This is a genomic window from Microbacterium sp. NPDC056569 (genome assembly GCF_042793475.1).
Lineage (GTDB): Bacteria > Actinomycetota > Actinomycetes > Actinomycetales > Microbacteriaceae > Microbacterium.
In genome coordinates this window covers 1-56,961 of record NZ_JBHTUV010000016.1, presented here as the reverse complement: position 1 = coordinate 56,961, position 56,961 = coordinate 1, and the positions used below count along the sequence as shown (strand labels likewise).

The window sequence follows — 56,961 nt, the reverse complement described above, 5'->3', positions numbered from 1 at the left end:
GCGCGCATGACGCCGCTCAACGCGGGATGGTACGCCGGTGACGACCCATGGTCGTCGTGCTACGGCGGCGACGTGGAGCTCGCCCCCGACGCCCGGCGCTTCGACGTGTCGCCGGCGTGGCAGGCGTTCGTCGGCGCGGCCCCGGCGCTCGAGCTGTTCGCCGCCCTCGATCCTTCGGCGCTGTACGCGCACGCGACCGGGCTCGCCGCCTCCTTCCGTTCGGGAATGGGCCTCGCCCAGCCCGAGCGGGCGTCGGCGATCGTGACGTGGGACGACCCCGAGGGCTGCGAGCTGGCACGGCTGAGCACCGCGGGGATCACGGCGTCCGGCAGGTCGGGGCGCGCCCGAGTGGCTTTCCACGTGTTCAACGACGAGGACGACGTCGACCTCGCCCTCGCTGCTCTGGGCCACTGATCCCCGGCTCCTGCGGCTTCCGGCGGACTGCGTAGACTGCGAACGCGGGTCAGCCGGGCCGCGCACCGACGGAGGCCGCATGACCCCCCACCCCGACCGCACGGTGCTGCGCGGCGGCACAGTGGTCGACGGCACGGGAGCGCCCGCCCGCGAGGCCGATGTCGAGATCGTCGCCGGCCGGATCGGCGTGATCGGCGACATCCCCGCGCGGGACGGCGACCACGTCGTCGACTGCGCGGGGCGCCTCGTGATGCCGGGCTTCATCGACGCCCATGCGCACGCGGACGGCGCGGTCTTCGATCCCGAGGTTCAGCTCGCCCTGCTGCGCCAGGGCATCACCACGGTGATCGGGGGCCAGGACGGCGTCTCGTACGCCCCCGGCGACGGCGTGTGGGCCGGACGCTACTTCGCCGCGATCAACGGCCCGCACCCGACCTACGCCGGCGGGGGCGTCGCCGAACTGCTCCGCACCTACGACGGCACCACGCCGCTCAACGTCGGCTACCTCGTGCCCGCCGGGACGGTGCGCCACGAGGTCATGGGCATGGCAACGGACCGGGCGGATGCTGCGCAGCTGGCGCGCATGCAGCGCCTCGTGGCCGACGGGCTCGAGGCCGGCGCCCTCGGCCTGTCGACCGGGCTCGACTACGTGCCCGGCATCTTCGCGGACGCCGACGAGCTCGCGCAGCTGTGCGTGCCGGTCGCCGCCGCCGGCGCGCTCTACGTGACCCACATGCGCGGCGGCTACGAGACGAACACCGCCGCGGGCCTCCGTGAGGTCGTCGAGATCTGCAGCGGCGGGAAGGCGCATGCCGGCGTTCGCGGCCACGTCTCGCACCTCCACGTCGATGCGGCCGACGCCGACGTGCTGCTGGCCGAGGCGGCGGCATCCGGAGCGGATCTCTCCTTCGACATGTATCCGTACACGCGCGGCTGCACGCTGGTGTCGATGGCGGTGCTGCCGCCGGAGTACAGCGCCCTCGACGTCGACGACGCCGTCGCGCGGCTGTCCGATACCGCCGAGCGCGGGCGCCTCCGAGGTGAGTGGTTCCCCACCGTCACGCACAAGCCGAGCCTCGGACCCGACTGGCCCCGCATGATCCGAATCGGCCACACTCCCGCAGCGCACTGGGCGTGGGCAGCCGGGCTCACGCTCGCCGAGATCGCCGAGCGCCGGCAGACCTCGGTCGAGGAGGCGACGCTCGACCTCCTGGTCGCGGGCCGCATGGAGGTCAATGCGGTCATGGCGGTGCGGGACGAGCGCCCCGTCGAGAACCTCGCACGACTGTTCGCGCACCCCGGGCACACGGGCGGCTCCGACGGCATCTTCGTCGGGGCCGTCCCCCATCCCCGCGCCTGGGGAGCCTTCGCCCGGTTCCTCGGCGCCTACGTCGGCCGCTCGTTCACGTGGGAAGGCGCCGCCGTGCACCTCGCGGCGCGGACGGCCGAGCGATTCGGACTGGCCGGCCGCGGCATCCTCCGCGCCGGCGCCGCGGCCGACATCGCGATCGTGGATGCGGCGATCGTCACGGATGCCGCGACCTACGAAGACCCGCGGCAGCCCGCGCGCGGCATCGACGACGTGTTCGTGAACGGCACCCGCGTCCTGCGCGATGGCGAGCTCACCGGCGTCCTCGCCGGGCGAGGCCTGCGCCGCGCACCACTCACTGCTCACCTGTCACCACGTGTCGCTGCGAGCGGCACAGTGTGACAGGCGAGCGCCCGATGGCCCCCAGGAGAGGAACCCCATGACCAAGCAAGCCGTGCTCATCGAGAACGCCCCCAAGCCCGCAGGCCCCTACAGCCACGGCGTCGCCGCCGCCGGACTGCTGTTCACCGCCGGCTTCGGCCCGCAGGACCCGGCGACCGGCGAGGTCGTTCCCGGCGGCGTCTACGAGCAGACGCAGCAGGTGCTCCGCAACGTCGGCAGCGTGCTCGCGGCCAAGGGCGCCTCGTTCGACGACGTCGTGAAGGTCACCGCGCACCTGCAGCACCTCAAGCGCGACTTCGCCGAGTACAACCGCGCCTACGCGGAGTTCTTCACGGAGCCCTACCCCGTGCGGACCACCGTCGGCTCGGACCTCTACGACATCCTCGTCGAGATCGACGTGGTCGCGGTCGTTCCGGGCGAGTGATGACCTCGCCGCGCCGCGCGGTCGCCGACCGCGTGCTCGACACGACCGACAAGGGTGTGCCGACGGATGCTGCGGGCCTGACCGTCGCGGAGTTCCTGGCGCGTGAGCCTCGGCTCATCGACCTCTGGACGCCGCTCGTCGTGCTCGACGACGGTGTGCTCGACGACAACATCGCGTTCCTCGCCGGCTGGGTCGCCTCGCGCGGACTCGAGCTCATGCCCCACGGCAAGACCACGATGGCTCCGCAGCTGTGGCGCCGGCAGCTCGACGCGGGTGCGACCGGCATCACGGTGGCCACCCCGTCGCAACTGCGCGTGGCGGTGGACGCGGGCGTCCCCGCGATCATGCTCGCGAACCAGCTCGTGCAGCCCGAGGCGATCCGCTGGACCGCGGACGCCGTCGCGGGGGGAAAGCGGGTGTGGAGCTGGGTCGACGACGTCGCAGGGATCGAGTCCATCGAGCGCGCCCTCGACGGATCCGTGGAGCGGCCCCTGGAGGTCCTCGTGGACGTCGGGCGCCCGGGTGGCCGCACGGGTGCCCGGTCGCTGGACGCCGCGGTCGCGGTCGCGGAGCGTGCCGCCGCCTCGCCGGCCGTCCGGCTCGCCGGCGTAACCGGGTACGAGGGCTCGGTCGCGCACGGGCGCGGCGAGGACGCGCTGACATCCGCGCGGGCGTACGTCGACGAGCTGCTCGCGGTCCACGACGCCATCGCCCCGCTGTACGGCGACGGCGATGTGCTGGTGTCGGCGGGTGGCAGCGCCTACCCCGATGTCGTCGGCGCGGCCTTCGCCGCGGCGGCGGTCGGTGGCGACCGCGCGCGGTTCGTGCTGCGCTCGGGCGCGTACGTCGTTCACGACCACGGCTACTACCGGCAGAACTCGCCGTTCGAGGGATCGGGACTCCGCCCCGCGGCACGCGGGCTGGCGCGCGTGGTGTCGCGGCTCGACGCCGGCACGGCGATCGTCGATGCGGGCAAGCGCGACTTCCCCTACGACGAGGGGCCGCCGACGCCGCTGTTCGCGATCGGGAGCGGAGGCGGACGGATGCTGCTCCCCGGAGCGGAGATGACGAAGCTCAGCGATCAGCACGGATTCGTGCGCATCGCGCCGGACTCGCCGCTCGCTGTCGGCGACCTCGTGGTGTTCGGGCTCTCGCACCCGTGCACGATGTTCGACAAGTGGCGGCTCATGCCGGTCGTGGACTCGGTCGACGACATCGAGACCGCGATCGTCACCGACCTGATCGAGACGAGGTTCTGAGTTCCGCGTCGGGCGGCGTCAGGCGCCCGAAGCGGCCTCGGGTGCCGGTGCGGTCGACGCGCGCCAGCCCAGCGGCGAGAGCAGCACCGAGGCCGCCACGAGCACCAGGACGACGAGGGAGAGGCCGCCGTAGCCGATCCAGCCGAGCAGCGCGCCCGCCGCGATCGCACCGACGCCGCCGACGATACTCATCGTGAAGTCGCTGAGACCCTGCCGTCTGGTGCGCAGCTCCTCCGACGAGGACTCGGTGAGCAGCGTGGAGCCGGCGACCGTCGTGGCGCTCCAGCCGAGGCCGAGGAGCACGAGGGCGACCGTGACCGCCGTGGTCGACGCCTGACCGAACGACGCCGTCAACAGCGCCGCGGCCAGCAGCGCCTGTCCGATGAGGATCGTCGGCACGCGCCCCACCTTGTCGGCGAGGATGCCGAAGACCGGCGACAGCACGTACATGCCGGCGATGTGCAGGCTGATCGTGAGGCCGATGATGGACAGCGTGGCCGCCTCCGACGCCTCGTGGGTCAGATGTGCCAGGTGCACCGGAGTCATCGCCATGACCGAGACCATCGTGCCGTGGGCCGCGGCCACCGCGAAGATCGCGTAGCGCGCGGCCAGGGGCCTGTCCGCCTTGGCGATCGCGCGGCTCGCCGCCTTCGCGGAAGCCACCAGGCGCTGCGCGAGCAGCAGCGGATCGGGTCGCATCGCGACCAGGTACAGCACGATCGCGAGTCCCTGCGCCACGAGGGTGAACAGATAGGCGCCGGTCAGCGGCGGCATCCCGATCGCCTGACCGACCACCTCGCCGGGCCCGGTCAGGTTGGGGCCGAGCACCGCGCCCACGGTGGTGGCCCACACGACGATCGACAGATCACGCCCGCGCGAGGCATCCGTCGCAAGATCCGCCGCGGCGAACCGGGACTGCAGATTCGCGGCCTGCCCCGAGCCGATGATGAGGAACCCGGCGAGCAGCACCGGGAACGATCGCAGGGAGACGGCGAGGATCACGAGGCCGACGCCGACGAGGGCGACGGCCATGCCGGTGGTGAGCGACAGCCGGCGGCCGCGACGGCGCGCGATCGCCGCGAGCGGGACCGCGGTCAGCGCGGTGCCGAAGGTGACGGCGGCCGCCGCCAGTCCTGACAGCGCGTCCTCGCCGGACAGCTCGGCCGCGAGTACGGCGCCGAGCGACAGCGTCGCGCCGAACGCGAGGCCACCGAGCACCTGACCGCCCGACAGCACCCACACGGTGCGCCGCTGGACGCGGGCGACCTCGGCGGCGGTCGTCGCGGGGTCGACCGCCGGTTCTGATCCGGTCTCAGGCATCGCGGGCGGGATTGCGGAGCGTCCCGAGCCCGGTGATCTCGACCTCGACGGTGTCGCCCGCGCTGATCTGGCCGACACCGGCCGGAGTGCCCGTCAGGATCACGTCACCGGGAAGCAGGGTGAAGGCGGCGGAGGCGAACGCGATCACGTCGGCGAGCGAGAAGATCATGTCGCTGATCGGCCCCTGCTGGCGCACCTCGCCGTTGAGTCGCGTCGTGATGACGGCCGGGCCGTTCACGTCGAAATCGGTCTCGATCGCGGGACCCAGGGGGCACGACGTGTCGAAGCCCTTGGCGCGCGCCCACTGGCCGTCCGACTTCTGCCAGTCGCGCGCGGTGAGGTCGTTCGCGATGGTGTACCCGAAGACGTAGTCGAGCGCGTTCTCGGCGGAGACGTTCTTGGCGATGCGGCCGATGACGGCGGCGAGCTCGCCCTCGAAGCTGATGAAGTCCGACCCCTTCGGCAGCACGACGGCGTCACCCGGGCCGATCACCGAGGTGTTCGGCTTGAAGAACAGCATCGGCGACACCGGCACCTCGTTGCCCATCTCGGCAGCGTGGTCGCGGTAGTTGCGGCCGACCGCGACGATCTTCGAGCGGGGGATCACGGGCGCCAGCAGCGCGACGTCGGCGAGCGGCACGCGCTCCCCCGTCGTGTCGTAGCCCGCGAACATCGGGTCGCCCGCGAGGACGACCAGCTCGCCCTCGTCGACGATCCCGAATCTGATGGCGTCGTTGTGGCTGAAGCGCGCGATCCTCACGGGCTCAGCCTAGCGAGTAGCGCCGACGCCGGCCCGGGATCCGCGCACCGGAACGACGGAGCGGACGGATGCCGCAGCATCCGTCCGCTCGAGAACCCGTGCGGGGCGTCGGTCAGGCGTCGAGGCGCACGAGCCAGCCGTGCTTGTCCTCGCGGCGGCCGTACTGGATGTCGGTGAGCTCTTCGCGCAGCGACAGCGCGAGCTCGCCGGTCGGCTGCTCGTCGAGGAAGTCCTTGCCCTTGAGCACGCCGATGGGCGTGACCACCGCGGCGGTGCCGCACGCGAAGACCTCGACGATGTCGCCGGAGGCCACGCCCTGGCGCCACTCGTCGAACGACACCGCACGGCCCTCGACCTTGTGACCGCGGTCGGCCGCGAGCTGCAGGATCGAGTCGCGCGTGATGCCCTCGAGGATCGATGCGGACTGCGGCGTGACGAGCGTGCCGTCCTTGTAGACGAAGACGACGTTCATGCCGCCGAGCTCCTCGACGTTGCGGTCCTGGTCGAGGAACACGACCTGGTCGCACTCGTTCTCGTACGCCTCGGACTGCGGCAGGAGGCTCGCGGCGTAGTTGCCGCCGGTCTTGGCCGCACCCGTGCCGCCCTTGCCGGCACGCGCATAGTCCTCGCTGAGCCAGATCGACACCGGCTGGACGCCGCCCTTGAAGTAGGCGCCGGCGGGCGAGGCGATCACGTAGTAGCCGACCTTGTGCGCGGGACGCACGCCGAGGAACGCCTCCTTGGCGAACATGAACGGACGCAGATACAGGCTCTGGTCGTCGCCGGACGGGACCCAGGCGCCGTCGACGGCGATGAGCTCGCGCAGCGACTGGATGAAGTACGAGACCGGCAGCTCCGGCAGCGCGAGGCGCCGCGCCGAGCGCTGCAGGCGCCGGCCGTTCTGGTCCGGACGGAAGGTGTGGATCGAGCCGTCGGCGTGCCGGTAGGCCTTGATGCCCTCGAAGATCTCCTGACCGTAGTGCAGGACCGCCGCCGCGGGGTCGAGCGACAGCGGGCCGTACGGCTGGACACGCGGACGGTGCCATCCGCCGCCCGTCGACCAGCAGATGTCGACCATGTGGTCGGTGAAGCTGGTGCCGAAGCCGGGGTTCGCGAGGATCTCCTCGCGCTGCTGAGCGGTCTTCGCCTGCAGGTTGCGGTTGACGGTGAACTCGAGAGGCGCGAGTCCGGTGTCGGGATCGGAATCGATGAGGGTCATGACGAGCCTGTGCTTTCGTGCGGTCGAGCCGCGAGAGTGGACGGCGCTTGCCGGTTCCAGGTTACGCCTGGAGTCGTGCGGCGATGGCGTCGCCGACCTGCGCCGTCGTACGGGATGCCGTGCCCCGGGTCGCGATGTCGTCCTCCACAGCCGTGGTGACGCGCTGTGCCTCGTCGGTGAGCCCGAGGTGATCGAGCAGCAGCGAGACGGAGAGGATCGCGGCCGTGGGATCGGCCTTCTGCTGTCCTGCGATGTCGGGCGCCGATCCGTGCACGGGCTCGAACATCGAGGGGAACGCGCCGTCGGGGTTGATGTTGCCCGAGGCTGCGAGGCCGATGCCACCGGTGACGGCGCCGGCCAGGTCTGTGAGGATGTCGCCGAAGAGGTTGTCGGTGACGATCACGTCGAAACGACCCGGGTTCGTGACCAGATAGATGGTGGCCGCGTCGACGTGCACATAGTCTACGGTCACGTCCGGGTGCTCCCGCGCCACCTCGTCGACGAGACGCTTCCAGATGCCGCCGGCGTGCACGAGCACATTGGTCTTGTGCACGAGGGTGAGCTTCTTGCGGCGGCGCTCGGCCAGCTCGAACGCGTAGCGCACGACGCGCTCCACCCCGAAGGCGGTGTTCACCGAGGTCTCGTTCGCGACCTCGTGCGGGGTGCCGGTGCGGATGGAGCCCCCGTTGCCGACGTACGGGCCTTCGGTGCCCTCGCGCACCACGACGAAGTCGATGTCGCCCGGCTCGGCGAGCGGCCCCGGCACGCCCGGGTACAGCTTCGAGGGGCGGAGGTTGATGTAGTGGTCGAGCTCGAAGCGCAGCGTGAGCAGCAGCCCGCGCTCGATGTTCGCGTTCTTGAGCCGCGGGTCGCCGGGGACTCCGCCGACGGCGCCCAGCAGGATGGCGTCCTGCGCCTTGATCGCGTCGAGGTCGTCGGCCGTGAGCGTGTCGCCGGTCTCGAGGAAGCGGGCGGCGCCGAGCGAGTATCGCGTCTTCTCGAAACGGATGCTGCTGCCCGCGGTCGCGGCGTCGAGCACCTTCTCCGCTTCGGCGATGACCTCCGGACCGATGCCGTCACCCGGGATGACGGCCAGCTTCACGACACGCGACATGGTGCTCCTACGACTTCTGGCGGGACCCTCCCAGGGTAGTGGCCGCGATGACCCCCGCGACGACCACGAGAGCCGCCCCGATGAGCGCCGTGACGGTCACGCCGGCGTCGAACGCCGTCGCCGCCGCCTCGAACAGCGCCTCGCCGGTCGCCCCGCCGATCTGGTCGGCCGTGTGCACCGCACCCGCCAGGGTCTCGGACGCGGCGGCGGCCGCAGCATCCGTCACGCCGTCCGGCACCACGAGATTCGAGCGGTAGAGAGCCGTCAGGATGCCGCCCAGCACCGTCGTGCCGAGAACGGCCCCCAGCTCGTACGCGGTCTCGGAGACGGCGCTCGCGGCACCCGCCTTCGCGGGAGGTGCGCTCGAGAGCACCAGTTCGTTCGACACGGTCTCGGCTGCGCCGATGCCGATGCCGAGCGAGACGAAGGCCGCGACGAGCGTGCCGACGCTGTCCGGGCCCGTGGCGAAGGCGACCGCGACGTAGCCCGCGACCGAGAAGACGAGCGCCGCCGGCACCACGACGCGCGCAGGCCACTTCTTCGAGATCGGCACGACCGCGAGGCCCGCCAGGATCATCATCGCGAGTCCGGGCACGAGAGCGAGCCCCGCCTGCATCGGCGACAGCCCGACGATGAGCTGCAGGTGCTGGGCCACGAAGAACAGGAAGCCGACGAGCGCGATCACGCTGAGCAGGTTCACCAGCAGCGCGCCGCTGAATGTGCCGAGGCCGAACAGGCGCATGTCGAGCATCGGGGTCTGGGCACGCAGCTGGCGGCGCACGAAGAGCACGCCGAAGCCGAGACCGACGAGCATCGGCAGCCACGCGGCGAGGGCGAACCCGTGGACGGCGAGCTCCTTGATGCCGTACACGATCGGGATCATGGTCGCCATCGACAGGGCGATGCTGAGCGGATCGATGCGGCCCGGCTTCGGGTCGCGGCTCTCGGGCACGAGGAGCGGCGCGAGCACCAGCAGCGGGATCAGCACGGGCACCGAGAGGAGGAAGACTGACCCCCACGAGAAGTGCTCGAGCAGCAGGCCGCCCACGATCGGTCCGAGCGCGGCCCCCGCGGAGAACATCGACGCCCAGACGGCGATCGCGAGACGCCGCTGATCGCGGTCGGTGAAGATGCTGCGCAGCAGCGACAGCGTCGACGGCATCAGCATCGCGCCGAACACGCCCATCGCCGCGCGGGCGGCGATGAGCCACGCGGCGCTCGGCGCGAACGCCGCGAGCACGGAGACCGCGGCGAATCCGGTCGCGCCGATGAGCAGCATCCGTCGCCGTCCGAACCGATCGCCGAGCGTGCCCATCGTGACGAGCAGACCAGCCAGCACGAGGGGGTATGCGTCGATGATCCACAGCTGCTGGGCGCTTGACGGTCCGAGTTCGAGCGCGATCGACGGCAGCGCGAAGCTCAGCACCGTGTTGTCGACCGACACGAGCAGCACCGGCAGCATCAGCACCACCAGAGCGGCCCAGCCGCGCCAGCCGACCTTCCGTCCCTGGGCGTCGGCGAGGGAGAGTTCTTGAGTGAGAGTCATCATTTCTATACCGTCCAGCCGGTATAGTAACAGGATGCCGCGACGCCTGTCGATACCATCGAGGCCATGAGTCGCCCTCCCCTCGCCCGCGAGAAGGTGCTCGACGCCTTCGAGCAGATCCTGATCGAGGAGGGCGAGCGCGCGGCCACGATGGACGCCACGGCGAGGGCCGCAGGCGTCTCGAAGGGCGGCCTGCTCTACCACTTCGGCACGAAGGAGGCGCTCGAGGCAGCGCTGATCGATCGTCTCCGGACGCTCGTGCAGGCCGACGTCGACCTCATGGCGGCGGCGCCCGAGGGGCCCATCGCCTACTTCCTGCACACCTCGGTCATGGCGAACGACCCGATCGACCGCGCGATCCTGGCGACCTCCCGCCTCGCGCAGGGCGGCGACGCCACGGCGAGCGATGCGCTGCGGCAGATCCGCGACGCCTGGGCCGCCGTGCTCGAGCCGCACACCAAGGACGCGACGGCGCTCGACCTGGTGATGCTCGTGAGCGACGGGCTGTACTTCAACAACGCGCTCTCGGGCGGCTCGATCCCGGGTCCCGTGCCCCGTGGCGAAGCGCTCGACGCGCTGGTCTCGCTCGTGGAGCGCGCCGCGCGCCCCTGAGCCGCGCCGATCGCGTCAACGCGACCAGCCCACGCACAGGCAGGAACGACGGATGCCGCACCCCCGCCCGTTGCGAGGGCTCAGGGACGCGGCATCCGTCGTCGGATCAGGACTCGGTGATCTCGATCTGGCGGAACAGGTCGGCCTGGATCGCGGTGCTCACCTCGTCGAGCAGTGCGTCGGGGACGGGCGAGTCGACCGTCAGCACCGACAGCGCCTGACCGCCGGCCGTCTGGCGCGCGATCTGCATGCCGGCGATGTTGATGCCCGCCTCACCGAACTTCTGCCCGTAGATCGCGACGATGCCGGGGCGATCCTTGTAGAGCATGACGACGTGGTTGGTCTCGATCGGAAGCTCGATCGCGTAGTCGTTGATGCCGACGAGCTTCTCGACCTGCTTCGGGCCGGTGAGCGTGCCTGAGATCGCGAGCTGCGAGCCGTCGGACAGGGCGCCGCGCAGCGTGATGACGTTGCGGTACTCGGGGCTGTCGTCGTCGACGAGCAGACGCACCTCGACGCCGCGCTGCTCGGCGAGCAGGGGCGCGTTCACGTACGACACCGTCTCGCTGACGATGTTCGTGAAGACGCCCTTGAGCGCGGCGAGCTTGAGCACGCTGACGTCGTAGGCCTGCAGCTCGCCGTGCACCTCGACGTCGAGGCTCGTGAGGGGCGACCGCGCGAGCGCCGAGAAGATCTGGCCGAGCTTCTCGACCAGCGGGATGCCGGGGCGCACGTAGGGGTCGATCACGCCGCCCGCGACGTTCACGGCGTCGGGCACCAGCTCGCCGCCGAGCGCGAGGCGCACCGACTTGGCGACGGAGACGCCGGCCTTCTCCTGCGCCTCTTCGGTCGAGGCGCCGAGGTGGGGCGTGACGACGACGTTCGGCAGGTCCAGCAGGGCCGCCGCGGTGCCGCCCTCGGCCGGGGGCTCGGACGTGAAGACGTCGAGGCCCGCGCCGGCGATCTCGCCGGCGGTGAGGGCGGCGTGCAGAGCCTCTTCGTCGATGAGGCCGCCGCGCGCGACGTTCACGACGTACGCGGTCGGCTTCATGATCTTGAACTGCTCGGCGCCGATCATGCCCGTCGTCTCGGGCGTCTTCGGCATGTGGATCGTGACGAAGTCGCTCTGCTCGAGCAGCTCGTCGAGGGTGACCAGCTGCACGCCGAGCTGCTGGGCGCGGGCGCTCGTGACGTACGGGTCGTACGCGATGACGCGGACGTCGAACGCCTGCAGGCGGGCCGTGATCAGGGCGCCGATGCGGCCGAGCCCGATGATGCCCACCGTCTTCTCGAACAGCTCGGTGCCGGTGTACGAGCTGCGCTTCCACGCGCCGCCCGCGAGCGACGCGTGGGCCGCGGGGATGCGGCGCGCGAGGCTGAGGATGTGGCCGACGGTGAGCTCGGCCGCCGAGATGATGTTGGAGGTCGGCGCGTTCACGACCATGACGCCGGCGGTGGTCGCCGTCTTGATGTCGACGTTGTCGAGACCGACGCCGGCACGGGCCACGACCTTGAGGACGGGCGCCGCGGCGATCGCCTCGGCGTCGATCTTGGTCGCCGAGCGGATCAGCACGGCGTTGGCGTCGGCGAGGGCCTCGAGCAGCGCGGGGCGGTCGGTGCCGTCGACGTTGCGCACGTCGAAGTCGGGACCCAGGGCATCGATCGTGGCGGGAGAGAGCTCTTCGGCGATGAGGACGACAGGCTTCGGCACGGGTGTTCCTTAGTGGGGCGGTGCGCGAACGCGCGGAGCAGAACCGGATGCCGCGCCGCACGCCGTCGGGGGGCGAGGCCTGTGCCAGCCTACCGCCCGCGCGGCGACGCGCCCGACCGTGTGACGCCGCGCGCGTGCTCAGCCCAGGAACGACGCGGAGTTGAGGGTCGTGTAGGCGACGACGTTCAGCCAGAAGACGGCGACGAGTGCGAGGCCCGTGAGCATCACGAGGAGGAGCTCGTGCGGCGCGCGCCGGTACCCGATCGCGAACGCTCCGCCCCACACCAGCAGCGGGAACACCGCGGCGAAGATCCAGATGAACCATCCGAGCGCGTTGAGCGTCAGGCCGGCGTCGGCGAACACGCCGAGCGTCGCGACGAGGTTGCCGACGGCGTTCCAGACCGCGTAGGCGTAGAACAGCCCGACCACGCCCGAGATCGCGGCCACGAGCCACGTGGGCGTCTTTCCTCGCCTCGCGGCCGGGATCGCAGCATCCGTCACGTCGTCGCTCATTGTCCGATCGCCCCGATCATCACGAAGGGCCAGGGCAGCAGCAGCACGACTCCCGCCGCGAGCCACGCGAACCGCACCCACGCGCGCGCTCCGCGGGTCAAGAGGAAGGCCGTCGCGAACCACAGCAGCGGCGCGAGCACGGCGAGCCACAGGCTGCCCTGGTACATGACGTCGAGGACGAGGTACTGCGCCTTGCCCTGCAGGCGCAGGCCGCCGATGAGCCAGCCGATCGCGTACAGGGCGTAGACGCCGCCCAGCACGCCGAAGGCGATCAGCGTGCCGTTGCCCATCGCGTGACGCTCTGCGGTCGTGTCGACGGAGGGGGCGACGGATGCTGCAGCCCCCGCGTCGGCTGGGCCTTCCGCGCCGACGGCGTCGCTGCCCCGACCGACCGCGGTGAAGCCCTCGGGGAGCTCGACCTTCGACGCCTCGGCCGGGGGCGGGGTCTCCGCCTCGGGCTCGGCGTCGGCGCTCGGCTCGCCGGTCGCGCCGTGGTCGAGCGTGGGATCGTCGTCGCCGTCCCACGTGAGGGCGTCGTCGTCGCGTCCGGTCGTCACGTTCTCAGCGTAGTGCCGCGGGGCGAGGGCCCCGAGCGACACCCGCTGCGGGCGACGCTCAGGCCCGCAGCACTCATTCGAAGAGCCGCAGCATCAGGGTGTGCCAGGTCTCGGGACCGACGATCCCGTCCGCCGGCGGCGCGAACATCTGCTGGAACTCGCGGACGGCGGCATCCGTCAGCGGGCCGAAGTCGCCGTCGACGGTGAGCCCGGCGAGGAGCGTCTGCACGGCGCGCACCGCCTCGCCTTCGGCGCCGGCCGGGCCGTCGCCCTGCTTCACGGTCATGATGAGGCTGGGCCAGTCCAGCTGCCCGAGCGTGGTCGAGATCTCGACGGCGCGCAGGGTCTGCTGGAAGGTCTTGGCGGCCTGGCCGCTCAGCGGGCCGAACGCGCCGTCGGCGGCGATGGTCGCGCCGTGCGCGCGCAGCAGGTGCTGCGCAGCGAGCACGCGCCAGTTCGTGGCCTGCGACGACCCCTGCTTCACGAGCGCCCACGGGCGGTCGCCGGGCACGAACGTGCTGAAGAACGACCAGGTCTCGCGACCCGCGACACCGTCGAGGGTGAGCCCCCACGACTCCTGGAAGAACTCGACCCGCTCCTTCGTGATCGGGCCGAAGCTGCCGTCGACGACGAGCGGATCCTCCCCCGGCGACCGCGGGAGACCGAACTGCTGCACGGCCCGCACGGCATCGCCGGTGGACCCCTGCTGCACCGCGATGACGAGGCGCGGCCAGGTCACGGCTCCGACGATGCCGTCGGACGGAACGCCCTGCGCGGTCTGGAAGGCGCTGACCGCGGCTGCGGTCGCAGGCCCGTAGTCGCCGTCCACGACGACGGCGTGGCCGTGCGCCCGCAGGAGGTATTGGATGCCGGGGACGACCGGCGCCGTCGATCCCGGTCCGACGGTGCTCCACGGTTCGACGTTCATGACAGCTCCTCTGCTTCTGGTCGAATGTGCGGGGCTCGCGCCCCTCACGATTCCGAGGTGGGCCCCGCGCGCCCTGATACGTCAGTCTCGCGCGAGGGACACCGCATCGAGAAGGTGTCGACCGCCAGCACGCCCGCCGCCAGATCCACCTGGAGTTCACGCCGCGCGTGTTGTCGTGGTTGCCCGGCAGCAGCGGTACAGCCGCCAGCCGCCGAGATGAGGAGAACGGATGCTGCGTGGAATGTGGTCACACGTCTCGTGTCGCGCACGCTCCGACCGTGTCGCGCACAGGATCGCCGGCACGGGCGCGCCGGCGATCATCCGGTGCACGGACGCGGGACGGTCGCCTCAGCCTGCTGCCGCGGCGACGGCGTGCTCCACGATGGCGGGGTCCGTGACGTCATGGCCGGCCGAGCCGCCGCCCGGTCCCGACGGAGCGTCGCGTCCGGCGCGGGACCGCGCAGACAGATGCACGGCGTCCACGCCCGCTGCGAACAGCGCAGGGATGTCGGCCGGCTGCACGCCGCCGCCCGCCATCACCTCGACATCGCCCGATCGTGCCGCGAACGCGGTGAGCGCCTCGAGTCCGTCGATGGACCGCGGCGCTCCGCCCGACGTCAGCACACGGTCGACGCGCTCGGCGACGAGCGCGTCGAAGACGGCGGAGGGGTCCGCGGCGGCGTCGACGGCGCGGTGGAACACGAGAGTCGCCGGGCCGGCAGCATCCCGCCATCTCCGCAGCGTCTCGACGTCGAGGCCGCCTGCGGGAGTGAGGGCGCCGACGACCACCCCGCCCGCGCCGCGGTCGACGCAGGCGCGGATGTCGGCCGACACGAGCGCCACCTCTTCGGTGTCGTAGACGAACCCGCCGCCGCGGGGGCGCACGAGCACGTTCACGGTCGAGGGGTCGACAGCGGCGAGGACGGCTTCGAGGGTCGCGAGCGACGGCGTCAGGCCGCCGACGTCCAGGGCCTGGCAGAGTTCCACGCGTGCGGCGCCCGCGGCGATGGCGACGCGCGCACCGGCGGCGTCTTGGACGGCGATCTCGATGGGGCGCGGTGCAGGCATGACGTGAGCCTAGCTCGGGGCGAACCCATGCCGTAGACACGGCGAGACCCGCCGCTCCCGGGCGGCGGGTCTCTGCGGATTCAGGAGAACCGCAGCTGCCGCGGCCTCGTGAAGAGGTTGCGGAACCACACTCCGAGGCCCGCGACGACGTGCGACGCCGGGCTCTCGGGAGTGACCGTCGCACCGCGGTCGGCGATGCGGCGGAGGATCTCGTTCTCGCGATCCAGGGCGGCCGCCCGCTCGCGATCGAGCCGGTCGGCCGTGAAGGTCAGGGTGCTCCCGTCCATGGCCGTTCCTTTCGTGATGCTCGCCCGGGTTGGCGAGGCTGTGTGGATGAGTGGCGGTTGTCGTGCGCTGATACGCCGGGCCGTGAAACACAGAGCGTCGCAGCCTCCGGCATCGGAATGCGACCTCGGCTGCAGCATCCGATCTGCGCAGACATCCTCTCGCCGGCGATCCGCGGCCACTCCCCCCACCGACGAACGCCGAGAGCCCGGGCCCCTTTCGGGCCCGGGCTCTCGGTGACGATCGCGCGTCGTGCGCTCAGCGGCCGGGGATCAGCGCGCCGCGTTGCCCTCGACGTAGTCCGCGTCCTGCTGCTTCCACGCGAAGAGCGAGCGCAGGTCCTTGCCGACCGACTCGATCGGGTGAGCGGCGGCCTTCTCGCGCAGCTCGAGGAACTCGACCGCGCCGTTGTCCTGGTCGTCGATGAAGCGCTTGGCGAACGCGCCCGACTGGATGTCGGCGAGCACGGCCTGCATGTTCTCCTTGACGCGCGGGTCGATGACGCGCGGGCCCGAGACGTAGTCGCCGTACTCGGCGGTGTCGGAGACCGACCAGCGCTGCTTGGCGATGCCGCCCTCCCACATCAGGTCGACGATGAGCTTCAGCTCGTGCAGCACCTCGAAGTAGGCGATCTGCGGCTGGTAGCCGGCCTCGGTGAGCGTCTCGAAACCGTACTGGACCAGCTGCGACACACCGCCGCAGAGGACGGCCTGCTCGCCGAACAGGTCGGTCTCGGTCTCCTCGGTGAAGGTCGTCTTGATGACGCCGGCGCGCGTGCCGCCGATGGCCTTCGCGTACGAGAGCGCGGTCGCCCAGGCGTTGCCCGACGCGTCGCGCTCGACGGCGATGATGTCGGGGATGCCGCGGCCCGCGACGTACTCACGACGCACCGTGTGACCCGGGGCCTTCGGTGCGACGAGGATGACGTCGACGCCCTCGGGCGCGTCGATGTAGCCGAAGCGGATGTTGAAGCCGTGCGCGAACGCGAGCGTCTTGCCCGCGGTCAGCTTGTCCTTGATGCTGTCGTTGTAGATCGTGCGCTGGTGCTGGTCCGGCGCGAGGATCATGATGACGTCGGCCCACTCGGCCGCGTCGGCGACCGACTTGACCTCGAAGCCCTCGTCCTGCGCCTTCTCGATCGACTTCGAGCCGTCCTTGAGCGCGATGACGACCTCGACACCCGAGTCGCGAAGGTTCTGGGCGTGCGCGTGACCCTGCGAGCCGTAGCCCACGATCGCCACCTTCTTGCCCTGGATGATGCTCAGGTCGGCATCGGCGTCGTAGAAGATCTCAGCCATCTTCGTGTTTCTCCTTGATTGATCGGTTCTGGAAAGTGTTGGATGCTGCGGCGGGGCGTGCCGAAGCGTCAGCCGCGCAGCACGCGCTCGGTGATGCTCTTGCCGCCGCGGCCGATGGCGACGAGGCCGGACTGCGCCAGCTCCTTGATGCCGAACGGCTCGAGCGCCCGCAGGAACGCGTCGACCTTGCCCTTGTCGCCGGTCACCTCGACGACGAGCGCGTCGGGCGCATAGTCGACGATCTGGCCCCGGAAGAGGTTCACCACCTCGAGCACGTTCGACCGGGTCTGGTTGTCGGCGCGCACCTTCACGAGCATGTGCTCGCGCTGAACGGATGCCGCGGGGTCGAGCTCGACGATCTTGATGACGTTGATGAGCTTGTTGAGCTGCTTGGTGACCTGCTCGAGGGGCAGCTCGTCGACGTCCACGACGACCGTGATGCGCGAGAGCCCGGGGACCTCGGTGACGCCCACCGCGAGCGACTCGATGTTGAAGCCGCGTCGGGCGAACAGACCCGCGACGCGCGTCAGCAGGCCGGGCTTGTCCTCCACGAGGAGGCTCAGCACGTGACTCGTCATGTCTCAGTCCTCCTGCTCGTCGAAGGCGGGCGAGTGGTCCCGCGCGTACTGGACGAAGCTGTTGCTCACGCCCTGCGGCACCATCGGCCACACCATCGCGTCGGCACTCACGACGAAGTCGATGACCACGGGACGGTCGTTCGTCTCGAGGGCCTTCTGGATCGCGGCATCCACGTCCTCTTCCTTCTCGACGCGGATCGCGAGGCAGCCGTACGCCTCCGCCAGCTTCACGAAGTCGGGGATGCGCACCGTGCCGTGGCCGGTGTTGAGGTCGGTGTTCGAGTGGCGGCCGTCGTAGAACAGCGTCTGCCACTGGCGCACCATGCCCAGCGACGAGTTGTTGATGATCGCGACCTTGATCGGGATGTTGTTGATCGCGCAGGTGGCGAGCTCCTGATTGGTCATCTGGAAGCAGCCGTCGCCGTCGATCGCCCACACGACGCGGTCCGGCGCGGCGACCTTCGCGCCCATCGCCGCGGGGACCGAGTAGCCCATCGTGCCCGCGCCGCCCGAGTTCAGCCAGGCGTTCGGACGCTCGTACTTGATGAACTGCGCAGCCCACATCTGGTGCTGTCCGACGCCTGCGGCGTAGATGCCCTCGGGGCCCGTGAGCTCGCCGATGCGCTGGATCACGTACTGCGGCGCCATGAGCCCGTCGCTCGGCTGGGTGTAGCCGAGAGGGAACTCGTCGCGCAGGCCGTCGAGGAACGACCACCACTCCGTGATGTCGGGCGAGGCGGCGCCGCTGACCGCGCGGAACGCGACGTCGAGGTCGACGAGCACGTCCTTGAGGTCGCCCACGATGGGCACGTCCGCCGTGCGGATCTTCGAGATCTCTGCGGGATCGATGTCGACGTGCACGACCTTCGCGTGCGGCGCGAAGAGCGCGGCCTTGCCGGTGACGCGGTCGTCGAACCGCGCGCCGAGCGCGACGATGAGGTCGGCCTCCTGCAGCGCGAGCACCGCCGGCACGGTGCCGTGCATGCCGGGCATGCCGAGGTGCTGCGGGTGCGAGTCCGGGAAGGCGCCGCGCGCCATCAGCGTGGTCACGAGCGGCGCGCCGGTCGTCTCGGCGAGCGACCGGAGCTCCTCGGACGCACGGGCGCGCACGACGCCGCCGCCGACGTACAGCACGGGCTTCTTGGCGTCGGCGATGAGCTGGGCGGCTGCCTGGATCTGCTTGCCGTGCGCCTTCGTGACCGGACGGTACCCGGGGAGGTCGACGTTCGGCGGCCACACGAAGGGCACCTCGGCCTGCTGCGCGTCCTTCGTGATGTCCACGAGCACGGGGCCCGGACGACCGGTCGACGCGATCTCGAACGCCGCGGCGATCGCGCCGGGGATGTCCTCGGCGCGCTTCACCAGGAACGAGTGCTTCGTGATCGGCATCGTGATGCCGACGATGTCGGCCTCCTGGAAGGCATCCGTCCCCATGAGGGTCGAGAAGACCTGCCCGGTGATGCAGACGATCGGCACGGAGTCCATGTAGGCGTCCGCGATCGCGGTGACGAGGTTGGTCGCACCCGGACCCGACGTCGCGAGCGCCACGCCGACGCGGCCCGATGCCGCGGCGTAGCCCTCCGCGGCGTGACCGGCGCCCTGCTCGTGCCGGACGAGGATGTGACGCACGGCGTCGTCATCCATGAGCGGGTCGTAGACGGGCATGATCGCGCCGCCGGGAAGACCGAAGACGTCGGTCACCCCGAGCAGGTCGAGCGAACGGACGACCGCTTCCGCGCCCGTGAGCACGGGCGTCGAGGCGGTGCGGGCTGGCGGCCGGGGAACGGCCGCGGCGGTGTCGGCTGACATGGTGATCTTCCTCTGAAGGGGGTCGGAGGGGATGTCGGAAGCCAGGCTCAACCGGTGGTCGCGCCCTCCGCAGCGGAGCGCACGAGTCGGGAGTACTTGGCAAGGACGCCACGGGTATAGCGCGGGGGAAGCGGCTCCCAGCCCGAGCGGCGGGAGTCAAGCTCAGCCTCGTCGACGAGTAGGTCGAGAGTGCGAGCCGCGATATCGACCCGTATCAGATCACCATCGCGCACGAAGGCGATGGGACCTGCGTCCACCGCTTCGGGTGCTATGTGGCCGATGCACAGGCCGGTTGTGCCGCCTGAGAATCTGCCGTCCGTCAAGAGTAGTACATCTTTTCCGAGCCCAGCGCCCTTGATGGCGGCGGTGATGGCGAGCATCTCGCGCATGCCGGGTCCGCCCTTCGGACCCTCGTAGCGGATGACGACGACGTCCCCTGCGGCGATCTCGCCCGCCTCGAGGGCGTCCATCGCCGCCCGCTCACGCTCGAACACGCGGGCGGGGCCCTCGAACACGTCCGCGTCGAAGCCGGCCGACTTGACGACGGCGCCCTCGGGGGCGATCGAGCCGTGCAGGATCGTGATGCCGCCCTTGGCGTGGATCGGGTCGTCGAAGGAGTGGATGACGGTGCCGTCGACCGGGTCGGGGTTCAGGTCGGCGAGGTTCTCGGCGAGCGTCTTGCCGGTGACGGTGAGCGCGTCGCCGTGGAGCAGGCCCTCGTCGAGCATCGCCTTCATGATGACGGGGATGCCGCCGTGGCGGTCGACGTCGTTCATGACGTACTTGCCGAACGGCTTCATGTCGGCGACGTGCGGCACCTTGTCGCCGATGCGGTTGAAGTCGTGCAGGCTGAGGTCGACATCGGCCTCGCGGGCGATCGCGAGGAGGTGCAGCACGACGTTGGTCGAGCCGCCCAGCGCCATCGCGAGCGCGATCGCGTTCTCGAACGCCTCTTTGGTGAGGATGTCGCGCGTCGTGATGCCCTGACGGAGGAGGTTGACGACCGCCTCGCCGGAGCGGTGGGCGAAGTAGTCGCGGCGGCGATCGGCCGAGGGCGGCGCGGCCGAGCCCGGAAGGCTGAGGCCGAGCGCTTCGGCGACCGAGGCCATCGTGTTGGCGGTGTACATGCCGCCGCACGCGCCCTCGCCCGGGGCGATCGCGCATTCGATCCGCTTGAGGTCGGCCTCGCTCATCTTGCCCGCGAGGCAGGCGCCCACGGCCTCGAACGAGTCGATGATGGTGACGTCCTTCTCGGTGCCGTCCGACAGCTTGACCCAGCCCGGCGCGATCGAGCCGGCGTACAGGAAGACGCTCGACAGGTCGAGGCGGGCAGAGGCCATGAGCATGCCGGGGATCGACTTGTCGCAGCCGGCCAGGAGCACGGAGCCGTCGAGGCGCTCGGCCATGATGACGGTCTCGACCGAGTCGGCGATGACCTCGCGCGAGACGAGGGAGAAGTGCATGCCCTCGTGGCCCATCGAGATGCCGTCCGACACCGAGATGGTGCCGAACTGCAGCGGGTAGCCGCCTCCGGCGTGCACGCCCTCCTTGGCGCCCTGCGCGAGCCGGTCGAGGCTCAGGTTGCAGGGGGTGATCTCGTTCCAGCTCGACGCGATGCCGATCTGCGGCTTGTCCCAGTCCGCGTCGCCCATGCCGACGGCGCGGAGCATGCCGCGCGACGTCGTGGCTTCGATGCCGTCGGTGACGACGCGACTGCGGGGCTTGATGTCGATGGAGTTGTCAGCGAGCGAATCGGGCTGGGCCATTGGTTCAGTGTATTCCCGCACAGCGACCCGCTCGCCCCGAGTGACGGGAGCGGCGCCCCCGACCTAGGCGCGACTCCGTGAACGCGCCGCTGCGAGGTGCTGCAGCAGCCCGGCGAGAGCAGCGATGTCGGGAGCGCGGACGGTCGCGGAGGTCTGTCCCGTCCCCACGCGGACACCGACGTCTCCATCGCCGAGGCTCGCGAGCGCGTCTTCGTCGGTGACGTCGTCGCCGGCGAACAGCACAGCGGTCGCACCGACGCGCTCACGCAGTTCGGCGATGGCGGAGTCCTTGCCTTCGTGGCGGAAGGCGAACTCGACGATGTTGTGCCCGGTGCGCCGGCGCCAGTGCGGCGCCCCCGCCGCGACGATCTCGTCGACCAGGCCGTTCGCCTCGGCCGCCGCCTCGGCCGTCGCACGCCGCGTGTGCACACCGAATCCGAAGGTCTTCGGCTCGATCCAGACACCATCGAGGTGCGCCGTGGCGTCCTCGGCGCGCCCGCGCAGCGCGTCGCGCAGCGCGACGTCGGCCTCGTCCTCGCCGTGGCTGGCGAGCCCCTCGCCGGGGACCCAGAACTCCGCGCCGTGCGATCCGGCCAGCAGCACGCGCGACGCGTCGTCGTGCTCGGCGATGACACGCAGGTCCACGAGGCTCCGCCCCGACACGAACGCCACCACGGTGTCCGGCGCCGCGACCACGGCGTTCACGGCGTCACGGGCGGCGGGCAGCATCCGTGCGTCCATCGGCTCGTCTTCGAGAGGCGACAGCGTGCCGTCGAAGTCGAGCGCGACGAGAAGGCGATCGGATGCTGCGAGCCGAGCGATCGCCGCGTCGGCCGCGGCCACATCGACGGTCATGCGCGCGACTCCGCCGCCTTGTTGAGCGAAGCGAACCTGTTCCGCTCGCGCGCACCGTCGAGTGCGTCGAGGAACGACTGCGACCACCGCGCGACATCGTTCTCGAGCACTTTCCTGCGCAGCGCCCGCATACGACGCCCCTGCTCGGCGGGAGGCATCTCGATGGCACGCATGATGGCGTCCTTCATGCCGTCGATGTCGTGCGGGTTGATCCGCACCGCGCTCGGCAGCTCGTCGGCTGCGCCCGCGAACTCGCTCAGCACCAGCACGCCTCGGTTGTCGATGCGCGCGGCGACGTATTCCTTCGCGACCAGGTTCATGCCGTCGCGGAGGGCGGTGACCAGCATGACGTCGGCTGCCATGAACAGGGCCACCATCTCCTCCCGCGGGTACGCTTGGTGAAGATAGCGGATCGCGGTGTGGCCCATCGTGTCGTGGTCGCCGTTGATGCGCCCGACGGTGAGCTCGATCTCGTCGCGCAGCTGCATGTACGCCGCGACACGCTCGCGGCTCGGGCTCGCGACCTGGACGAGCGTGACGTCTTCGACGGCGATGCGCCCGTCTTCGAGGAGCTCTCCGAAGGCCTTCATGCGATGCCGGATGCCCTTGGTGTAGTCCAGCCGGTCGACGCCGAGCAGGATCTTCCTCGGGTTGCCCAGGCTCTCGCGGATCTCCTTGGCGCGGGCCTTCACGTCGTCGCGCTGAGCGAGCTCCACGTACGAAGACGCATCGATCGAGATCGGGAACGCCCTCGCCAGCGCGCGGCGGGTGGTGCCGTCCGGGTTGGGGACGGTGATGCCGGAAGCCTTCGTCTCGTAGCGGAACTGCCGCCGCACCGCACGGGCGAAGTTCCCGGCGTCGGCCACGCGCTGGAAGCCGATGACGTCGGCACCGAGCAGCCCCTCCAGCACCTGTCGGCGCCAGGGCAGCTGCGAGTAGAGCCCGTACGCCGGGAAGGGGATGTGGTGGAAGTAGCCGATCGTCAGGTCGGGTCGCGCCTCGCGCAGCATCTGAGGGACGAGCTGCAGCTGGTAGTCCTGCACCCAGACCGTGGCTCCCTCGGCGGCCACGGCCGCGGCGGCCTCGGCGAAGCGCCGGTTCACCTTGACGTACGAGTCCCACCACACGCGGCGGTACCGCGGCTCGGCGATGACGTCGTGGTAGAGCGGCCAGAACGTGTCGTTCGACATGCCCTCGTAGTACAGCTCGACATCTTCGGCGCTGAGCGCGACGGGCACCAGATGCGTGCCCTCGAACTCGAACGGTTCCACCTCGATGTCGGGCTGGCCGGGCCAGCCGACCCAGGCGCCGTCGGTGCGGCGCATCATCGGCTCGAGCGCCGTCACGAGGCCGCCGGGCGAACGCCGCCAGCCTGGCTCGCCGTCCCCGTCGAGGACGCGGTCGACCGGGAGCCGGTTGGCGACGACGACGAGTTCGGCGGTGGGGGCGGCGGGCTCTGTCACGCGGTCTCCTGACGGTTTCGTGGACTCGGCACGCCCAGGCTACAGCGCCCCGGGTCTGCCCCGAGTCCCCTTGACGCACGGCATGACGCTCTGTCAAGGGGCGCGGCGCGCGACCGCGCCGCGCTAACGTGGCCCCATGCGCAAGTACCTCTTCGGCACGGGCCTCCTCACCGCGATCACCGGCGGGCTGACTCTGATGAGGGGGCTTCGTGAGAACGAGCCGTTCACGTGGCGCATGGCGCTCGCCTGGCTCAGCTGGGGCATCTCGCTGGCGCTCGCGATCGGCGCGATCGTCGACGTCCGCCGCGCCTCGCGCGGCGAGCTCATCGCCAACGACTCCCCCATCCACGGCCGCGAGAAGAAGCTCCTCCGGCGCCGCATCGAGCCCTGAACCCCGGTCCCCGCTCCGGGCCTCTGACTCGCGAAAGGGTGGATCTCGGCACGATCAGCATGCCGAGATCCACCCTTTCGCGATTCCTGCTCAGCGCGTGAGGATGAGCGCGTCCCCCTGACCGCCGCCGCCGCACAGCGCCACGGCGGCCGTGCCGCCGCCGCGGCGGACGAGCTCGTGCACCGCGTGTACGACGAGGCGGTTGCCGGATGCCCCGATCGGGTGTCCGATGGCGATGCCGCCGCCGTGCGGGTTGACCACGTCGTCCGAGAGGCCGAGCTCGGCCTGCGAGCGCACGACCACGGCACCGAACGCCTCGTTGATCTCGACGATGTCGAGATCGCCCGCGGCGATGCCCTGCTTGGCCAGCGCCTTCTCGATCGCGCGCGCGGGCTGCGAGTGCAGCGAGTTGTCGGGTCCGGCCACCTGGCCGGACGCCCCGACCACCGCGAGCACGTCCCAGCCGTTCTCGTCGGCGTGCGACCGCGTCGTGAGCACGACGGCGGAGGCGCCGTCGGAGATCTGGGACGAGTTGCCCGCCGTGATGGAGCCGCCGGACGCGAACGCCGGGCGCAGTCCGGCGAGCGTCTCGACGGTGGTGTCGGGCCGGACGCCCTCGTCCTTCGTCACGACGACGGGGTCGCCCTTGCGCTGCGGGATCTCGACCGGCACGATCTCGGCGTCGAACACACCCTGGGCCTGCGCGGCCGCCGCGCGCTGGTGCGACCGGGCGGCGACGGCATCCTGCGCCTCACGGGTGACCTCGAGCCGCTCGTTGTGGCGCTCGGTGGATGCCCCCATGCTCTCGCGGTCGTAGGCGTCGGTCAGTCCGTCGTAGGCCATGTGGTCGAGCACCTCGATCGAGCCGTACGTCCAGCCGTCGCGGGAGCCCATCAAGAGATGCGGGGCGCGGGTCATCGACTCCATGCCGGCGGCGACCACGACGGTCGCGTCACCCGTGGCGAGCATGCGGGCGCCGTCGATGATGGCGGTGAGGCCCGACAGGCACACCTTGTTGACGGAGCCGGAGTGGACATCCCACGGGATGCCGGCGCCCACCGCCGCCTGACGCGCCGGGTTCTGCCCGCTCCCGGCCGCGAGCACCTGGCCGACGAGCACCGCGTCCACGGCGTCCGCAGGGATGTTCGCCTGCTCGAGAGCGCCCTTGATCGCGGCGCTGCCCAGCTGCACCGCGGTGAGCGGCGCCAGCTGGCCCTTGAGTCGCCCCTGCGGAGTGCGCGCGGCGGCGACGATGACGACGTCGTCGTGGTTCATGCTTCGATTCTCTCTCCGACCGCGACCGTCAGCTCCGGTTCGGTCGCTGCGATGACCGCTTCCACGGTGACGCCCGGGGCGGTCTCGACCAGGACGAGTCCGGCATCCGTCACGTCGATCACCGCGAGATCGGTGATGATGCGGTCGACGACCCCGCGCCCCGTGAGGGGCAGCGAGCACTCGTTCACGATCTTCGCCGAGCCGTCCTTGGCGACATGCTCCATGAGGACGATGACCTTCGCCGCGCCGTGCACGAGATCCATCGCGCCGCCCGGGCCCTTCACCATCTTGCCGGGGATCATCCAGTTCGCGAGATCGCCGGTGGCCGACACCTGCATCGCACCCAGGATGGCGGCGTCGATCTTGCCGCCCCGGATCATGCCGAAGCTCGTCGCGGAGTCGAAGAACGCCGCGCCAGGCAGCGTCGTGACCGTCTCCTTGCCGGCGTTGATGAGGTCGGGGTCGACGTTCTCCTCCGTCGGGTAGGGCCCGACGCCGAGGATGCCGTTCTCGGACTGCAGCACGACCGTGACGCCCTCCGGCACGAAGTTCGGCACGAGGGTCGGCAGGCCGATCCCCAGGTTGACGTAGGCGCCGTCGGCGAGCTCCTGGGCCGCGCGGGCGGCCATCTCGTTGCGGGTGAGCGGCATGTCAGGCTCCTTCCGGCATCTCGCGCGCGGCGGCCTGTGCGACCGAGACCGTGCGCCGTTCGATGCGCTTCTCGATGTCGGATCCGACCTCCACGATGCGGTGCACATAGATGCCGGGGAGATGGATGCTGTCCGCCTCGAGCTCGCCCGGTTCTACGAGCTCCTCGACCTGGGCGATGCACACGCGCCCCGCCATCGCGGCGAGCGGATTGAAGTTGCGGGCGGCCTTGTTGAACACGAGATTGCCGTGGCGGTCGCCCTTGAGCGCGTGCACGAGGGCGAAGTCGGTGACGATCGCCTCCTCCAGCACGTAGTCGCGCGGCGAGCCCGACACGTCGAAGCTGCGCACGTCCTTGACAGGTGACGCGACCGCGATGCTGCCGTCAGCGGAATAGCGGCGCGGCAGACCGCCCTCGGCGACCTGCGTGCCCACGCCGGTCTGGGTGTAGAAGGCGGCGATGCCGGAGCCGCCGGCCCGCAGCTTCTCGGCCAGCGTTCCCTGCGGCGTCAGCTCGAGCTCGAGCTCGCCCGACAGGAACTGCCTCTCGAACTCCTTGTTCTCGCCGACGTACGACGAGGTCATCTTGCGGATGCGCTTCGCGCTCAGCAGGATGCCGAGGCCCCAGTCGTCGACGCCGCAGTTGTTGCTGACGATGCTGAGGTCGCTCGTGCCCTGCGCGAGCAACGCCTCGATGAGAGCGCTGGGGTTGCCGGAGAGCCCGAACCCTCCCACCGCGAGAGACGCCCCGTCGGGGATGTCGGCGACGGCCTCGGCCGCCGATCCCCAGGTCTTGTCGATCATTCTGCTCCTTTGCATTCCGGTCGCTCGGTGACCATCCTGCGACTCCGCGAACGCCCGCACCACCTCGCCGCTTGCCATGTGGCCATCGCGCGTCGTACCGTCCATATTGTGGACACCGGAGTCAAGCGCACCGTTCCCGGAGCACAGTCGATCGCCCGCGCCGCGCAGCTTCTGCGCCTGGTGACGTCGGGAGGGGACGACGGGATGCCGGTGGCCGAACTCGCCCGTCGCGCCGACCTCACGCGTCCCACGACGCACCGCCTGCTCACCGCGCTGCGCCACGAGGGTCTCGTCGACCAGGACGAGCGCACCGGCCGCTGGATGGCGGGACCGGAGCTGTTCCTGATGGGCACGGTCGCAGCATCCCGATACGACATCACCGCGGTCGCGCGCGACATCGTGCGCTCGCTGGCGGTCCGCACCGAGGAGAGTGCGTTCCTCTCGGTCCGCCGGGGCGACGAGACGGTGTGCCTGATGCGCGAGGAGGGCAGCTTCCCCATCCGCTCCTTCGTCCTGTCGGAGGGGGTGCGGTTCCCGCTGGGTGTCGCGTCGGCCGGACTCGCCATCTTGTCCTTCCTGCCGCCTCACGATGTGGACGCCTACTTCGAGCGTCACCCCGAGCTCTCCACCGAATGGGGTGCCGCGCACGGCGAGCAGCGGCTGCGCGCGCGCCTTCGCGACACCCAGGAGCGCGGCTACGCCGTCAACCCCGGGCTCATCGTCGAGGGCTCGTACGGCATCGGTGCCGCGGTGTTCACGCGCGAGGGCCATCCGCAGTGGGCCCTGAGCCTCACCGGCGTCGAGTTCCGCTTCGGCCCGGACCGCCTCCCCGAGCTCGGCCGCACGCTGCTGGCTCACGCCCACCAGCTCACGACCCGGATCGCCGCCTCCCGCTGACGCCGAGAGCGACTCCCGATCCGGAGCGCGGCACCTCAGGACGCGGCTAAGGTGCCCGCAGTTCCTCATCAGGTTCGTCATGGGTCGGCTATCTTGTTCGCAACCCGAACGGCGATGAGGCCTGCTCGGGGAGCAGTATCCCTGGGGAGGGACCAATGAAACAACGGACGTCTGTGCTGTCCGCAATCGCTCTGGCGGTGTCAGCACTTCTGATCTCGACAGCAGGCGCGGCTCATGCCGACAATCTGGAAGTGGACGGGGACCTGCTGACCACCGGCGTCCAGACCGCCGACATCATTCTCGGCACCGTGGCGTGCGCAAGCCAGACGACGCGGCAGGTGGGCATCTACGTCCAGAGCAGCGGTCACAACGGTGCCGGCACGCAGGTGTTCGGCAACAACGCGGCCGTGGACGTGACCGCCTCGACGAATTCCGGTTCGCTGCAGGTCAGCATTGCGGCCGACTCGACCACTGACTTCACGCTTCCGAACGACTGGCAGACGGCATTCGCGAACGACACGTACTCGCCCACCGGCGCTTCCGCCACAATCGCGGTGACTGCGGGAACCGTGTCCGGCCCGTTCAGCGCGACGGTGACGTTCTCAGGATCCGGCAAGAACGTCGCGAACAGCCAGATCACGCGCAGTGTCACGAAGACCGTCAAGTGGACGGTCGGTGACTGTCAGACCCCGACCACGACCACGGTCACCTGCCCGACCTCGGTCCCGTACTCCGGCTCGGCCGCCACCCCGTGTCAGGCCACCGTCACGGGCGCGAACAATTTCTCACAGTCCGTTCCCGTCAGCTACACCGCCAACACCGACGTCGGGACCGTGACCGCATCCGCCACCTTCGCGGGCACGGCCGCGCACAAGGCGAGCAGCGGTAGCGCGACATTTGACATCGTCAAGGCGGCGACGACGACGACCGTGGACTGTCCCGCGTCGGTCACCTACACCGGCTCGGCGCAGACTCCTTGCACGGCCAACGTCAGCGGACCCGGACTCGACGAGGACCTCACGCCGTCGTACAGCGACAACACCAACGCGGGCACTGCTTCGGCATCCGCTTCCTTCGCCGGTGACGGCAACCTGCTCGGATCGAACGACACCGAGACCTTCGCCATCGAGGCTGCCGACGCGAGCTGTGAGGTCGACGGGTACATCGGCATCTACGACGGAGCGCTGCATGGGGCAACCGGTTCGTGCACCGGTCTCGGCGGCGTCGACCTGAGCCACGCGCTCCAGCTCGGCGAGTCGTACAGAGACGTGCCGGGCGGCCCGGCGAACTGGTCGTTCGAGCTTCCGAACTACGTGAAGCAGACAGGCTCGGTGGGCATCGCGATCGGCAAGGCGACGTCGTCGATCACGCTCGAGTGCTCCGACACCGTGTACAACAGCGCGCCGCAGAAGACGTGTTCCGCTACCGTCACGGGAGCCGGCGACCTTTCGGAGCCGGTGACGGTCACCTACGAGGACAACACCGATGCCGGCGACGCCACGGCGAAGGCCGAGTATGCGGGCGACACGAACCACGAGGGCAGCACCGCAGAGGTGACGTTCTCCATCGCGAAGGCACCGACGACGACGACGGTCACCTGCACCGGCCCGAACACGTACACCGGCGTCGCGCTGACGCCGTGCACGGCGCGGGTGACGGCCGACTACGGCGTCGTGGACACACCGACCCCGTCGTATGCGAACAACACCGACGCGGGCACCGCCGCGGCCTCGTACCAGTACGCGGGCGATGCGAACCATGAGCCCAGCAGCGACTCGGCGAACTTCACCATCGACAAGGCGTCGTCGTCGATCACGCTCGACTGCCCGGTCTCGGTGGTCTACACCGGCTCGCCGCTGACTCCGTGCACCGCCACAGTCTCCGCCGTGGCGCTCCCGGACTTCGGCGCCGGCGTCATGTACTCCGCGAACACGAACGCCGGGGCGGTGACCGCATCCGCTTCGTGGCCGGGTGACGACAACCATCACGGCACCACGGCCAACGGCGGATTCGAGATCGCCAAGGCCCCCGTCACCGTCACGGTCACGTGCCCGACGGCCGCGATCCCCTTCACGGGGTCGGCGATCGAGCCCTGCACCGCCTGGGTGACGGGCGCGGGTGACCTCGACCAGGCCGTGACACCCGTCGAGTACTTCGGCAATACGGCGGTCAGCACTCCGACGACGCCGGCCACGGCGAAGGCGACGTACCCGGGTGACGCCAATCACCTCGAGGGCGAGGGGACGGCGACGTTCCGGATCGAGGCGTGGAAGTTCGACGGCTTCTACAAGCCGGTCGACATGGGCGACACGGTGCTCAACATCGTGAAGGGCGGCTCGACCGTGCCACTCAAGTTCACGGTGCGCGCCGGGACCGAGGAGGTCACCGACGTCACGAAGCTGGCCGCGAAATTCGTCGCCTATCAGATCAGCTGCGACCCGAAGGACGGAGTGAGCGACGACCTGTTCGCGACCACCGGTGGCACGACGCTGCGGTACGACGCGACGGCCCACCAGTGGATCCAGAACTGGGCGACGCCCAAGACCGCCGGCAAGTGCTACCAGGTCACGCTGACCACGGCGGATGGATCGACGCTGAAGGCGCAGTTCAAGACGAAGTAGCCCGAACGGTCAGAGCGCCCGGCGGCTCGCGATCACCGCGAGTCGCCGGGCGCTCGACGCACCGGCTCACACCCGCGCCGCGAGCTCCTCGCGGACCGCGGCGGCGACCACGTCGGCACCCGACGGTGACATCACGATCGTGTAGTGGTTGAAGCCGTCGACCCGTTCGTGCTGCACCTCGGGGTACTCCCCCAGCAGCCGCCGGAGATGCTCCGGCGCATACAGGCCGGGCGGATCGTTCTGCAGACCGCGAGGCACGGTGATGAGCCGAGTCGGATGCTGCAGCCCGGCCAGCGCCGCAGGCAGAGCCGTGCCGGTGTTCATGTCGACGGTGTCGTCGGCGGTCGTCGCGTAGCTCGTCGCCGGACGGAATCCGCCCTCGCCGTCGCCGACGAGGTCGTAGGCGAGGTAGCGCTCGAGCTCGGGCGTCCACGCGTCGGTGAAGGCCGGATGCCGCCGCCAGAAGTCGAGGTACTCCCCCGCGTTCGCGAACCGCATCGAGAGGCGCGCCGCCGTCGGGCCGAGGATGCCGGCCACGAGTTCGTCGGTGCTGAGCCCCGCGGGAACGTCGAGTGGCAGCCCGCCGTCGACGAGCAGCAGCCGGGCGACCCGCTCGGGGTGCAGGTGCGCGAACACGACGGAGACGAATCCGCCCATCGAGTGCCCGACGACCACCGTGCGCGAGATGTCCAGCGCATCGAGCAGCGCTGCGAGGTCCGCGGCGTGGGCGGCCATCCCCGCCCCACCCGAGAGGCCGTTGCTGCGCCCGCGCCCTCGCAGGTCGGGAGCGACCACTCGCACACCCGGCAGCCGATCGACGACGAACGGCCACGCCAGGTGCGAGGCCGTGACCCCGTGCACCAGCAGCGCGGTCGGCGCGTCGGCTGCAGCATCCACCGGTTCCCACACTCCGGCGCGCAGCACGCCGCCCTCGACCGGAACGTCGAGCGTCCGATACTCATGGTCCGTCGCCGAGTCGCTCACCGCGCCGTCCATCCGCCGTCCATCGTGTACGACGCGCCGGTGACCATGCCCGACTTGTCCGACACGAGCCATCCCGCGAGAGAGGCGACCTCGTCGGCCTCGACCAGCCGCTTCACCGCGCTCTCGGTGAGCATGATCCTCTCGACGACCTCGCTCTCGGGGATCCCGTGCACCTTCGCCTGATCCTCGATCTGCTTCTCGACCAGCGGGGTGCGCACGTAGGCGGGGTTGATGCAGTTGCTCGTCACGCCGTGCGATGCCCCTTCGAGGGCCGTCACCTTCGACAGCCCCTCGAGGCCGTGCTTGGCCGCGACGTACGCCGACTTGAACGCGCTCGCCCGGAGGCCGTGCGCGCTGGAGATGTTGACGACGCGTCCCCACCCCCGCTCGTACATCGCCGGCAGCGCCGCGCGGATGAGCAGGAACGGCGACTCCAGCATGAGCCGCACGATGAGCCGGAACGCCTCGGGGTCGAACTCCGTGATCGGCGCCACGCGCTGGATGCCCGCGTTGTTCACGAGGATGTCGACGTCGAGGGTCAGGTCGTCGAGCGCAGTCGTGTCGGCGAGATCGACGACCCAGGGCTCACCGCCGACGGCGGTGGCGGCATCCGTCGCGGCACCCGCGTTCAGGTCCGCGATGATGACGTGCGCGCCGCGCGCCGCGAACTCGTGTGCGCATGCGAGGCCGATGCCGCTCGCGCCGCCGGTGACCAGCGCGCGCTTGCCCGCGAGATCCTGCTCTGCCATCAGGCGTCCTTCCCGCCGGCTCGCGGTGCGAGGGCGTTGTCGATGAACCGGGTCATGCCGGCGAACACCGCCGGGTCGAGCTGTGCCGGGGGCTTGCCCTCGGCATCGCGCTCCCACAGGAGGAACCGCATGCCGATCAGCTCGCCCATACCCATGAGGGCCCAGGCGGCGACACCCGGGTCGAGCAGGGGGTCGACGTCGCCGGTGGTCTGCGCGGCGCGGAGCCCGGCCTCGTAGCCCTCGACGATGCGGGTGTAGTGCATGCGCAGCACCTCGGGCGAGACGAACTCGGCCTCGCGGACGACGCGGTACAGCGCAGGATGCTCCGCCGTGAAGCGGAAGAAGCCGGCGAATCCTGCGCGCTCCGCTTCGAGCCGACCGGATGCCCCCTCCATCGCCTCCGACATGGAATGGCGCACCCGGCGGTTGAGGTCGAGCACGAGCGCCTCGAAGATCGCCTGCTTGCTGTCGAAGTAGAGGTAGAACGTGCCCAGCCCGATGCCGGCGCGCTCGGTGATCTTCACGATGGATGCCTCGTGATAGCCCTGCTCGGCGAACACGAGCTCCGCGGCCTCGAGCAGCCGGCGGCGGGTCGCCTCGCCGCGCTTGGTGAGCGGGCGTCCGGTGGCGGACGACACCAGCTCCTCTTCCCGGTCGACGAGTTCGTCGGACATGCTCATCGGGATTCCCCCTTCGTACGCTCGTGCAACACACCGTGCGTGCGCTCCCCAGCACGATCTTCCTGCTCCGGAACCGGTTCGACCAGCATCCGGGCCTCAGCGCGGAGGCGTGATCGCGCCAGCTTCTCGATCGTCGAGCGCGGCAGCGTGTCGACGAACTCGACGTGGACCGGGATCTTGAAGGCGGCGAGGTTGCGCCGCGCGTGTGCGAGCACCTCGTCGGCCGACAGTGCGGCCCCGTCGACGGGGACGACGAACGCCACCCCTCGCTCGCCCCACACCGCGTCGGGCACGCCCACGACGGCGGCCGCCTCCACGAGCGGATGCAGGCAGAGGGCGTACTCGACCTCGGCCGGGGCGACGTTCTCGCCGCCCGAGATGAAGATGTCCTTGAGGCGGTCGACGACCCGGTAGACGCCGGAGGCGTCTCGCGACACGAGGTCACCGGTGCGCAGCCACTCGCCGCTCATCGCCCGCGCGGTGGCCTCGTCGTCCCCGAGATAGCCGGCAAAGACGCTCGGACCGCGCACCCACAGCTCGCCGGTGGCCTCGCCCTCGAGCACGAGTCCCGACGCGGGATCGACGATCCGCACCGACACGTGCGGGTACGGCCGGCCGACGGCGCCCGGCGCCTCGACCGCTTCGGCGGTAGGCAGGTGCAGCACGTTGGGTGCCGCCTCGGTGAGCCCATAGCCCTGCGTCAGCGGGATGCCGCGCGCCGACCACGCCTGCTGCAGCGACACGGGCATCGTCGCGCCTCCGACCAGGGCGAGGCGCAGAGACGAAGCATCCGTCGTCGGCCATTCTCGGTCGCCCGCGAGCATGGCGTACTGCGTGGGCACGCCCATCATCGCGGTGACCCTGCGGTCGGCGATGAGCTGCAGCACGCGCGCCGGCTGGAACGACCGCTCGAGCACGACCGTCGCGCCGACCCACCATGCGAGCAGCGGCTGGCAGTTCCACGCCGCGACGTGGAACTGCGGCAGCATCGCGAGCACGACGTCGTCCTGCGTCAGCGGCAGCGCCTGCGCGAGGGCGAGGTTGTTCCAGAAGCAGTTCGCGTGCGTCAGCACGACGCCCTTGGGTGCCGCCTCGCTGCCCGACGTGAAGATGACCAGCAGCGGGTCGTCGTCGCGCACGGGCCGGCGCGTCCGCGGGCGCAGGGAACGCGGAACGGATGCCTCGGCCCCCGTCGTGCCCAGCACCGCGATCGGCGGGGCCACGGCCGCGATGCGCAGCGCCTCTCCGGCGAGAGCGGTGTGCTCGTCCTCGATCAGCACCAGCGCCGGAGCCGACCGCGTGAGCACGTCGGCGAGCTCCCGCGGCGTGAGCCGCCACGAGAGCGGCACGAAGGCGATGCCCGCGATCGCGCACGCGAAGAATGCGACGACGTGGTCGGTGGAGTTGCCCGACACCGTCGCGATGCGGTCACCGGGCCCATAGCCGGCCCGACGCAGCGCGCCGGCGAGCTCCGTCGCTCGGGCGGCGAGCGCCGCGTAGTCGGTGGTCACTCCTCGATCGTCGATCGCGATGCGCTCGGGTGACCGCGTCGCGCGGTCGACGATCCACCGGCCGACCGTGTGCGGCCCGTCGTCGATGTCGGGATCGGCGGTCCACGTCATGCGCGCACCTCTGCCGGCGCGTCGGCCGTCTCCGGTGCCCGCTCGGCGTCATCGAGCTGTCGCAGAGACCCGCGCACCTTCTCGCCGCGACGTCGGCGGACGGCGGCGTCGATGGTGCCCGCGATGCCGCCCGGGAGGAACATCACCACGATGATGAACAGCACCCCGAGCAGGAAGAGCGGCTCCGACAGCGGAACGCGGAGCACGTCGGGAAGACCGGCGATCGCTTCGGAACCGGCGAGCACCGTGAGCCGCTGATCGAGCAGCGTGTAGAGCACACCGCCCACGATGGCACCCCAGCGGAAGCCGACGCCACCCAGCACCACCATCACCAGGACGGTGATCGTGAGGTCGGCCGAGACCGACCGCGGCACAGTGCCCGACTGCAGCAGCATGTACGCCACGCCGGCAAGACTCGCCAGCCCCGCGGCGATCACGAACACGATGAGCCGCACCCGGTACGGCGACAGCCCGAGCACGCGTACCCGCTGCTCGTTCTCACGCGTCGCGCGGGCGAGGTGACCGAGACGCGAGGTGTCGACCCACAGCACGACGAGGTAGACCGCCACGAGCACGACGAGCGTGAACCAGTACAGGTTGCGCGTGTTCACGACCCCGATGAGGAAGTCCGGAACCTGCGAGGTGTTGAGGCTGAGCCCCTCCTCGCCGCCGGTGACCTGCGAATTGCGGCGCACCAGCACCGACCCCGCCTGCGCGAACGCCAGCGTCACCATCGCGAACGGGATGCCCGAGACCCGCATCGACACGGCACCGGTCACGAGCGCGATCACCATGCCGCCGATCAGCGCGATGAAGACACCTGGCCACAGCGGCACGCCGAAGTGCTCCAGCGCGATGCCCAGCCCGTACGCGCCGGCGCCGAAGTAGAGGGCGTGGCCGAACGACAGCATCCCGCCCGATCCGAGCAGCAGGTTGTACGAGAGCGCGAGCGCGGCGAACACCATGCACAGCGAGAGCAGCGCGAGCGTTCCCGGCATGTAGGTCGGGGTGGGCAGGATGCCCGGGAGCGACAGGTTGAGCAGCGGCAGCATCGCCATGAACGCGACGAGCACGACGCCCAAGACGGCGGGCATGAAGCGACGGATGCTGCGCTCCGACGTGGTGACGGCGGTCATGCCTTCCTCCCCAGGAGTCCGGTCGGGCGCACCAGCAGCACGAGTGCCAGCAGGATCACGACGATGAAGTCGCCGGTGCCGCCGAGGTAGAAGTTCGCGAACTGCTGCAGGACGGCGACGAGGACCGATGCCACGGCGGCGCCGGGCAGCGAGCCGAGCCCGCCGACGACGGTGACGATGAACGCGAAGATGAGGAGGGTCTGCCCGAGGTGCGCCGACACGAAGGTCGAGTAGTGCATCGCGAGCACGCCGCCGATTCCCGCGGCCGCGCCGCCGATGGCGAAGACGAGCGTGAACGAGCGTCGCACGTCGATGCCGAGCGCCGTGACCATCGAGCGGTTCTCGACGCCGGCCCGGATGATCATGCCGTAGCGCGTCTTCTGGAGGAAGAGCACGAGGGCGGCGAGCACGAGCACCGCGGCGATCATCAGCACCCAGTACGTATTGGGGATGCGTGCGCCGAGGATCTCGGTCGTCTGCTTGAGCCATGGCGGCCCGCCGATGTGGATGGGGTCGGTGCCCCAGATCCCCTCGAACAGCGCCACGGCCGCGAACGACAGGCCGACGGTGACCAGTACCTGCTCGATGTGCCGCTCGTACAGCGGGCGGATGAGCACGAGTTCGGTGAGCGTCGCGAACACGGCCCCCACACCGGCCCCCACGAGCACGGACAGGAGGAACGATCCCCATGAGTCGGTGCCGAGCGCCTGCGCGACCAGGAAACCGATGAACGCGCTCAGCGTGAGGAACGCGCCGTGCGCGAAGTTGAGCACGTGCATGAGGCCGTAGATGAGGCTCAGCCCGCTGGCGACGAGGAAGTAGAGGGCGCCGAGACCGACGCCGGTGATGAGGGTGAGGACGAGAGTGCTCATACGGCGTGCTCCACGTGGACGCCGAGGAGGCGGCGGGTGAGGTCCTCGTCGTCGAGGAGTTCGCGCGCCTTGCCGACGTGCGCGACGCGCCCACCGGCGATGACGACGGCGTCATCGGCGAGACGCCGGACGACCTCGAGATTCTGCTCGACGAGGAGGATGGGGACGGTCTTCGACGCCTCCTGGAGGGCGTCGGCGACCTCGGTCACGATCTTCGGGGCGAGACCCTTCGTCGGCTCGTCCACGAGGAGCAGACGGTTGTCGTTGAGCAGCGCCCGCGCCACCGACACCATCTGCTGCTGGCCGCCCGACAGCGTTCCGGCCGGCTGGTCGCGGCGCGCGACGAGGTCGGGGAACAGCTCCGCGACGAACTCGCGGCGGGGGTTCTTCTGACGCTCGGCCAGCGCGAGGTTCTCGGCGACGGTGAGCTTCGAGAAGACCTCGCGGTCCTCGGGCACGTATCCGACGCCGCGCCGCACGATGCGGTGCGTGGGGAGGCCGTCGATGCGGTCGCCCGCGAGCGTCACCTCGCCACGCCGCGAGATGAGGCCGAGGATGCCCCGGAGCGACGAGGTCTTGCCGACCCCGTTGCGCCCGAGCACGGCGGTGATGCCGGTCGCGGGCACGTCGAACGAGACGTCCTCCACGACCTGCTGCCCCGCGATGGTGCAGCGGAGGTTCCGCACGGTGAGGATGTGGGCGGGGGTGCCGGTGGCGCCGCCCCCGGCTTCGAACGTGCTCATGCCGCAGCCTCCCCCGTCGAACCGGTGCCGAGGTATGCGCTCTGCACGAGGGGGTTCTCCATGATCCGCTGCGGCGTGTCGTACGCGATGATCGTGCCGAAGTACATGACCGCGACCTTCTCGACGAGTCCCATGAGCACGTCGATGTGGTGCTCGACCATCAGCAGGGTGCAGCCCTTCTCGCGCTGCATGTCGCGGATGTTCTCCACGAGCCCCGCGACGTCGCCCGAGGCGACGCCCGCCATGGGCTCGTCGAGCAGCACGATGCTCGCCTCGGTGGCCAGCAGCACCGCGATCTCGAGCTTGCGCTTGTCGCCGTGCGAGATGTCGCCCGCGAGCGCATCGCGCTTGTGGCTGAGCCCGACGATCTCGAGCTTCTCGAGCGCGAGCTCGGTGGCAGCATCCGTCCGCTTCGGGAAGTGCAGGAGCGAACCCGAGCCGCCGAGCGACACCTGGGCCGCCAGGCGCACGTTCTCGAGCACCGACAGCTTCGGGAAGAGGCTGGAGGTCTGGAAGGTGCGACCCAGTCCCGCCCGCGCCCGCGCGGGCACCGACACCGTCGTGATGTCGCGGTCGTCCAGCACGACGCGGCCGGCGGTGGGCTTCATGAGCCCCGAGATCACGTTGAAGAGCGTGGTCTTGCCGGCGCCGTTGGGACCGATGACGCCCACGAGGGAGCCGGCGGCGACGTCGAGCTCGACGTCCTTCAGGATCGTCGCGCCGCCGATCTGCAGGCCGAGGCCCTGGATCTTCAGCGGAGAGCCGCGGCGCGCGGGCTCCGCGGCGGGCGCGGGCGGGACTGTGGTGCTCATCGTTTCGCGAAGCCCCGGATCACTCGGCTTCGGCGGGCGCGACGTCGTCGGCCGCGACCGTGTCGACGAGCTCGGGCACGAAGGTGCCGCCGTCGGCGACGAGCTTGACCTGGTACATCTCCTGGATGAGGGCGTGGTCGCCCGCGCGCACCGTCATCGTGCCCTTCGGGCCCTCGAACTCGAAGCCCTCGAGCGCCGAGACCATCGCGTCGACGTCGCCCTGGCCCTCCTGGATGGCGTGGACGATCATGATCGCCGCGTTGAAGCCGTCGGGGCTGAACAGGTCGGGGGTGCCGCCTGCCTCTTCGATCGCCTCGACCATCGCGGTGTTCACGTCGTTGTCGGGAGCCTCGGGGAAGTAGTGGTTGAGGAAGTTGATCTTCTCGGATGCCTCGCCATAGGCGCCGAACGTGGCCGCGTCGCCGAGACCGGTCACGACCGGGATCTCGTCGAGCACGCCCTGCTGGCTCATCGCCTGCCACATCGCGCCCGAGGTGGCGCCGGCCCAGGCCACGAACACGAGGTCGGGGGCGCCTGCCAGCACCTGCTGTGCGAACGGCGTGAACTCGGTCGCGTCCTCCGCGACGAGCACGGAGTTGACCGTCGCGCCCTGACCGCCGAGGATGCCGTCGACCGCTGCGACGTTGCCCTGGCCGAAGGCGTTGTCCTGCGCGAACACCGTCACGGTCTTGCCCTCGATGTCGTCGAGGAACGTGCCGGCCGCCGCGACGTCCTGAGCGCTCTGCCGGCCCGAGCGGAAGGTGTAGTCGTTGATGCCCGTGATCGCGTCAGCGGCGGCGGGGCCTGAGATGTAGAGCACCTTGTTCTGCTCCGCCTGCTCGGCGACGGCGAGCGCGACGCCCGACGACGCGGTGCCGGCGATGATGTTGACGCCCGCGCCGATGAGCTCCTTGACGGCGGTGACGGCCTTGTCGGGGTCTCCGGCGTCGTCGCGGTACTCGACGTTGATCGTCGTGCCGTCGATCTCGCCGGTGCCGTCGGTGGCGTAGTCGAGCCCTGCCTTGAACGCGTCGAGGTACTGCTTGCCGTAACCGGCGAGCGGACCCGACTCACTCGTGACGATGCCGACGGTGACCTCGGACAGCCCGCCGGGCTCCGTGGAGCCGTTGTCGGGGTCACCCGACGGCGCGCATGCCGCCAGGGCGAGCGCTGCCGTGACGACCACGGAGCCCAGGAGCAACTTCTTCGTAACCCGCATGTGCGTGCCTTTCCCCATTGGAAGGATCTGGTGCGTGAATCGGTGCTTCGTTCTCAAACATGAGATCCGATTCAGGTTCTTGCAATCTAGGAAACGGGAGCCGCAGAGGTCAAGTCGGCGAGTCGCTCCCCCTGCTGTCGTTATCGAATCGCGACGAAGGGCCCCGCATCAGTAGTCTCATACCCTCGGTATATATCGGAGGTATGCTTCTTGCGTGACCCATGATCAGGACATCGAGACCCTCATCGTCGCCGCCCACGCGCTCACGCGCGTCGCGGCGCTCGAGACCGCGAACGAGACGCCCGCCGCGCAGTGGCGCACCCTCACGATCCTGCGCGACAACGGCGCCCTGCGCATCGGCGAGCTCGCCCGCCTCAGCCGCGTGACCCAGCCCGGCATGACACGGCTGGTCGGTCAGATGGCGGACCACGGACTGGTGACGAAGACGACGGATGCTGCGGATTCGCGCGCGATGGTCGTCGAGGTCACCCCGCTCGGCCTCGAAGCGCTCCAGACGTGGCTGCTGCAGCTGACGGCCGCGCTCGCCCCCCACTTCGAGGACCTGGGGCCCGAGGAATGGGACGCGCTGAGGACCACAGCATCCGTCCTCACACGCAAGCTCGACCGCACGCGCAGCGCGTCCGCCGCCGGCACCGCGGAGGCCGCCCGATGAGCGCGCACAGCGGCACGGCGGGTTCGGTGTGGCGCCAGCCCGCTCAGGTGTGGGCGGTCGCGTTCGCGTGCGTCGTCGCGTTCATGGGCATCGGGCTCGTCGACCCGATCCTGCCCGCGATCGCCGGCTCGCTGCAGGCGAGTCCGGTGCAGACCGAACTGCTGTTCACGAGCTACCTGCTGGTGACAGGCCTTGCGATGCTCGTCACGAGCTGGATCTCGAGCCGGATCGGCGCGAAGGCGACCCTGCTCATCGGGCTCGCTCTCATCGTGGTGTTCGCGCTGCTGTGCTCGCTGAGCGGCAGCGTCGACGCGATCATCGGCTTCCGCGCCGGGTGGGGTCTCGGCAATGCGCTCTTCATCTCGACGGCGCTCGCCACGATCGTCGGCGCTGCGTCCGGGGGCAGCGGCGCTGCCATCGTGCTGTACGAGGCGGCCCTGGGTCTCGGAATCGCTGTCGGCCCGCTGCTGGGCGGCCTGCTCGGCGAGATCAGCTGGCGCGGCCCGTTCTTCGGTGTCGTCGTGCTCATGGCCATCGCATTCGTCGCCGTGCTCGTGCTGCTGCGCGGGCCGAGCGACAAGCCGGTGCCGGTGCCGCTGTCCGCACCCTTCAGCGCGCTGCGGATCCCGTCGCTCGCCGTGCTCGCCGTCGCCGCGCTGTTCTACAACATCGGCTTCTTCGTGCTGCTCGCGTTCTCCCCGTTCCCGCTGGGGTTCGGAGCCATGGGCATCGGCTTCACGTTCTTCGGCTGGGGCGTCGCCCTCGCCATCACGAGCGTGTGGGTGGCGCCGCTGCTGCTGCGCGTCATGGCCCGGACGACCGTCATGCTCGTGACGCTGCCGCTGCTCGCGATCGACCTGGTCATCGCCGGAATCCTCGTCACCGATGCCGCAGCCCTGGTCGCCGCGATCATCGTCGGCGGGCTGCTCCTCGGGGTCATGAACACGGTGCTCACAGAGTCCGTGATGGAGGCGACCGATCTCCCCCGTTCCGTCGCATCGTCGTCGTACTCCGCCGTCCGGTTCCTCGGCGGCGCCGCCGCGCCCCCGCTCGCGGCCCTGCTGTGGCACCTGTACGGCCCGACCGTGCCGTACCTCTTCGCGGCGGCATCCGTCCTCGTGGCGACCGGGACGATCCTCTTCGGCCGGCGGGCGCTGGCCCGCATCGATGAGCGCGAAGCGGATGCTGCGGACGAGGCGGCAGCCGTGCTCGTCGGCGACGCGGCCTGAGCCCGCGGGAACAGCAGAAGGGCGGTCCTTGCGGACCGCCCTTCTCCGTTGGTGCACCCCCTGGGACTCGAACCCAGAACCCACTGATTAAGAGTCAGTTGCTCTGCCGATTGAGCTAGAGGTGCGTTGTTCACTGTGAGGCGAACGAGGATCAACATTAGCATCACGATCGCGTCTCGTGAAATCGAGGCGGGAACGCCCCGGCTATCCTTGATCCCGTGACCTCCCCCTCCCCCGTTTCGACGTTCGACACGCCGTTCGACGGGGACCTGCGGGCCGATCTCGATCTCGCTCTGCGGCTGGCCGATGCGGCGGATGCAGCATCCATGTCCCGCTTCGACGCCGCCGATCTTGATGTGCGTCTGAAGGCGGACGCGAGCCACGTCACAGAGGCCGATCTCGCCACGGAGCGCGCCCTCCGCGATCTGCTCGAGACCGAGCGGCCCGGCGACGGGGTGTTCGGCGAGGAATACGGCGTCACGGGCGACTCGGCGCGGCAGTGGATCATCGACCCGATCGACGGCACCGCGAACTACCTCAAGGGCATCCCCATGTGGACGACCCTCATCGCCCTCGCGATCGACGGCATCCCGCGCGTGGGGGTGGCGAGCCAGCCGGCGATCGGCCGGCGATGGTGGGCCGCGACCGGACTCGGCGCCTGGACCAACACATCGACGGGCGGGACGAAGCGCCTCGCGGTGTCGACGGTGGACACGATCGCCGACTCGAGCGTGAGCTTCCAGAGCATCGGGCAGTGGCGCGATGCCGGCAAGCTCGACGCGCTGGAGCGGCTGACGTCGTCCGTCTGGCGCGATCGCGGCTACGGCGACGCGTGGCCGTACATGCTGCTGGCCGAGGGGCGTCTCGAGTTCGTCGCCGAGTTCGGCGTCAAGGAGTACGACATCGCCGCGCTCGTGCCGATCGTGACCGAGTCGGGCGGCAGATTCACGTCGTTCGACGGCAACGACTCGCTGTCGGAGCGCTCGTCGCTCGCCACCAACCGCGTGCTCCACACCGCCTATCTCGACCTGCTCCACTCCGCCTGATCCCCCGCACCGCCTGACACCCGACCGCCTCCCATCCCCCACGGAGACTCTCTGATGCCTGCCACCCGCATCCTCGGCACCGCTGCCGCCCTCGCCCTCTCCGCGATGCTCCTGACGGCCTGCGCCGGCACGCCCGAGCCCGCGCCCGAAGTCACCGGCAATGCGCAGACGCCGACCGCGGCCGCGCCCGAGCCCTCGGCCACCCCCGAGCCCGAGCCCGCGTCCACGGACGACCCCACGTGCGAGACGATCATCGGCCCGTCGGTCGTCGCCGACTTCGAGAGCCTCGGCTGGACCTCGCAGGCCTCGCCGCTGTACATCGGCAGCACCGAGATCCAGGACGGCCTGCAGTGCATGTGGGCCGACTTCGAGGGCCCCGCCGGCGACCACGGCCAGATGTTCGGCTGGGCGCCCGTCACCGACGCCGACGCGGTGGACCTGCAGGAAGAGCTCGAGGCCCAGGGCTGGGTGCGCGAGGAGGACGCTGCCGGCGTCTACATCACCGAGAGCGCCGACACGGCGATCGCGACGGACGCCGACGGCTACGGCATGACGTACCTCTTCACGCCCGGCCAGGTCGAGGTCGCCGACACCAAGCAGGGCCTGCTGCTCATCGAGTGGCCCAAGAGCTGACGCTGAGCGGACCGGTCACAGCACGGAGGGCCGGTCTCGGGAACCGGCCCTCCGGCCATCCTGACTTCGCTCACGGGGCTTCGACATAAGCCGGAGCTGGGAGCCTGGCGGCTTGCCCGACGTCGAGCACTCCGACCACAGCGGATGCGTCCCCGCCGGACGAGATTGGGGGCAAGTCCAGGGGGCGTCGCGTCACTGGCATGTCATGGTTCTCGCAAACAATTCCGCAGCCAGGATTGGGAAGTCGGTCGAAGACCGACGAGAGGGTCTGGTCGGGGGTTGACCAGACCCCGGCGGCCGGTCCCTGAGCGGCGACGCATGCCGCCGCTCAGGGACCCGCCGGTCAGGGAGTCGGCGCCGCCGATACCGGTTCCGATGTGTACACCGACACCGATTGAGCGGTCTCCGCACCATCGGTGTACCCGATGGTCACCCGGATCGTGTAGCCGACGTCGCCGGCGACCGGCGCGTAGGCGCTGGTCGTGCCGGCCGGCTCCGCAATGTTCTCCCACACCGTCGCCGGGTCGGCCGGGTCACCCGTGGTCCGCGCCCACTGGTAGGTGAGCACGCCCTCCTCGAACAGGCCGTCCGGGTCGTCCGGGACGCCCGGAATGATCGGCACGCCCACCACGAAGGGTGCGACGGACTGCAGCGCGAGCGTCCCGTTCTGCTGGACGTCCTGCACCTGCGAGGTCGACACTGCCGAGCGCGCTGCGCGGAACTGTCCGTCCGTCGGATCGGTGTATCCGACCGTCACACGGAGGAACTGACCGACGGCCGACTGGTCGGGCGTGTACGTCGCGTTCGGCGACGTCACCAGGACCTCCCACTCGCCCACGGTGTCAGCAGTGTCGCCCTCACCGGCCCACCAGGTGTACAGGAGGTTCGTCACGGTCGACTCGTCGAAGTCGACGGTGAACGCCTCGTCCTGCCACAGGGTGGCGGTGACCGGCTGACCCTCGATCGGGTCCATCGGCGCCATCTGAACGAAGGCCGACGGCAGGCACGAGACCCACTCGCCCTCGATCAGCTCGGCGCAGCCGTCCGCGAACTGCATGCGCTCGAACCCGACGACCGTGTCGGTGCCGTCGCTCTCCTCGGCCTCCTGGACCGCGGTGTGAGTGACGGACCAGTAACCCGAGCCTTCGAACCCGATCTCGGAGATCGCGTAGGCCGCTCGAACATCGGCATACTGCACCGTGTCGATCCCGGCATCCTCACGGTCGATGTCGATCGCCCGGATGATGTCGATGTTGGACGGGTTGAGCCGGCCCTGCACCGCGTGGTTCTGAAGCTGCGCCGCGCTGTCGGCAAGGATGACCGTGCCGTCGTTGAGCGTCGCCTCGAGCTGAACCCGCAGCATCGCGTCGCCGTCGAGGTAGTCGTTTCCACCACGTCCCTCGACCGTGTCACTTCCAGGCCCGGCGATCATCACCTTGTGCACGCCGTCGGCGTCGATCTCCGGCGCGTCGCGCAGGATCGGCAGTGCGAAGTCGCCGAGCGCGATCGGCTCGCCGCCTTCCGGCGTCGCCGTCGGCCGCAGCATCGCTTCGAGTCCATCCACCAGATCCAGCGACGCTTCAGTCGCCTTGTTCAGGGGCGCCTCACTGAGGGTGGTGAAGTCGTCCGGCTCCACGAGTGGACCGCGCAGGACGTCGTTGCCGGTGCTGCCCGACAATGCCTCCAGGAGATCGAAGCGCGAGGCCAGCTGGTTCTGCGTCTCGAACACCCGGTTGAAGGCCCAGTCGGACACGACGCCTTCCGACGTGCCGTAGTACGTCAGCCAGTCGAACCCGAGGTTGCCGAGGTGCCGGTCGGTGCCGACCGAGGTGCCGACGATGATGTCGTCGCCTCCTTCACCCTCGATGTCGTCGTTTCCGAACCGACCGATGACCACGTCGTTTCCACCCAGAGTGTCGTTCTGGGCTTGGTCGGCGTTATCACCCTGGAGCAGATCAGCGTGGCTGGAGCCTTCGACCCAGTCATCGTGCTCACCGCCGAACACTGTCGTCCGGCCGGTGGTGCCGAGCGTGATGTCGTCGCCCATCCCTGCGAACAGGGTGGTCGCGTCACCGCCACCGTTGATCATGAAGTCATCGCCGAGGCCACCGATCGACAGGTCGTCGCCGGGACCGTTGTGCATGACGTCGTTGCCCTGCTTGCCCTTCAGGTTGTCGTCGCCGAACGCGTCGGTGATGATGTCGTCTCCCGAGCCGCCCACGAGAGCGTCGTTGCCAGACCCTCCCTCGATGCGGTCGTTGCCGGCGTAACCCCAGACGGCGTCGTCACCTTCGTCGCCTCGGAGTCGATCGTCTTCGGCCGAACCGTGCAGCTGCACGTGCTCGTCGCCGCTCCAGCGGTAGGTGCCGTCACCTTCGAGGATCAGGCCCGCGGGAAGCGGCTCTCCGCCGATGTAGTCGTCGACGTCGAGGATCGGGTCCTGCAGGGCGAAGATGTCGGCCGGCAGGTTCGAGGCATCCGTGTTCCGCTGGATGATGTCCGAGAACGTGTTGCCCTCGAGCGCGGCGAACAGCTGCTCGCCCTGGTTGCGGAACAGGTAGTAGAACCGGTCGCCGAACTGGAGCTTCTCCAACTGCGTCTCGAAGACGAAGTTGAATGTCGACCCGAGCATGCCGCCGAACGGGTTGAGGCGTTCCGCAAGCCCGCCGACCCAGAAGTCGACGTTGTTGAGGCCCGACTCCACCCCGGCCCACGCGCCGGTGCTGTTCATGAACTCGACCCTGTCCGCGGGCGGATCCTGGCTCGGCGGAGCGAACACCGCCACCTGCGCTTCCGCAGCCAGCGAGACCGCGTTGGGGTCGCCGAGCACATGGATCTGCGCGACACCGAGGCGTTCGATCTCTTCCAGCACGACCGCCGGGACCGAGCCGGGCTCCGTGAGCAGGATCGGCGCACCGGCGAGGCCGGCTGCCGGACCAGCCGCGAGGGCATCCGGGAAGTTCCGCCCGTTGGTCAGGTAGACCCGGTCGGCGCCGTCCGGGAAGAACTCCCGGCTGATCTCCACCGCCGTCTCGAAGCGGTCCGCGCCGGCGATCCTGCGTGTCGGACCGTACTGCGAGATCGCTCCGAACGTGCTCGAGCTGATGGAGGGCGCGCCTCCCAGAACGACGATCTCCTCGGGGTCGAGTCGATCGAGCTCCGCCGCGGTGTACGGATCGAGCGCATCACGCGGAGTGATGAGGATCGGCACACCATCACGCGCAGCAACCGCCGCGGCCGCCAGCGCGTCCGGATAGTTGTAGCCGTCGGCGACGAACACCCGCGGAACCCCCGGATCGAACGTCCGCTCGCTGATCAGCGCGGCCGTCTCGAACCGGTTGACGCCTCCGATCGTCGTCACCTCGTCGGTGGAGGTGTACCCGCGGAGGTTGTTGATGGTGGCCGCGGTGACCGAGTTGGTGTCACCGAGGACCACGATCCGCTCCGGCTGGAGGCGCTCGAGCTCGAGCGCGGTGGCCAGCGGGATGTCGCCATCCAGGCGGTTGGCGACCAGAAGGATCGGTCCGCCTTCCGCCCGCGCGGCAGCGCCGCCGGCCAAGGCGTCCGGGAACTTCATGCCGTCGGTGATGTACACGACGGGCACCGGTCCGCCGGCCGGGAACTGCCGTTCGCTGATGCGCGCGGCCGTTTGGAAGCGGTCGGCGCCGGCGATCCGGAGCACGAACTCCTCGCCGAGCGGCGCACCGTTGACGAGGAGCGCTGCGGCGTTCCGCTTCTCCGCGAGCGTCTCCGCCTCGGTGATCGTCGGGTGCGTCCCGTAGGCCGCCACGAAGTTGACGAGCGAGGCCCGCTCACCGGCTCGACCGAAGTTGTTGCCGTTCTTCGTGTTGAGACCGAAGTCGTTCCAGCTCACGTAGGGCCGCAGGTCGTCGTCACCGGTCGCCTCGTAGAACGTCTGCCGAGCGGTCTGCAGCGACGGAACACCGGCGTCGCGACCGCGCAGGAGGTTCAACGTCGCGAGGTCGAGCGGCAACCCGAGCAGGTTGTTGCGCAGGACGTCGACCACGTGCTCGTCGATCTGGCTGCCGACGCGTGACGTCATTCCGTTGATGAGCGTTCCTGCAGCCTCCTCGGGGCTGAGCGTGCCGCTGTGGTCGAACTCGTCCGGGTTCAGGAACCCGGTGAGCAGAGGCACATCGCCGGCACCGTCAGGTTCGATCGCACCGGAGCCGCCCTGGAGCAGGGGTTCGCGTCCGATCTCCTCGGTCATCATGGAGTGACCGAAGCGGTACACCACGTGAGCGAACTCCGCGGTGATGGCTGCGTTGATGTCGGCGTTGTAGCTGTTCTCGTTGAACACGACAGCGTCGATGGTCGGCGAGATCTTGCGCCCGAACTCCTCGAACACGAGGTGCTGGTACTGCATCTCGGTCGCGAACTTGGCGGCCTGGAAGAGGCGCTCTTCGAAGCTCCAGTCATCGGCCTGGCCGGCGACCGGGGCCGCACCGCTTCCCACGGGCACGTAGCCCGGGAGCTGGTCCTCAGGACGGTCCGAGGCGTACGCGTGGTTCTCACCGCGGAACGCCGCTGCGAACTCGGCGATACCGCCGCGCTCTGCGGAGTCCTGAGCCTCGAGCTCCGGCCGTGCGCCGTCGAGGACCTCGAGGATCTGGCCGACCATCCGGTTGTGCTCCGCGTGGAACACGGCGTGGACTGCCGTGAGGCCGATGTTCTCGTTCACCCGGCCGTCGCCCGCCATGAAGTGGGCGTTGAGGGTCGCGTTGTCGTAGCCCGTGAGCACCGGCTCGCCGTTCTCGTCCAGCACCGGGGTGCCGTCCTCGTTGAACCGCGGAAGCAGCGCACCGTCCTCGCCGACGACCGGCGTGGAGCCGTGCGCGATGTCGTCGAGGAAGGCGTGGCCCGTGCCGACCTTCGTCCATCCGGCCGGAATCGTCGCTCCGCCCGGCGCCCCCTCGAGGGTGTCGGTCTCGCCGGCTTCGTTCACGATGACGTACATCGGGAACCCGTTCTCACCGGGGACGAAGTTGCCGTAGGGGTCGACGACGACCTGCGGGACATCCAGCAGGTCCGCGTCCGTCAGAGGCAGGCCGAGGACACCGGTGGTCTGCGCCTTCACATCCGCCCAGGTCGACATGCCCCCTTCGACACCCTCGATGAGAAGGCCGGTCGCCTGCGGGACGCCGTCCACCGTCGCGTACTCACGCAGGAAGACCTGGTGCGCCGGGTGCGAGCTGTACGTCTGGTTCTGATCGATGAACGGCGAGGTGATGTTCTTGTGCTGGTTCGTCGGGTCGCCATTGGCGTCGTCGATCCGCGTTGCACGCGACAACGTGACGAAGTTCGCCTCGGGGTTGCAGTGAACCTCTTCAGCGCCCGGCGCGTTCGCGCGGACGCCACCCAGCGGGTTGCCGGCGGGCGTGGTGTCGGGGATGCAGTAGAGCGGATCGTCCGTCTCGAGGGGGACGATCATGGTGCCGTTGCCGCCCTTGCCCACCAGGTCGAGTCCGTGGTCGAAGAACTGTCCGAAGAAGCCCATGAACGTGTTGAACGGGGCGGACAGCTCCTCATCGGGTGCCGTGTTGGGGATCGTGACGCGGTCCGTGCCCGGAACCGGGATCGCCGTCCCGGCGTCGATCTGGTTCTGGATCGCGGGGTTGCTCGTCGTCTGATCCACGATCAGGTTGCTGATCTCGCGCGGCTGGGAGTCGTAGACATTCCCGTCGGTCTGCGAGTAGCACGTCGTGGCGCCACCGCACACTGCGACCTGCTCGGGTGTGTTCGCCTCGAAGCCGAGGTCCAACGCCTCCGGCTCCGCCTGACGCCACAGCTCCGGCAGCAGTCGCGGGAACGCGACGTCCGACGAACCGTAACCGCCGCGACCAGCGACGAGGTTGTTGTAGCTCCCGTCGACGGTGCGCACTCCGGCGGGCCGCATGATGTCCGGCACGCAGTTCTGAGCCGCGGTGCCCTGACCGGGGCAGTACAGTTCGTAGTTCGACGGGTTGAGCTCATCAGCGGCGTGCGCCTCGGAGATCTGGATCTGCCGAAGGATGAACTCCAGATCGTTCTGCGTCAGAACGAACGACGGATCGTCGTCCGTGACGGCCTGCGCCGCCGGTGGTGGTGGCGCGAGCAGCAGCGTCACGACCATGGCCATGATCGCTGCGATCGCCGCTGAGATCCGCAATCGCGCGGATCCGTCCGGTGCGACGCGCGCGCGTGAAGAAATCGTTGCATCCACGGCAACTGCCTCCTAAGGGTGTCGCCACCCAGTCCCCAGTCAGGCGCCGGACCCCCCAGTTGAGCCCGCCACGCAGCCGTCGGGCAAAAACGACTGCGAGGACTGTCTACTCCCTGATCCACGTGATCGCAAGGCAATCGTCAGGAAATCACCAGTTGGCATGACGTATTGACCGAGTTCTGAGATCGACTAAAGGCAAACACAAGGTTCGAGGAGGCGCGGGACGAAGCGCTCGGACGACCCGCACGACGGAGGATCTCAGCCGTCGGAGCGGGCGTGGGCACTAGACCCGTGCGGGCTCTTCGGAGTTCGCCGCGCCCTCGATCGAGGGCGCTTCGGCGCTCGCATCGTGCGTGCGATCGGAGCCGTCACCCGAGAGCCGGCCCGGCCACCAGATACGGCGGCCGAGATCGTACGCGAGCGCGGGCACGAGCAGCGTGCGCACGACGAATGTGTCGAGCAGGACGCCGAATGCGACGATGAACGCGATCTGCGCGAGGAAGAGGAGCGGCAGCACGCCGAGGGCAGCGAACGTCGCAGCAAGGACGATGCCGGCCGACGTGATCACCCCACCTGTCAGCACCAGCGCGCGAAGAACCCCCTGGCGCGTCCCGTGCCGCAGACTCTCCTCGCGTGCCCGGGTCATCAGGAAGATGTTGTAGTCCACCCCGAGTGCTATCAGGAAGACGAAGGCGAAGAGCGGCACTGTCGGGTCGGCGCCCGAGAAGCCGAACACCGTGTTGAAGACGATCGCCGATACGCCTAGGGCTGCGGCGAAGGACAAAGCGACACTGCCGATGACGATCAGCGGCGCGACGATGGATCTCAGCAGCACCATCAGGATCAACGTGATGGCGATGAGGACGGCCGGAATGATGAGCGTTCGGTCGGTGATCGCGGCGGCGTTGGCGTCGACGTCGATCGCGGTCTGCCCACCGACGAGAACGTCGTCCCCCACTGCATCCAAAGCGATACGGAGATCGCGCACCGCCCGCTCGGCACCCGGTGTGTCCGCGGCGGAAGTGAGCGTCACCTCCAGCAGGACGCTTCCGTCGATTACGAGTGGCGCCAGCGCTATCCCGGAACCCGCCGCGAAGGGTTGCACGCCCGATGGAGTGATCGGAGACGGACCGCCCAGCGTCGCGATGCGGACGTGGTCGACGCCGTCGACCGCGAGCGCGGCGGCCACGGTGTCCAAGGAGCGATCGACGTCCACGACGACGACGGCCGGCGTCCCCGACCCGGCGGGGTAGTGCTCTCCCAGCACAGCAAGGCCAGTCCGCGCCTGCGACTCGCCCATCACGTACTCGCTGGAAGGCGAGCCCTCCGCATTGAGCTGCGTCAGCCCCAGGGCCATCACCGCGAGCGCGAGCGTCGACACGACCCACACCGCCCGGTGACGGCGGCCGACCAAGCGAGCGAGGCGTGGCCACACCCCGACACCCTCGAGCACCGTGGCGTCGGCCGGCGCCGTCTTCAGCCTGCGCGGCCAGAACGCCGCGCGCCCGGCCACCATCAGCAGTGCGGGGAGCAGGGTGAAAGACGCCAGCAGTGCGAACACGATGCCGATCGAGGCGATCGGCCCCAGTGTGCGGTTGGAGTCCAACTGACTCGCGAGCAGCACCATGAGGGCCGCGATCACCGTCAGCCCGGAGGCGAGAATCGGCTGCCACGACCGCCGCAGCGCGTCCCACGTGGCGTCCCATCGGGACTGATGGTGCGTCAGCGCTTCGACGTACCGCGAGATGTACAGCAGCGCGTAGTTGGTGGTCGCGCCTACGACAAGGATCAGCAGAATGCCCTGCGTCTGGCCGGCGAGCAGGATCGAGCCCGATCGCGCCAGGCTCGCAACCACGAGCACCGCTCCGCAGAGCGCCGACATGCTGGTACCGAGCACGATCAGCGGGAGCAAAGGCGATCTGTAGACCACGATCAAGATGATGAATACCGCGGCCAGCGCGACGAGCAGCAGGAGCCCGTCGATGCCGGCGAACGCGGAGATGATGTCCGCGGCGAATCCTGCGCCGCCGGTGATGTACACGGCCGACGCATCGGGCACAGCGCCACGCAGTCCCTCGCGCAAGGCCGCGACGGCCTCGTCGAGTTCTCCGGCGGAATCGACGGGGATCACCATCTCAGCCGCGAGACGGTCCTCCGACACGATCACCGGCGTGGCCCTCGATATCGCGACGCCGTCGATCGGCTCTATCCGCTGGACGGCACGCTCGATGAGAGGGGCCGCGTGGTCGTCCACCGGTTCGTCGAAACTGAAGACCGCGACCGCGTACGAGAATCCCTCCGACCGGAATCTCGACTGCAGCTGGTGAACCTGCGTCGACTCGGCACTGGCGGGAAGGAATTGCACCCGGTCGTTCGTCCCCAGGTCGTTGAGCTGACTGAATGTCCGTCCGCCCACCAAGAAGATCGCCAGCCACACCAGCAACACGACAGCGATCGCGACGATGCGACGCGCACGTGATGACTTGCGCGTCCGTGTTGCCTCCCCAGTCATGCAGACAACCTAGGGCATCTTCGGGAAACCTCCACCAAAACTTGGGAAAAGATCAGCCAACAGGCAGCGCCCAGATTCGGTCGCTCAACCGACGCGAGTGAGGGAGAACACGGCCTCCAACCCCGTCGGGGTCCCCGGCCAGTGACGTTCGATCGCGGACTCACCGGCTGTCCGGATGGCGTAGCGCAGCGCGATCGCGACGATGATCGCATCGTCGGCGTACCCCAGCACCGGGATGAAGTCGGGTACCAGATCGATCGGCAGCAACAGGTAGACCAGAAGTCCGCCGAGCCACCACCTCGTCTCCCGGGGCACCGTGGGATCGCCGATCAGCCGCTTCACCAGGACGACCACGTCGGCGACGAGTCGCATGACCTGGCGCCAGTCGACGTCACGGCCTGCCCGACGGTGCTGCACCCACAGGATCAGCAGCAGCGCCAGCCAGATCAGAACGAGTCCGCCCAGCACCGAGATGACGGCGATGGTCCAGTCCGGCATCCGTTCAGCCCTGGGCCGCGCCGGGAAGGTTCGCGGCGAACACCTGCTCGGCGTACCCCGCGAGCTTCTCGGTGACGTCTTCGAGCCCCTGGGTCGCCGTGGCGGCGATGCCGAGTTCGACGACGTTGCGGCGACGCAGGTCCCGGTGCCAGCGGCGCAGGCGCTCGAGGCTCTGCTCCTCTTCTTCGAGCTCGCCGAAGGTGAATTTCGCTTTGGCGATCTCCCGATCGATCTCGTCGGAGAACTTTCCGCAGTCGGCGATGAACTCCTCCCACTCGTCGGTGCGTGCGGCGAGGAACGCATCGCGCAGCACCGCGATGTCGTCGTCGCCGTGGGAATCGGCCCTGAGCACGGCCAGCGTCCCGCCGCCGCGCTGGGCGAGTTCGCGGACGGTCGGGAGCGCTCCGGTGAACGCCGGAAGGTCGGGCATCGTCCAGGCTCCGGATGCCGCGGGGACCGCGCCCACACGACGAAGCTCCCGCCACACCGCCACGCGGTGGCGCGACGGCTCCGCCGGAACCCTGGGGATGACCACGAGCCAGGACACAGGCGTATCAGTCGTCATGCGCTGACTGTAACACGCGTTACATTTCGCCCCACCGCGTAGGCTCGATTCCCATGGCGATCGGCGTGACGATGTACACCTTCGACATTCAGCTGGCAGACGTCGATCGGGGGGTCTACGAGGATCTGTCGGTACGCGTGGCGCGGCACCCGTCCGAGACCGACGCCTTCATGCTGACGCGGGTGCTGGCGTACGCGCTCGAGTACGAAGAGGGCATCTCCTTCAGCGAGGGCATCTCGGCGACGGACGAACCGGCCGTGCTCGTGCGGGATCTCACCGGCGCGCTCGTGGCGTGGATCGAAGTGGGAGCCCCGGACGCCGCCCGCCTGCACACCGGCAGCCTGGCGGGCGCGCGCGTCGCGGTGTACACCCATCGCGATCCGGCGAAGGTGGCCGCGCCGTGGGCGGGAAAGAAGATCCACCGCGCCGACGAGGTGAAGCTCTACAGCTTCGACCCGGGATTCTTCGATTCGGCGACGGCTTCGCTCGAGCGTCGCAACACGATGACGGTGTCGATCACCGAGCGCCGGCTCTACCTCGACCTCAACGGCTCGTCGTTCGAGTCCGACCTCCACGCGACCACCGCGGGCTGAGCCGCCTCACGCCGGCAGGAAGTTCTCCCGCGCCAGCGGCGCCACCTCGAGGCCGTCGGCTTCGGCCCTGGACACCCAGCGGAGCTCTTCGATCTCGGCCGCGATCACCGGCTCCTGATCCCCGATGTCGGCGACGAACACATCCGCCACGACGAGGAACCCCGGCTCGTTGGCGGCTGCGGCCGTGAACAGGCCGAGCGCCCGCAGCTCCCCCGGCTCGACCGACAGCCCCAGCTCCTCGAACAGTTCGCGGCTCAAGGTCTGGTCGGGCGACTCCCCCACCTCCGGCTTGCCGCCCGGTTGCATGAATGCGGTCGTGCCCGCCTTGCGCACCAGCAGCAGCTCGTCGCGATCGTTCAGGATGACCGCAGCGGACACACGGATGCTGCGGGTCGAAGTCGGGGCGGCGTCCGAGGTGGTCACGAAGGCACGCTAACAGGAATCACCCACACGCTCCGGCGTAAAATCACGTGTGCTTCCCGATTCCCCCGCGCCCTCCGACCTGCCGCCGAGCGGCATCGACCCGGATGATCTGGCGACCACCCTGCGAGTGCTCGCCGCCATGCCGGCCGTCGACGAGTCGCACCCCGACTACGTGGCAGTCCGCCGCGCGACCGCCGCGATGTTCAAGGCGGTCAAGAAGGTGCGGCGCCGTGAGATCCGCGAGGCGATCGCCACCGCCGACCGCGCCGTCGTCGCCGCCACGGCCACCGGAGCGCCCGACCGGATCGACGACGAGACCCGCGGCATCCCGATCAGCAGCTCGACGACGGCGCCCACCGCCGGCACCCTCCTCAAGCCGCGCGCGTGCTACATCTGCAAGCAGCCGTATACGGTCGTCGACGCGTTCTACCACCAGCTCTGCCCGACGTGTGCGGCGATGAGCCACGCGAAGCGCAACGCACGCGCCGACCTCACCGGCAAGCGCGCGCTGCTCACCGGGGGCCGCGCGAAGATCGGCATGTACATCGCGCTGCGTCTCCTGCGCGACGGTGCTCACACCACGATCACGACGCGCTTCCCCCGTGACGCCGTCCGTCGCTTCAGCAGCCTGCCTGACGCGCCGGAGTGGATCGATCGCCTCAAGATCGTCGGCATCGACTTGCGCGATCCCGCACAGGTGATCGGGCTGGCGGAGGACGTCGCAGCGGCCGGCTCCCTCGACATCCTCATCAACAACGCGACCCAGACGGTGCGCCGCTCGCCCGGTGCGTATCAGCCGCTCGTCGACGCCGAGCTCGCGCCGCTGCCCGACGGACCGCTTCCGGAGCTCGTCACCTTCGGCCACACCAACGACCGGCACCCGCAGGCGCTGGAGCGCTCGGTGACCGCCCACCCGATCCTCGCCGCCGCCGCAGCGCGCGCCGACGAGCTGACCGAGCAGGCGATGGCCGCGGGGTCCAGCTCGCTGGAGCGCCTCGCCGCCGGCACGGCGATCGACGCCGGTGGCCTGATCCCCGACCTCGACCACACCAACTCGTGGGTGCAGAGCGTCGAGGAGGTCGACCCCCTCGAGATGCTCGAGGTGCAGCTCGCGAACACGACGGCACCGTTCCTGCTCGTGTCGAAGCTGCGCGCCTCGCTCGCCGCGAGCCCCGCGCGCCGCACATACGTGGTGAACGTGAGCGCGATGGAGGGCGTCTTCAATCGCGGGTACAAGGGTCCGGGGCATCCGCACACCAACATGGCCAAGGCCGCCGTGAACATGCTCACGCGCACCAGCGCGCGCGAGCTGTTCGAGACCGACCGCATCCTCATGACGAGCGTCGACACGGGCTGGATCACCGACGAGCGCCCGCATCCGACGAAGGTGCGGCTCGCCGAGGAGGGCTTCCACGCGCCGCTCGACCTCGTCGACGGCGCCGCCCGCGTCTACGATCCGATCGTGCGCGGCGAGGCCGGCGAGGACCTGTTCGGCGTCTTCCTCAAGGACTACTCGCCCGGGCGATGGTGAACCTCCCCGAGCCGGGTCACCGTGTGGTCGTCCGCTACATCCTGCCCAGCGGTCAGGCGACGGATGCCCTCGGCGAACTGTTGAGCGCGGATGCCGCGACGGTCGTCGTCGACGGCAAGCGCGGCGTCGAGCGCATCCCGCGCGGCGCGATCATCGCCGCGAAGGAAGTTCCCCCGCCGCCCGCGCCGCGGCGCCCGGCGCCGCCGGTCGATTGAGGGAATGATCGGGAAGATCCTCGGACCTCTCTTGGTTCGAAGATCCATGAGCACCGTCGCAGAACTCCTCCGTCTGAACCTCCACGGCGTCTTCGGGAATCGGGATGCCGCCGAACGGCGCGATGCCGCGGCTCGCGCCTACTCCCCTGAGGTGGTCCTGACCGATCCCGAGGGGATCGTCGTCGGCCCCGAGGCGGTGCTCGCCAATGCCGGGGCGCTGCTGAAGGAGGCGCCGGAGGAGTTCGTCCTCGTCGAGGACGGACCGGCCTACACCTCCGACACGACCGGAGTGCTGCCGTGGGCATTCGGTCCCGCCGGAGCGCCCGTCGTACGGGGCATCGATCTCATCACCGTCGAGAACGGCGTCATCGTGTCGTTGACCGTGCTTCTCGCCGAAGCGTGAGGGGCGGTGGGCCACGCCGCCACCGGCGCGACCCACTCGTACGCGCTCAGAACCGCAGCAGCACCTTGCCCGCGCGTCCTGCCACGGCGCTCGCGGCCGCAGCCTCGCGTGCCTGCTCGAACGGGAACACGGCGTCGACCGGCAGCGCCACCTCGCCCGCCCCGATGCGCTGCACCAGTTCGGCGAACAGCGCACCGCGGGTCGCAGCATCCATCGTCTGGCTCACCTTGCTGCCCCAGAAGCCCTTGACCGTCGCCTGCTTGAAGATGAGATCGCCCGCCGACAGCTGCAGCGTGCTCGAACCCATCGACCCGAACGACACGAGGGTGCCGCCTTCGCCGAGCAGCGACAGCAGGTCGCCGGCTGCCTCCCCGCCGACGGAGTCGACCGCCGCACGCGGCGCGCTCTCGCCGAGGATCTCCGCGGCGCGCTCCCGCCAGTCATCCGACTCGGTCGACACGACATGACGGATGCCGAGCCCCGCCAATTCGTGCACGCCAGCGTCGCGGCGCACGAGGCCGAGCACGTGAACACCCCGCGCCGCCGCGAACTGCGCGACGAGCTTGCCGACCGCGCCGTTGGCGGTGTTCTGCACGATCCAGTCGCCCGGCTGCACGTTCAGGAAGTCGAGCAGGCTCAGCGCGCTGAACGGCATGGAGATCAGCTGGGCCGCTGTCTCGTCGCTCACTGCCTCCGGCACGGCGACGAGCCCGGCAGCCTTCGCGACGAAGTACTCGCTCCATACGCCGAATGTTCCGCCGGTGGCGACGCGCTGCCCGAGCGTGAGCTCGTCGACGCCCTCGCCGAGAGCGTCGACCACTCCGACGGCCTCCGTGCCCGAGGCGGCAGGCAGCTGCGGCTTGAACCCGTACGTGCCGCGGATCGTCCAGAGGTCGTGGTTGTGGATCGGCGAGAGCACCGTTCGCACCCGCACCTGTCCGGGACCCGGCTCGGGCAGCGGTCGCTCGGCGACCTCGAGAACGTCGGTCGGGTCGCCGAAGGTCGAATGGATGAGTGCGCGCACGGTGGTGCTCCTTGCTGGGTATCTCGGGGGCCGGGTATGCCCCCGAAGGTATAGCTCAGGGCATGGCTGACGCATTCCCCGCTCCCGGTCGCTGTCGGGCACCCCGAGTGTCGCCCTTCGGCTGGGTGGGCGGAGGGTTCGAGGGGTGATGGGGTGGTCTATGCGGACCTGGCGCGTCTGAGTTGGTGGAGCAGGAGCCGGTTGGGTCCGCGCCATGGTCGGTGGGGGTCGATCCAGGCGGGTGGTCGCACCTGCGGCATGCCGTCGATCATGCGGATCTCCCACCCGCTGGTCTCGATGCCGTGGTGGTGATGCCAGCACAGCAGCACGCCGTTGTCGACGAAGGTGGGACCGCCGTTGGCCCAGTCGACGACGTGGTGCACTTCGCACCAGGCGGCGGGCACGGTGCAGCCGGGGATGATGCAGCCGCCGTCGCGGGCGCCGATCGCCTTGCGCTGGTGGTGGTTGAAGACCCGGTCCTCGACGTGCAGCGCCTTGATCGCACCGTTCGGGGTGAGGGTGAGCCGGTGGATGGTGCCGTGGCAGCCGGTGTGCCGGGCGAACGACGCCGGCACCGGCACCGGACCGGCGGCGCTGTCCACGAACGCGACCCCGCCCGCATCGGCCAGGTCGCGTTCGGTGGTCGTCACGATGAGGGTCGGTGCGGCGCCGCCCAGCGTCGGCGTCCCGGCGGCGCCGGCCGCGACGGTCAGGATCGACGCGAACGCGT

52 protein-coding genes and 1 tRNA gene (1 of these 53 only partly in view) are annotated in these 56,961 nt (G+C 69.9%); 16 read left to right on the top strand and 37 right to left on the bottom strand.

Annotated features, from left to right (window positions below; translation table 11 throughout):
- The 4 genes from ACFQ7C_RS17195 to ACFQ7C_RS17180 form a co-directional block, all read left to right on the top strand.
- Positions 1-414, top strand: partial view of an aminotransferase class V-fold PLP-dependent enzyme gene (locus ACFQ7C_RS17195; RefSeq protein ID WP_378903970.1) — the 3' portion only. The gene continues 654 nt to the left of window position 1, outside the view; the window shows 414 of its 1,068 coding nt (coding positions 655-1,068); its start codon lies beyond the left edge, outside the window; it ends in the stop codon at positions 412-414.
- Between the two features lie 79 nt (positions 415-493).
- Positions 494-2,125 (top strand): amidohydrolase family protein, encoded by a 1,632-nt coding sequence (locus ACFQ7C_RS17190; protein ID WP_378903967.1) that lies wholly within the window; start codon positions 494-496, stop codon positions 2,123-2,125.
- Between the two features lie 37 nt (positions 2,126-2,162).
- A complete protein-coding gene (locus ACFQ7C_RS17185; protein WP_378903964.1) occupies positions 2,163-2,549 on the top strand; it encodes a RidA family protein in 387 nt (128 codons plus the stop codon).
- A complete protein-coding gene (locus ACFQ7C_RS17180; RefSeq protein ID WP_378903961.1) occupies positions 2,549-3,808 on the top strand; it encodes an alanine racemase in 1,260 nt (419 codons plus the stop codon). Before ACFQ7C_RS17185 ends, ACFQ7C_RS17180 begins: the two co-directional genes overlap by 1 nt.
- A gap of 18 nt (positions 3,809-3,826) precedes the next feature.
- On the opposite strand, the gene ACFQ7C_RS17175 is transcribed toward ACFQ7C_RS17180, so the two are convergent.
- From ACFQ7C_RS17175 to ACFQ7C_RS17155, 5 genes are all read right to left on the bottom strand, one after another.
- Positions 3,827-5,128, bottom strand: a complete 1,302-nt coding sequence (locus ACFQ7C_RS17175; protein WP_378903958.1) for an MFS transporter — start codon at positions 5,126-5,128, stop codon at positions 3,827-3,829.
- Positions 5,121-5,888, bottom strand: a complete 768-nt coding sequence (locus ACFQ7C_RS17170; RefSeq protein WP_378903955.1) for a fumarylacetoacetate hydrolase family protein — start codon at positions 5,886-5,888, stop codon at positions 5,121-5,123. Before ACFQ7C_RS17170 ends, ACFQ7C_RS17175 begins: the two co-directional genes overlap by 8 nt.
- 112 nt (positions 5,889-6,000) lie before the next feature.
- Positions 6,001-7,107: a branched-chain amino acid aminotransferase gene (locus ACFQ7C_RS17165; RefSeq protein WP_378903952.1), complete on the bottom strand. Its 1,107-nt coding sequence runs from the start codon at positions 7,105-7,107 to the stop codon at positions 6,001-6,003.
- Between the two features lie 61 nt (positions 7,108-7,168).
- Entirely contained in the window at positions 7,169-8,221 is a 1,053-nt protein-coding gene (locus ACFQ7C_RS17160) for a 3-isopropylmalate dehydrogenase (protein ID WP_378903949.1), read from the bottom strand.
- A gap of 7 nt (positions 8,222-8,228) precedes the next feature.
- A complete protein-coding gene (locus tag ACFQ7C_RS17155) occupies positions 8,229-9,770 on the bottom strand; it encodes an MFS transporter (protein ID WP_378903946.1) in 1,542 nt (513 codons plus the stop codon).
- Positions 9,771-9,833: 63 nt separating this feature from the next.
- Here ACFQ7C_RS17155 and ACFQ7C_RS17150 point away from each other — a divergent pair, with 63 nt between their 5' ends.
- A complete protein-coding gene (locus ACFQ7C_RS17150) occupies positions 9,834-10,379 on the top strand; it encodes a TetR/AcrR family transcriptional regulator (protein ID WP_378903944.1) in 546 nt (181 codons plus the stop codon).
- 106 nt (positions 10,380-10,485) lie between these two features.
- Here ACFQ7C_RS17150 and serA read toward each other — a convergent pair whose 3' ends face one another.
- From serA to ACFQ7C_RS17090, 12 genes are all read right to left on the bottom strand, one after another.
- On the bottom strand, positions 10,486-12,090 hold the full coding sequence (gene serA, locus ACFQ7C_RS17145) for a phosphoglycerate dehydrogenase (RefSeq protein ID WP_378903941.1): 1,605 nt from the start codon (positions 12,088-12,090) through the stop codon (positions 10,486-10,488).
- Positions 12,091-12,228: 138 nt separating this feature from the next.
- Positions 12,229-12,603 carry a bacitracin resistance protein gene (locus ACFQ7C_RS17140; protein ID WP_378903938.1) on the bottom strand — a complete coding sequence of 125 codons (375 nt, stop codon included), beginning with the start codon at positions 12,601-12,603 and terminating at the stop codon, positions 12,229-12,231.
- Positions 12,600-13,160 carry a DNA polymerase III subunit gamma/tau gene (locus tag ACFQ7C_RS17135; RefSeq protein WP_378903935.1) on the bottom strand — a complete coding sequence of 187 codons (561 nt, stop codon included), beginning with the start codon at positions 13,158-13,160 and terminating at the stop codon, positions 12,600-12,602. Before ACFQ7C_RS17135 ends, ACFQ7C_RS17140 begins: the two co-directional genes overlap by 4 nt.
- Before the next feature lie 73 nt (positions 13,161-13,233).
- On the bottom strand, positions 13,234-14,088 hold the full coding sequence (locus tag ACFQ7C_RS17130; RefSeq protein WP_378903932.1) for a peptidoglycan-binding protein: 855 nt from the start codon (positions 14,086-14,088) through the stop codon (positions 13,234-13,236).
- Positions 14,089-14,436: 348 nt separating this feature from the next.
- A complete protein-coding gene (locus tag ACFQ7C_RS17125; protein WP_378903929.1) occupies positions 14,437-15,156 on the bottom strand; it encodes a copper homeostasis protein CutC in 720 nt (239 codons plus the stop codon).
- Positions 15,157-15,236: 80 nt separating this feature from the next.
- Positions 15,237-15,443, bottom strand: coding sequence for a hypothetical protein (locus ACFQ7C_RS17120; RefSeq protein WP_378903924.1), 207 nt, complete (start codon positions 15,441-15,443; stop codon positions 15,237-15,239).
- A gap of 270 nt (positions 15,444-15,713) precedes the next feature.
- Complete coding sequence (ilvC, locus tag ACFQ7C_RS17115; protein WP_378904082.1) at positions 15,714-16,811, bottom strand: ketol-acid reductoisomerase; 1,098 nt, start codon at positions 16,809-16,811, stop codon at positions 15,714-15,716.
- A complete protein-coding gene (ilvN, locus tag ACFQ7C_RS17110) occupies positions 16,808-17,317 on the bottom strand; it encodes an acetolactate synthase small subunit (RefSeq protein WP_045297961.1) in 510 nt (169 codons plus the stop codon). Before ilvN ends, ilvC begins: the two co-directional genes overlap by 4 nt.
- A gap of 3 nt (positions 17,318-17,320) precedes the next feature.
- Positions 17,321-19,126 (bottom strand): acetolactate synthase large subunit, encoded by a 1,806-nt coding sequence (locus tag ACFQ7C_RS17105; RefSeq protein ID WP_378903920.1) that lies wholly within the window; start codon positions 19,124-19,126, stop codon positions 17,321-17,323.
- Between the two features lie 47 nt (positions 19,127-19,173).
- Positions 19,174-20,892, bottom strand: a complete 1,719-nt coding sequence (gene ilvD / locus ACFQ7C_RS17100) for a dihydroxy-acid dehydratase (protein WP_374974632.1) — start codon at positions 20,890-20,892, stop codon at positions 19,174-19,176.
- A 63-nt stretch (positions 20,893-20,955) separates the two neighbouring features.
- Positions 20,956-21,747 carry a trehalose-phosphatase gene (otsB, locus tag ACFQ7C_RS17095; protein ID WP_378903916.1) on the bottom strand — a complete coding sequence of 264 codons (792 nt, stop codon included), beginning with the start codon at positions 21,745-21,747 and terminating at the stop codon, positions 20,956-20,958.
- Entirely contained in the window at positions 21,744-23,210 is a 1,467-nt protein-coding gene (locus ACFQ7C_RS17090; protein ID WP_378903913.1) for a trehalose-6-phosphate synthase, read from the bottom strand. Before ACFQ7C_RS17090 ends, otsB begins: the two co-directional genes overlap by 4 nt.
- Before the next feature lie 136 nt (positions 23,211-23,346).
- Here ACFQ7C_RS17090 and ACFQ7C_RS17085 point away from each other — a divergent pair, with 136 nt between their 5' ends.
- Positions 23,347-23,601 carry a hypothetical protein gene (locus ACFQ7C_RS17085; protein ID WP_378903910.1) on the top strand — a complete coding sequence of 85 codons (255 nt, stop codon included), beginning with the start codon at positions 23,347-23,349 and terminating at the stop codon, positions 23,599-23,601.
- Positions 23,602-23,691: 90 nt separating this feature from the next.
- On the opposite strand, the gene ACFQ7C_RS17080 is transcribed toward ACFQ7C_RS17085, so the two are convergent.
- From ACFQ7C_RS17080 to ACFQ7C_RS17070, 3 genes are read right to left on the bottom strand one after another with little or no spacing between them, the layout of a single operon-like run.
- A complete protein-coding gene (locus ACFQ7C_RS17080) occupies positions 23,692-24,876 on the bottom strand; it encodes an acetyl-CoA C-acetyltransferase (RefSeq protein WP_378903907.1) in 1,185 nt (394 codons plus the stop codon).
- Positions 24,873-25,526, bottom strand: coding sequence for a CoA transferase subunit B (locus ACFQ7C_RS17075; protein ID WP_378903904.1), 654 nt, complete (start codon positions 25,524-25,526; stop codon positions 24,873-24,875). The genes ACFQ7C_RS17080 and ACFQ7C_RS17075 overlap by 4 nt, the downstream gene beginning before the upstream one ends.
- A gap of 1 nt (position 25,527) precedes the next feature.
- Positions 25,528-26,328, bottom strand: coding sequence for a CoA transferase subunit A (locus tag ACFQ7C_RS17070; protein WP_378903901.1), 801 nt, complete (start codon positions 26,326-26,328; stop codon positions 25,528-25,530).
- Positions 26,329-26,436: 108 nt separating this feature from the next.
- Between ACFQ7C_RS17070 and ACFQ7C_RS17065 the strand changes: the two genes are divergently transcribed.
- Both ACFQ7C_RS17065 and ACFQ7C_RS17060 read left to right on the top strand, forming a co-directional pair.
- Positions 26,437-27,225, top strand: coding sequence for an IclR family transcriptional regulator (locus tag ACFQ7C_RS17065; protein WP_378903898.1), 789 nt, complete (start codon positions 26,437-26,439; stop codon positions 27,223-27,225).
- A 251-nt stretch (positions 27,226-27,476) separates the two neighbouring features.
- Positions 27,477-29,846: a PxKF domain-containing protein gene (locus tag ACFQ7C_RS17060; protein ID WP_378903895.1), complete on the top strand. Its 2,370-nt coding sequence runs from the start codon at positions 27,477-27,479 to the stop codon at positions 29,844-29,846.
- Positions 29,847-29,912: 66 nt separating this feature from the next.
- Here the strand turns inward: ACFQ7C_RS17060 and ACFQ7C_RS17055 are convergent, their stop codons facing one another.
- The 9 genes from ACFQ7C_RS17055 to ACFQ7C_RS17015 are packed head-to-tail and all read right to left on the bottom strand — an operon-like array spanning position 29,913 to position 38,663.
- On the bottom strand, positions 29,913-30,842 hold the full coding sequence (locus tag ACFQ7C_RS17055; RefSeq protein WP_378903892.1) for an alpha/beta fold hydrolase: 930 nt from the start codon (positions 30,840-30,842) through the stop codon (positions 29,913-29,915).
- Entirely contained in the window at positions 30,827-31,579 is a 753-nt protein-coding gene (locus ACFQ7C_RS17050) for a 3-hydroxybutyrate dehydrogenase (RefSeq protein WP_378903889.1), read from the bottom strand. The genes ACFQ7C_RS17055 and ACFQ7C_RS17050 overlap by 16 nt, the downstream gene beginning before the upstream one ends.
- On the bottom strand, positions 31,579-32,259 hold the full coding sequence (locus tag ACFQ7C_RS17045; RefSeq protein ID WP_378903886.1) for a TetR/AcrR family transcriptional regulator: 681 nt from the start codon (positions 32,257-32,259) through the stop codon (positions 31,579-31,581). The genes ACFQ7C_RS17050 and ACFQ7C_RS17045 overlap by 1 nt, the downstream gene beginning before the upstream one ends.
- Positions 32,256-33,881, bottom strand: a complete 1,626-nt coding sequence (locus ACFQ7C_RS17040; protein WP_378903883.1) for a class I adenylate-forming enzyme family protein — start codon at positions 33,879-33,881, stop codon at positions 32,256-32,258. Before ACFQ7C_RS17040 ends, ACFQ7C_RS17045 begins: the two co-directional genes overlap by 4 nt.
- The gene (locus tag ACFQ7C_RS17035; protein WP_378903880.1) at positions 33,878-35,017 is read right to left on the bottom strand and encodes a branched-chain amino acid ABC transporter permease; all 1,140 of its coding nucleotides are present in this window, start codon (positions 35,015-35,017) and stop codon (positions 33,878-33,880) included. Before ACFQ7C_RS17035 ends, ACFQ7C_RS17040 begins: the two co-directional genes overlap by 4 nt.
- Positions 35,014-35,889, bottom strand: a complete 876-nt coding sequence (locus ACFQ7C_RS17030) for a branched-chain amino acid ABC transporter permease (RefSeq protein ID WP_378903877.1) — start codon at positions 35,887-35,889, stop codon at positions 35,014-35,016. The genes ACFQ7C_RS17035 and ACFQ7C_RS17030 overlap by 4 nt, the downstream gene beginning before the upstream one ends.
- Positions 35,886-36,632, bottom strand: a complete 747-nt coding sequence (locus ACFQ7C_RS17025) for an ABC transporter ATP-binding protein (RefSeq protein ID WP_378903875.1) — start codon at positions 36,630-36,632, stop codon at positions 35,886-35,888. Before ACFQ7C_RS17025 ends, ACFQ7C_RS17030 begins: the two co-directional genes overlap by 4 nt.
- Complete coding sequence (locus tag ACFQ7C_RS17020) at positions 36,629-37,444, bottom strand: ABC transporter ATP-binding protein (protein ID WP_378903872.1); 816 nt, start codon at positions 37,442-37,444, stop codon at positions 36,629-36,631. The genes ACFQ7C_RS17025 and ACFQ7C_RS17020 overlap by 4 nt, the downstream gene beginning before the upstream one ends.
- 19 nt (positions 37,445-37,463) lie before the next feature.
- Positions 37,464-38,663, bottom strand: coding sequence for a substrate-binding domain-containing protein (locus tag ACFQ7C_RS17015; protein ID WP_378903869.1), 1,200 nt, complete (start codon positions 38,661-38,663; stop codon positions 37,464-37,466).
- A gap of 214 nt (positions 38,664-38,877) precedes the next feature.
- Here ACFQ7C_RS17015 and ACFQ7C_RS17010 point away from each other — a divergent pair, with 214 nt between their 5' ends.
- Together ACFQ7C_RS17010 and ACFQ7C_RS17005 are read left to right on the top strand one after the other, a co-directional pair.
- Positions 38,878-39,336 (top strand): MarR family winged helix-turn-helix transcriptional regulator, encoded by a 459-nt coding sequence (locus ACFQ7C_RS17010; RefSeq protein ID WP_378903866.1) that lies wholly within the window; start codon positions 38,878-38,880, stop codon positions 39,334-39,336.
- The gene (locus tag ACFQ7C_RS17005) at positions 39,333-40,565 is read left to right on the top strand and encodes an MFS transporter (protein ID WP_378903863.1); all 1,233 of its coding nucleotides are present in this window, start codon (positions 39,333-39,335) and stop codon (positions 40,563-40,565) included. The genes ACFQ7C_RS17010 and ACFQ7C_RS17005 overlap by 4 nt, the downstream gene beginning before the upstream one ends.
- A 49-nt stretch (positions 40,566-40,614) precedes the next feature.
- Here ACFQ7C_RS17005 and ACFQ7C_RS17000 read toward each other — a convergent pair.
- Positions 40,615-40,690 (bottom strand) — tRNA-Lys (locus ACFQ7C_RS17000).
- 93 nt (positions 40,691-40,783) lie between these two features.
- Here ACFQ7C_RS17000 and ACFQ7C_RS16995 point away from each other — a divergent pair.
- Together ACFQ7C_RS16995 and ACFQ7C_RS16990 are read left to right on the top strand one after the other, a co-directional pair.
- Positions 40,784-41,611 carry an inositol monophosphatase family protein gene (locus ACFQ7C_RS16995; protein WP_378903860.1) on the top strand — a complete coding sequence of 276 codons (828 nt, stop codon included), beginning with the start codon at positions 40,784-40,786 and terminating at the stop codon, positions 41,609-41,611.
- Between the two features lie 54 nt (positions 41,612-41,665).
- Complete coding sequence (locus ACFQ7C_RS16990; RefSeq protein ID WP_378903858.1) at positions 41,666-42,244, top strand: hypothetical protein; 579 nt, start codon at positions 41,666-41,668, stop codon at positions 42,242-42,244.
- A gap of 343 nt (positions 42,245-42,587) precedes the next feature.
- Here the strand turns inward: ACFQ7C_RS16990 and ACFQ7C_RS16985 are convergent, their stop codons facing one another.
- From ACFQ7C_RS16985 to ACFQ7C_RS16970, 4 genes are all read right to left on the bottom strand, one after another.
- The gene (locus tag ACFQ7C_RS16985) at positions 42,588-48,413 is read right to left on the bottom strand and encodes a cell wall-binding repeat-containing protein (RefSeq protein WP_378903855.1); all 5,826 of its coding nucleotides are present in this window, start codon (positions 48,411-48,413) and stop codon (positions 42,588-42,590) included.
- Between the two features lie 337 nt (positions 48,414-48,750).
- Positions 48,751-50,979, bottom strand: a complete 2,229-nt coding sequence (locus tag ACFQ7C_RS16980; RefSeq protein WP_378903852.1) for an MMPL family transporter — start codon at positions 50,977-50,979, stop codon at positions 48,751-48,753.
- Between the two features lie 84 nt (positions 50,980-51,063).
- Positions 51,064-51,477, bottom strand: coding sequence for a YkvA family protein (locus ACFQ7C_RS16975; RefSeq protein WP_378903849.1), 414 nt, complete (start codon positions 51,475-51,477; stop codon positions 51,064-51,066).
- 4 nt (positions 51,478-51,481) lie between these two features.
- The gene (locus ACFQ7C_RS16970) at positions 51,482-52,042 is read right to left on the bottom strand and encodes a Chromate resistance protein ChrB (RefSeq protein WP_378903846.1); all 561 of its coding nucleotides are present in this window, start codon (positions 52,040-52,042) and stop codon (positions 51,482-51,484) included.
- A gap of 53 nt (positions 52,043-52,095) precedes the next feature.
- Here ACFQ7C_RS16970 and ACFQ7C_RS16965 point away from each other — a divergent pair, with 53 nt between their 5' ends.
- Positions 52,096-52,635, top strand: a complete 540-nt coding sequence (locus ACFQ7C_RS16965) for a YaeQ family protein (protein ID WP_378903843.1) — start codon at positions 52,096-52,098, stop codon at positions 52,633-52,635.
- 6 nt (positions 52,636-52,641) lie between these two features.
- Here ACFQ7C_RS16965 and ACFQ7C_RS16960 read toward each other — a convergent pair whose 3' ends face one another.
- Positions 52,642-53,058, bottom strand: a complete 417-nt coding sequence (locus ACFQ7C_RS16960; protein ID WP_378903840.1) for an NUDIX domain-containing protein — start codon at positions 53,056-53,058, stop codon at positions 52,642-52,644.
- A 49-nt stretch (positions 53,059-53,107) separates the two neighbouring features.
- Between ACFQ7C_RS16960 and ACFQ7C_RS16955 the strand changes: the two genes are divergently transcribed.
- Genes ACFQ7C_RS16955 through ACFQ7C_RS16945 form a run of 3 tightly spaced genes read left to right on the top strand, consistent with a single transcriptional unit; the run spans position 53,108 to position 55,207 of the window.
- Positions 53,108-54,589, top strand: a complete 1,482-nt coding sequence (locus ACFQ7C_RS16955; RefSeq protein WP_378903837.1) for an SDR family NAD(P)-dependent oxidoreductase — start codon at positions 53,108-53,110, stop codon at positions 54,587-54,589.
- On the top strand, positions 54,583-54,804 hold the full coding sequence (locus ACFQ7C_RS16950) for a hypothetical protein (protein WP_378903834.1): 222 nt from the start codon (positions 54,583-54,585) through the stop codon (positions 54,802-54,804). The genes ACFQ7C_RS16955 and ACFQ7C_RS16950 overlap by 7 nt, the downstream gene beginning before the upstream one ends.
- A gap of 46 nt (positions 54,805-54,850) precedes the next feature.
- On the top strand, positions 54,851-55,207 hold the full coding sequence (locus tag ACFQ7C_RS16945) for a nuclear transport factor 2 family protein (RefSeq protein ID WP_378903831.1): 357 nt from the start codon (positions 54,851-54,853) through the stop codon (positions 55,205-55,207).
- Positions 55,208-55,253: 46 nt separating this feature from the next.
- On the opposite strand, the gene ACFQ7C_RS16940 is transcribed toward ACFQ7C_RS16945, so the two are convergent.
- Together ACFQ7C_RS16940 and ACFQ7C_RS16935 are read right to left on the bottom strand one after the other, a co-directional pair.
- Positions 55,254-56,231, bottom strand: a complete 978-nt coding sequence (locus ACFQ7C_RS16940; protein ID WP_378903829.1) for a zinc-binding dehydrogenase — start codon at positions 56,229-56,231, stop codon at positions 55,254-55,256.
- A 158-nt stretch (positions 56,232-56,389) separates the two neighbouring features.
- Positions 56,390-56,961: HNH endonuclease signature motif containing protein (locus ACFQ7C_RS16935; RefSeq protein WP_378903826.1), on the bottom strand; the 572-nt coding region annotated here is incomplete at its 5' end.

Coding starts and splice junctions, on each gene's coding strand:
- ACFQ7C_RS16965 (WP_378903843.1), top strand. CDS start 52,096: ATGGCGATCGGCGTGACGATGTACACCTTCGACATTCAGCTGGCAGAC.
- ACFQ7C_RS17085 (WP_378903910.1), top strand. CDS start 23,347: ATGCGCAAGTACCTCTTCGGCACGGGCCTCCTCACCGCGATCACCGGC.
- ACFQ7C_RS17165 (WP_378903952.1), bottom strand. CDS start 7,107: ATGACCCTCATCGATTCCGATCCCGACACCGGACTCGCGCCTCTCGAG.
- ACFQ7C_RS16990 (WP_378903858.1), top strand. CDS start 41,666: ATGCCTGCCACCCGCATCCTCGGCACCGCTGCCGCCCTCGCCCTCTCC.
- ACFQ7C_RS17015 (WP_378903869.1), bottom strand. CDS start 38,663: ATGCGGGTTACGAAGAAGTTGCTCCTGGGCTCCGTGGTCGTCACGGCA.
- ACFQ7C_RS17030 (WP_378903877.1), bottom strand. CDS start 35,889: ATGAGCACTCTCGTCCTCACCCTCATCACCGGCGTCGGTCTCGGCGCC.
- ACFQ7C_RS17105 (WP_378903920.1), bottom strand. CDS start 19,126: ATGTCAGCCGACACCGCCGCGGCCGTTCCCCGGCCGCCAGCCCGCACC.
- ACFQ7C_RS17040 (WP_378903883.1), bottom strand. CDS start 33,881: ATGACGTGGACCGCCGATCCCGACATCGACGACGGGCCGCACACGGTC.
- ACFQ7C_RS17045 (WP_378903886.1), bottom strand. CDS start 32,259: ATGAGCATGTCCGACGAACTCGTCGACCGGGAAGAGGAGCTGGTGTCG.
- ACFQ7C_RS17175 (WP_378903958.1), bottom strand. CDS start 5,128: ATGCCTGAGACCGGATCAGAACCGGCGGTCGACCCCGCGACGACCGCC.
- ACFQ7C_RS17130 (WP_378903932.1), bottom strand. CDS start 14,088: ATGAACGTCGAACCGTGGAGCACCGTCGGACCGGGATCGACGGCGCCG.
- ACFQ7C_RS17120 (WP_378903924.1), bottom strand. CDS start 15,443: ATGGACGGGAGCACCCTGACCTTCACGGCCGACCGGCTCGATCGCGAG.
- ACFQ7C_RS17055 (WP_378903892.1), bottom strand. CDS start 30,842: ATGGACGGCGCGGTGAGCGACTCGGCGACGGACCATGAGTATCGGACG.
- ACFQ7C_RS16975 (WP_378903849.1), bottom strand. CDS start 51,477: ATGCCGGACTGGACCATCGCCGTCATCTCGGTGCTGGGCGGACTCGTT.
- otsB (WP_378903916.1), bottom strand. CDS start 21,747: ATGACCGTCGATGTGGCCGCGGCCGACGCGGCGATCGCTCGGCTCGCA.
- ACFQ7C_RS17180 (WP_378903961.1), top strand. CDS start 2,549: ATGACCTCGCCGCGCCGCGCGGTCGCCGACCGCGTGCTCGACACGACC.
- ACFQ7C_RS17005 (WP_378903863.1), top strand. CDS start 39,333: ATGAGCGCGCACAGCGGCACGGCGGGTTCGGTGTGGCGCCAGCCCGCT.
- ACFQ7C_RS17050 (WP_378903889.1), bottom strand. CDS start 31,579: ATGGCAGAGCAGGATCTCGCGGGCAAGCGCGCGCTGGTCACCGGCGGC.
- ACFQ7C_RS17080 (WP_378903907.1), bottom strand. CDS start 24,876: ATGAACCACGACGACGTCGTCATCGTCGCCGCCGCGCGCACTCCGCAG.
- ACFQ7C_RS17185 (WP_378903964.1), top strand. CDS start 2,163: ATGACCAAGCAAGCCGTGCTCATCGAGAACGCCCCCAAGCCCGCAGGC.
- ACFQ7C_RS17020 (WP_378903872.1), bottom strand. CDS start 37,444: ATGAGCACCACAGTCCCGCCCGCGCCCGCCGCGGAGCCCGCGCGCCGC.
- ACFQ7C_RS16980 (WP_378903852.1), bottom strand. CDS start 50,979: ATGACTGGGGAGGCAACACGGACGCGCAAGTCATCACGTGCGCGTCGC.
- ACFQ7C_RS16950 (WP_378903834.1), top strand. CDS start 54,583: ATGGTGAACCTCCCCGAGCCGGGTCACCGTGTGGTCGTCCGCTACATC.
- ACFQ7C_RS17025 (WP_378903875.1), bottom strand. CDS start 36,632: ATGAGCACGTTCGAAGCCGGGGGCGGCGCCACCGGCACCCCCGCCCAC.
- ACFQ7C_RS17070 (WP_378903901.1), bottom strand. CDS start 26,328: ATGATCGACAAGACCTGGGGATCGGCGGCCGAGGCCGTCGCCGACATC.
- ACFQ7C_RS17160 (WP_378903949.1), bottom strand. CDS start 8,221: ATGTCGCGTGTCGTGAAGCTGGCCGTCATCCCGGGTGACGGCATCGGT.
- ilvN (WP_045297961.1), bottom strand. CDS start 17,317: ATGACGAGTCACGTGCTGAGCCTCCTCGTGGAGGACAAGCCCGGCCTG.
- ACFQ7C_RS16970 (WP_378903846.1), bottom strand. CDS start 52,042: ATGACGACTGATACGCCTGTGTCCTGGCTCGTGGTCATCCCCAGGGTT.
- ACFQ7C_RS17150 (WP_378903944.1), top strand. CDS start 9,834: ATGAGTCGCCCTCCCCTCGCCCGCGAGAAGGTGCTCGACGCCTTCGAG.
- ACFQ7C_RS17075 (WP_378903904.1), bottom strand. CDS start 25,526: ATGCCGCTCACCCGCAACGAGATGGCCGCCCGCGCGGCCCAGGAGCTC.
- ACFQ7C_RS17155 (WP_378903946.1), bottom strand. CDS start 9,770: ATGATGACTCTCACTCAAGAACTCTCCCTCGCCGACGCCCAGGGACGG.
- ACFQ7C_RS17190 (WP_378903967.1), top strand. CDS start 494: ATGACCCCCCACCCCGACCGCACGGTGCTGCGCGGCGGCACAGTGGTC.
- ACFQ7C_RS17035 (WP_378903880.1), bottom strand. CDS start 35,017: ATGACCGCCGTCACCACGTCGGAGCGCAGCATCCGTCGCTTCATGCCC.
- ACFQ7C_RS16945 (WP_378903831.1), top strand. CDS start 54,851: ATGAGCACCGTCGCAGAACTCCTCCGTCTGAACCTCCACGGCGTCTTC.
- ACFQ7C_RS17140 (WP_378903938.1), bottom strand. CDS start 12,603: ATGAGCGACGACGTGACGGATGCTGCGATCCCGGCCGCGAGGCGAGGA.
- ilvD (WP_374974632.1), bottom strand. CDS start 20,892: ATGGCCCAGCCCGATTCGCTCGCTGACAACTCCATCGACATCAAGCCC.
- ACFQ7C_RS17125 (WP_378903929.1), bottom strand. CDS start 15,156: ATGCCTGCACCGCGCCCCATCGAGATCGCCGTCCAAGACGCCGCCGGT.